The 56,605-nt window shown below is 65.8% G+C and carries 50 protein-coding genes, 3 tRNA genes and 1 pseudogene (1 of these 54 cut by a window edge); 24 read left to right on the top strand and 30 right to left on the bottom strand.

Annotated elements, in window-relative coordinates; translation table 11 throughout:
- Positions 1-856, bottom strand: partial view of a type I glyceraldehyde-3-phosphate dehydrogenase gene (gene gap, locus ACMHYJ_RS09375; RefSeq protein WP_414245912.1) — the 5' portion only. Its footprint begins 155 nt before the window's first position; only the first 856 of its 1,011 coding nucleotides appear in the window; it begins with the start codon at positions 854-856; the stop codon falls past the left edge of the window.
- Between the two features lie 12 nt (positions 857-868).
- Entirely contained in the window at positions 869-2,914 is a 2,046-nt protein-coding gene (gene tkt, locus ACMHYJ_RS09370; RefSeq protein ID WP_414245911.1) for a transketolase, read from the bottom strand.
- A 137-nt stretch (positions 2,915-3,051) separates the two neighbouring features.
- Between tkt and ACMHYJ_RS09365 the strand changes: the two genes are divergently transcribed.
- Positions 3,052-3,774, top strand: a complete 723-nt coding sequence (locus ACMHYJ_RS09365; protein WP_414245910.1) for a 16S rRNA (uracil(1498)-N(3))-methyltransferase — start codon at positions 3,052-3,054, stop codon at positions 3,772-3,774.
- Between the two features lie 13 nt (positions 3,775-3,787).
- Here ACMHYJ_RS09365 and ACMHYJ_RS09360 read toward each other — a convergent pair whose 3' ends face one another.
- The 4 genes from ACMHYJ_RS09360 to ACMHYJ_RS09345 all read right to left on the bottom strand — a co-directional run bounded on the left by ACMHYJ_RS09360 (position 3,788) and on the right by ACMHYJ_RS09345 (position 8,853).
- Entirely contained in the window at positions 3,788-4,252 is a 465-nt protein-coding gene (locus ACMHYJ_RS09360) for a barstar family protein (RefSeq protein WP_414245909.1), read from the bottom strand.
- Positions 4,249-5,460: a patatin-like phospholipase family protein gene (locus ACMHYJ_RS09355; protein ID WP_414245908.1), complete on the bottom strand. Its 1,212-nt coding sequence runs from the start codon at positions 5,458-5,460 to the stop codon at positions 4,249-4,251. Before ACMHYJ_RS09355 ends, ACMHYJ_RS09360 begins: the two co-directional genes overlap by 4 nt.
- Positions 5,435-7,729 (bottom strand): NADP-dependent malic enzyme, encoded by a 2,295-nt coding sequence (locus ACMHYJ_RS09350; protein WP_414245907.1) that lies wholly within the window; start codon positions 7,727-7,729, stop codon positions 5,435-5,437. Before ACMHYJ_RS09350 ends, ACMHYJ_RS09355 begins: the two co-directional genes overlap by 26 nt.
- A 200-nt stretch (positions 7,730-7,929) precedes the next feature.
- Positions 7,930-8,853: a hypothetical protein gene (locus tag ACMHYJ_RS09345; protein ID WP_414245906.1), complete on the bottom strand. Its 924-nt coding sequence runs from the start codon at positions 8,851-8,853 to the stop codon at positions 7,930-7,932.
- A 42-nt stretch (positions 8,854-8,895) separates the two neighbouring features.
- On the opposite strand from ACMHYJ_RS09345, the gene ACMHYJ_RS09340 reads away from it, so the two are divergent.
- Complete coding sequence (locus ACMHYJ_RS09340; protein ID WP_414245905.1) at positions 8,896-10,071, top strand: pyridoxal phosphate-dependent aminotransferase; 1,176 nt, start codon at positions 8,896-8,898, stop codon at positions 10,069-10,071.
- A gap of 1 nt (position 10,072) precedes the next feature.
- Here ACMHYJ_RS09340 and ACMHYJ_RS09335 read toward each other — a convergent pair whose 3' ends face one another.
- The gene (locus ACMHYJ_RS09335; protein ID WP_414245904.1) at positions 10,073-10,939 is read right to left on the bottom strand and encodes a transglycosylase SLT domain-containing protein; all 867 of its coding nucleotides are present in this window, start codon (positions 10,937-10,939) and stop codon (positions 10,073-10,075) included.
- A 79-nt stretch (positions 10,940-11,018) separates the two neighbouring features.
- Between ACMHYJ_RS09335 and ACMHYJ_RS09330 the strand changes: the two genes are divergently transcribed.
- Positions 11,019-12,563 (top strand): UbiD family decarboxylase, encoded by a 1,545-nt coding sequence (locus tag ACMHYJ_RS09330; RefSeq protein WP_414245903.1) that lies wholly within the window; start codon positions 11,019-11,021, stop codon positions 12,561-12,563.
- Between the two features lie 66 nt (positions 12,564-12,629).
- Here ACMHYJ_RS09330 and ACMHYJ_RS09325 read toward each other — a convergent pair whose 3' ends face one another.
- From ACMHYJ_RS09325 to dacB, 5 genes are all read right to left on the bottom strand, one after another.
- The gene (locus ACMHYJ_RS09325) at positions 12,630-12,971 is read right to left on the bottom strand and encodes a hypothetical protein (RefSeq protein WP_414245902.1); all 342 of its coding nucleotides are present in this window, start codon (positions 12,969-12,971) and stop codon (positions 12,630-12,632) included.
- Entirely contained in the window at positions 12,968-13,405 is a 438-nt protein-coding gene (locus ACMHYJ_RS09320) for a phage holin family protein (protein ID WP_414245901.1), read from the bottom strand. Before ACMHYJ_RS09320 ends, ACMHYJ_RS09325 begins: the two co-directional genes overlap by 4 nt.
- Before the next feature lie 8 nt (positions 13,406-13,413).
- The gene (locus tag ACMHYJ_RS09315) at positions 13,414-13,737 is read right to left on the bottom strand and encodes a DUF883 family protein (RefSeq protein WP_414245900.1); all 324 of its coding nucleotides are present in this window, start codon (positions 13,735-13,737) and stop codon (positions 13,414-13,416) included.
- Between the two features lie 246 nt (positions 13,738-13,983).
- On the bottom strand, positions 13,984-14,622 hold the full coding sequence (gene upp, locus ACMHYJ_RS09310; RefSeq protein ID WP_414245899.1) for a uracil phosphoribosyltransferase: 639 nt from the start codon (positions 14,620-14,622) through the stop codon (positions 13,984-13,986).
- Positions 14,623-14,786: 164 nt separating this feature from the next.
- The gene (dacB, locus tag ACMHYJ_RS09305) at positions 14,787-16,199 is read right to left on the bottom strand and encodes a D-alanyl-D-alanine carboxypeptidase/D-alanyl-D-alanine-endopeptidase (protein ID WP_414246030.1); all 1,413 of its coding nucleotides are present in this window, start codon (positions 16,197-16,199) and stop codon (positions 14,787-14,789) included.
- A 284-nt stretch (positions 16,200-16,483) separates the two neighbouring features.
- Between dacB and queA the strand changes: the two genes are divergently transcribed.
- The 10 genes from queA (at position 16,484) to lnt (ending at position 28,272) form a co-directional block, all read left to right on the top strand.
- Positions 16,484-17,659, top strand: a complete 1,176-nt coding sequence (queA, locus tag ACMHYJ_RS09300) for a tRNA preQ1(34) S-adenosylmethionine ribosyltransferase-isomerase QueA (protein WP_414245898.1) — start codon at positions 16,484-16,486, stop codon at positions 17,657-17,659.
- Complete coding sequence (gene tgt / locus ACMHYJ_RS09295; protein WP_414245897.1) at positions 17,656-18,792, top strand: tRNA guanosine(34) transglycosylase Tgt; 1,137 nt, start codon at positions 17,656-17,658, stop codon at positions 18,790-18,792. The genes queA and tgt overlap by 4 nt, the downstream gene beginning before the upstream one ends.
- Positions 18,793-18,883: 91 nt before the next feature.
- Positions 18,884-19,231: a preprotein translocase subunit YajC gene (gene yajC / locus ACMHYJ_RS09290; RefSeq protein WP_414245896.1), complete on the top strand. Its 348-nt coding sequence runs from the start codon at positions 18,884-18,886 to the stop codon at positions 19,229-19,231.
- A gap of 93 nt (positions 19,232-19,324) precedes the next feature.
- Complete coding sequence (gene secD / locus ACMHYJ_RS09285) at positions 19,325-21,196, top strand: protein translocase subunit SecD (RefSeq protein ID WP_414245895.1); 1,872 nt, start codon at positions 19,325-19,327, stop codon at positions 21,194-21,196.
- Between the two features lie 12 nt (positions 21,197-21,208).
- Positions 21,209-22,144: a protein translocase subunit SecF gene (gene secF, locus ACMHYJ_RS09280; protein ID WP_414245894.1), complete on the top strand. Its 936-nt coding sequence runs from the start codon at positions 21,209-21,211 to the stop codon at positions 22,142-22,144.
- 688 nt (positions 22,145-22,832) lie between these two features.
- Complete coding sequence (gene miaB / locus ACMHYJ_RS09275; RefSeq protein ID WP_414246029.1) at positions 22,833-24,197, top strand: tRNA (N6-isopentenyl adenosine(37)-C2)-methylthiotransferase MiaB; 1,365 nt, start codon at positions 22,833-22,835, stop codon at positions 24,195-24,197.
- A complete protein-coding gene (locus ACMHYJ_RS09270; RefSeq protein WP_414245893.1) occupies positions 24,194-25,210 on the top strand; it encodes a PhoH family protein in 1,017 nt (338 codons plus the stop codon). Before miaB ends, ACMHYJ_RS09270 begins: the two co-directional genes overlap by 4 nt.
- The gene (gene ybeY, locus ACMHYJ_RS09265; protein WP_414245892.1) at positions 25,200-25,685 is read left to right on the top strand and encodes an rRNA maturation RNase YbeY; all 486 of its coding nucleotides are present in this window, start codon (positions 25,200-25,202) and stop codon (positions 25,683-25,685) included. Before ACMHYJ_RS09270 ends, ybeY begins: the two co-directional genes overlap by 11 nt.
- Positions 25,686-25,798: 113 nt before the next feature.
- Positions 25,799-26,692, top strand: a complete 894-nt coding sequence (locus ACMHYJ_RS09260; protein ID WP_414245891.1) for an HlyC/CorC family transporter — start codon at positions 25,799-25,801, stop codon at positions 26,690-26,692.
- Positions 26,689-28,272 carry an apolipoprotein N-acyltransferase gene (lnt, locus tag ACMHYJ_RS09255; protein WP_414245890.1) on the top strand — a complete coding sequence of 528 codons (1,584 nt, stop codon included), beginning with the start codon at positions 26,689-26,691 and terminating at the stop codon, positions 28,270-28,272. Before ACMHYJ_RS09260 ends, lnt begins: the two co-directional genes overlap by 4 nt.
- On the opposite strand, the gene ACMHYJ_RS09250 is transcribed toward lnt, so the two are convergent.
- The 4 genes from ACMHYJ_RS09250 to ACMHYJ_RS09235 all read right to left on the bottom strand — a co-directional run bounded on the left by ACMHYJ_RS09250 (position 28,176) and on the right by ACMHYJ_RS09235 (position 31,566).
- Positions 28,176-31,043 (bottom strand): EAL domain-containing protein, encoded by a 2,868-nt coding sequence (locus ACMHYJ_RS09250; protein WP_414245889.1) that lies wholly within the window; start codon positions 31,041-31,043, stop codon positions 28,176-28,178. The genes lnt and ACMHYJ_RS09250 overlap by 97 nt on opposite strands.
- Positions 31,044-31,288: 245 nt before the next feature.
- A tRNA-Asp gene (locus ACMHYJ_RS09245) sits at positions 31,289-31,365 on the bottom strand.
- A gap of 16 nt (positions 31,366-31,381) precedes the next feature.
- Positions 31,382-31,457, bottom strand: a tRNA-Glu gene (locus ACMHYJ_RS09240).
- Between the two features lie 33 nt (positions 31,458-31,490).
- Positions 31,491-31,566: transfer RNA gene (locus ACMHYJ_RS09235), tRNA-Ala, on the bottom strand.
- Positions 31,567-31,990: 424 nt separating this feature from the next.
- On the opposite strand from ACMHYJ_RS09235, the gene bioB reads away from it, so the two are divergent.
- Together bioB and ACMHYJ_RS09225 are read left to right on the top strand one after the other, a co-directional pair.
- Positions 31,991-32,980, top strand: coding sequence for a biotin synthase BioB (bioB, locus tag ACMHYJ_RS09230; protein ID WP_414245888.1), 990 nt, complete (start codon positions 31,991-31,993; stop codon positions 32,978-32,980).
- Between the two features lie 14 nt (positions 32,981-32,994).
- Positions 32,995-33,873 (top strand): EamA/RhaT family transporter, encoded by an 879-nt coding sequence (locus ACMHYJ_RS09225; RefSeq protein ID WP_414245887.1) that lies wholly within the window; start codon positions 32,995-32,997, stop codon positions 33,871-33,873.
- Here ACMHYJ_RS09225 and ACMHYJ_RS09220 read toward each other — a convergent pair.
- The gene (locus tag ACMHYJ_RS09220; RefSeq protein WP_414245886.1) at positions 33,790-35,241 is read right to left on the bottom strand and encodes an MFS transporter; all 1,452 of its coding nucleotides are present in this window, start codon (positions 35,239-35,241) and stop codon (positions 33,790-33,792) included. The two genes, ACMHYJ_RS09225 and ACMHYJ_RS09220, sit on opposite strands and share 84 nt — an antisense overlap.
- A gap of 71 nt (positions 35,242-35,312) precedes the next feature.
- Between ACMHYJ_RS09220 and moaC the strand changes: the two genes are divergently transcribed.
- Genes moaC through glp form a run of 5 tightly spaced genes read left to right on the top strand, consistent with a single transcriptional unit; the run spans position 35,313 to position 38,278 of the window.
- Complete coding sequence (gene moaC / locus ACMHYJ_RS09215; protein ID WP_414245885.1) at positions 35,313-35,816, top strand: cyclic pyranopterin monophosphate synthase MoaC; 504 nt, start codon at positions 35,313-35,315, stop codon at positions 35,814-35,816.
- Positions 35,797-36,048 (top strand): MoaD/ThiS family protein, encoded by a 252-nt coding sequence (locus tag ACMHYJ_RS09210; protein WP_414245884.1) that lies wholly within the window; start codon positions 35,797-35,799, stop codon positions 36,046-36,048. The genes moaC and ACMHYJ_RS09210 overlap by 20 nt, the downstream gene beginning before the upstream one ends.
- Positions 36,049-36,078: 30 nt before the next feature.
- Complete coding sequence (locus ACMHYJ_RS09205) at positions 36,079-36,549, top strand: molybdenum cofactor biosynthesis protein MoaE (protein WP_414245883.1); 471 nt, start codon at positions 36,079-36,081, stop codon at positions 36,547-36,549.
- Positions 36,546-37,067: a molybdenum cofactor biosynthesis protein B gene (gene moaB, locus ACMHYJ_RS09200; RefSeq protein WP_414245882.1), complete on the top strand. Its 522-nt coding sequence runs from the start codon at positions 36,546-36,548 to the stop codon at positions 37,065-37,067. Before ACMHYJ_RS09205 ends, moaB begins: the two co-directional genes overlap by 4 nt.
- A 2-nt stretch (positions 37,068-37,069) precedes the next feature.
- A complete protein-coding gene (gene glp / locus ACMHYJ_RS09195; RefSeq protein ID WP_414246028.1) occupies positions 37,070-38,278 on the top strand; it encodes a gephyrin-like molybdotransferase Glp in 1,209 nt (402 codons plus the stop codon).
- A 109-nt stretch (positions 38,279-38,387) separates the two neighbouring features.
- On the opposite strand, the gene ACMHYJ_RS09190 is transcribed toward glp, so the two are convergent.
- The 5 genes and pseudogenes from ACMHYJ_RS09190 to ACMHYJ_RS09170 all read right to left on the bottom strand — a co-directional run.
- Positions 38,388-38,993 carry a molybdenum cofactor guanylyltransferase gene (locus ACMHYJ_RS09190; RefSeq protein WP_414245881.1) on the bottom strand — a complete coding sequence of 202 codons (606 nt, stop codon included), beginning with the start codon at positions 38,991-38,993 and terminating at the stop codon, positions 38,388-38,390.
- Positions 38,986-40,068 carry a GTP 3',8-cyclase MoaA gene (gene moaA / locus ACMHYJ_RS09185; RefSeq protein WP_414245880.1) on the bottom strand — a complete coding sequence of 361 codons (1,083 nt, stop codon included), beginning with the start codon at positions 40,066-40,068 and terminating at the stop codon, positions 38,986-38,988. Before moaA ends, ACMHYJ_RS09190 begins: the two co-directional genes overlap by 8 nt.
- A gap of 60 nt (positions 40,069-40,128) precedes the next feature.
- Positions 40,129-40,590, bottom strand: coding sequence for a universal stress protein (locus ACMHYJ_RS09180; protein ID WP_414245879.1), 462 nt, complete (start codon positions 40,588-40,590; stop codon positions 40,129-40,131).
- 67 nt (positions 40,591-40,657) lie between these two features.
- Positions 40,658-41,023 carry a TIGR01244 family sulfur transferase gene (locus ACMHYJ_RS09175; RefSeq protein WP_414246027.1) on the bottom strand — a complete coding sequence of 122 codons (366 nt, stop codon included), beginning with the start codon at positions 41,021-41,023 and terminating at the stop codon, positions 40,658-40,660.
- A gap of 72 nt (positions 41,024-41,095) precedes the next feature.
- A pseudogene (locus tag ACMHYJ_RS09170) lies at positions 41,096-41,854 on the bottom strand (ChbG/HpnK family deacetylase); the annotation flags it as partial.
- Between ACMHYJ_RS09170 and ACMHYJ_RS09165 the strand changes: the two are divergent.
- Entirely contained in the window at positions 41,853-42,245 is a 393-nt protein-coding gene (locus tag ACMHYJ_RS09165; protein WP_414245878.1) for a GtrA family protein, read from the top strand. The pseudogene ACMHYJ_RS09170 and the gene ACMHYJ_RS09165 sit on opposite strands and share 2 nt — an antisense overlap.
- Here the strand turns inward: ACMHYJ_RS09165 and ACMHYJ_RS09160 are convergent.
- Both ACMHYJ_RS09160 and ACMHYJ_RS09155 read right to left on the bottom strand, forming a co-directional pair.
- Complete coding sequence (locus ACMHYJ_RS09160) at positions 42,205-43,860, bottom strand: ArnT family glycosyltransferase (protein WP_414245877.1); 1,656 nt, start codon at positions 43,858-43,860, stop codon at positions 42,205-42,207. The two genes, ACMHYJ_RS09165 and ACMHYJ_RS09160, sit on opposite strands and share 41 nt — an antisense overlap.
- Positions 43,857-44,831, bottom strand: coding sequence for a glycosyltransferase family 2 protein (locus ACMHYJ_RS09155; RefSeq protein WP_414245876.1), 975 nt, complete (start codon positions 44,829-44,831; stop codon positions 43,857-43,859). Before ACMHYJ_RS09155 ends, ACMHYJ_RS09160 begins: the two co-directional genes overlap by 4 nt.
- Before the next feature lie 210 nt (positions 44,832-45,041).
- Here ACMHYJ_RS09155 and ACMHYJ_RS09150 point away from each other — a divergent pair, with 210 nt between their 5' ends.
- The 3 genes from ACMHYJ_RS09150 to ACMHYJ_RS09140 are packed head-to-tail and all read left to right on the top strand — an operon-like array spanning position 45,042 to position 47,262.
- Positions 45,042-45,464 carry a group III truncated hemoglobin gene (locus ACMHYJ_RS09150; protein ID WP_414245875.1) on the top strand — a complete coding sequence of 141 codons (423 nt, stop codon included), beginning with the start codon at positions 45,042-45,044 and terminating at the stop codon, positions 45,462-45,464.
- Positions 45,442-46,764, top strand: coding sequence for an NnrS family protein (locus ACMHYJ_RS09145; protein WP_414245874.1), 1,323 nt, complete (start codon positions 45,442-45,444; stop codon positions 46,762-46,764). The genes ACMHYJ_RS09150 and ACMHYJ_RS09145 overlap by 23 nt, the downstream gene beginning before the upstream one ends.
- A 12-nt stretch (positions 46,765-46,776) precedes the next feature.
- Positions 46,777-47,262, top strand: coding sequence for an RrF2 family transcriptional regulator (locus ACMHYJ_RS09140; RefSeq protein ID WP_414245873.1), 486 nt, complete (start codon positions 46,777-46,779; stop codon positions 47,260-47,262).
- A 4-nt stretch (positions 47,263-47,266) separates the two neighbouring features.
- Here ACMHYJ_RS09140 and ACMHYJ_RS09135 read toward each other — a convergent pair whose 3' ends face one another.
- The 6 genes from ACMHYJ_RS09135 to ACMHYJ_RS09110 form a co-directional block, all read right to left on the bottom strand.
- Positions 47,267-48,013 carry a peptidylprolyl isomerase gene (locus ACMHYJ_RS09135; protein WP_414245872.1) on the bottom strand — a complete coding sequence of 249 codons (747 nt, stop codon included), beginning with the start codon at positions 48,011-48,013 and terminating at the stop codon, positions 47,267-47,269.
- 63 nt (positions 48,014-48,076) lie between these two features.
- Positions 48,077-48,769 (bottom strand): respiratory nitrate reductase subunit gamma, encoded by a 693-nt coding sequence (gene narI, locus ACMHYJ_RS09130; RefSeq protein ID WP_414245871.1) that lies wholly within the window; start codon positions 48,767-48,769, stop codon positions 48,077-48,079.
- A gap of 10 nt (positions 48,770-48,779) precedes the next feature.
- Complete coding sequence (gene narJ / locus ACMHYJ_RS09125) at positions 48,780-49,469, bottom strand: nitrate reductase molybdenum cofactor assembly chaperone (protein WP_414245870.1); 690 nt, start codon at positions 49,467-49,469, stop codon at positions 48,780-48,782.
- A 9-nt stretch (positions 49,470-49,478) separates the two neighbouring features.
- Complete coding sequence (gene narH, locus ACMHYJ_RS09120; protein WP_414245869.1) at positions 49,479-51,020, bottom strand: nitrate reductase subunit beta; 1,542 nt, start codon at positions 51,018-51,020, stop codon at positions 49,479-49,481.
- A 12-nt stretch (positions 51,021-51,032) separates the two neighbouring features.
- Positions 51,033-54,788, bottom strand: coding sequence for a nitrate reductase subunit alpha (locus tag ACMHYJ_RS09115; protein ID WP_414245868.1), 3,756 nt, complete (start codon positions 54,786-54,788; stop codon positions 51,033-51,035).
- Positions 54,789-54,900: 112 nt separating this feature from the next.
- Complete coding sequence (locus ACMHYJ_RS09110; protein ID WP_414245867.1) at positions 54,901-56,322, bottom strand: NarK family nitrate/nitrite MFS transporter; 1,422 nt, start codon at positions 56,320-56,322, stop codon at positions 54,901-54,903.
- Positions 56,323-56,605 lie beyond the last annotated feature (283 nt).

Genomic DNA, 56,605 nt, shown 5'->3' with positions numbered 1-56,605 from the left:
CCGAGACCAGGGGTTCGGTGGTGTAGGCCAGGATGCCTTTCAGGGGGCCTTCGGCGGCGGCCTTCAGGATGCCGTTGACTTCGTCCACGCTGGTGTCGCGGGTGGCGACGAAGGTCAGATCCACGATGGAGACATTGATGGTCGGCACGCGAATGGCGTAGCCGTCCAGCTTGCCGTTGAGCTCGGGCAGCACCAGGCCCACGGCGGATGCCGCGCCGGTCTTGGTGGGGATCATGCTGTGGGTGGCCGAACGGGCGCGGCGCAGGTCGGAATGATAGACGTCGGTGAGCACCTGATCGTTGGTGTAGGCGTGCACCGTGGTCATCAGGCCGTGGACGATGCCCAGCTGCTGATGCAGGGGATGAACCAGCGGGGCCAGGCAGTTGGTGGTGCAAGACGCATTGGAGATCACGGTATCCGTGGATTTCAGGATCTGGTGATTGACGCCGTAGACGATGGTGGCATCGACGTCCTTGCCGCCGGGCGCGGAAATAATGACCTTTTTCGCGCCGCCCGCCAGGTGGGCCGAGGCTTTTTCCTTGGAGGTGAACAGCCCCGTGCATTCGAGCACGACGTCCACGTTGAGATCGCCCCAGGGCAGATTGGCGGGATTGCGCTCGGCCAGCACGCGGATGCGGTCGCCGTTGACCACCATGCTGTCGCCATCGACTTCGACGGTGCCGGGGAAGCGGCCATGCGCGGTGTCGTAGCGGGTCAGGTGGGCGTTGGTTTCCGGGTTGCCCAGGTCGTTGATGGCCACGATCTGGATGTCGTGCTTTTTGCCGTCCTCGTAGTGGGCGCGCAGGATATTGCGGCCGATGCGACCGTAACCGTTGATGGCGACGCGAATGGTCATGGAAAGACTCCTTTACAAAAGCTGTTCGACAGTGGCCGCCACATGGTCGGCCGTGAGATGGAAGTGCTTGAACAACACACCGGCGGGTGCCGATTCGCCGAAGGTGTCGATACCCACCACTGCCCCGGTGGTGCCGACATACTTGTACCAGGTTGCCGTCCCGCCGGCCTCGATGGCCACCCGGGGCAGGTCGGCGGGCAGTACGCTGGCGCGCCAGGCGGCGTCCTGGGCGTCAAAGACCTGAGTGCAGGGCATGGACACCACCCGGGTGGCGATGCCGCGCGCGGACAGCCGATCCTGGGCCTGCAGGGCGATTTCGATTTCGGAGCCCGTGGCGATCAGCACGGCGCAGGCCCCGACCATGTCGCGCAGCACGTAGCCGCCCCGGGCGATGGCCTGGGTGGTGGCGGCGTCGCGGGCCACGAACGGCAGATTCTGGCGCGACAGCAGCAGGGCCGATGGCCCGCCGTCCCGCACGCCCATGCCGATGCTGGCGGGCCGCGTCAGGGCGGCCTGCCAGGCGACGGCGGTTTCGGTGGTGTCGCAAGGCCGCCAGACGTGCAGGTTGGGGATCAGCCGCAGGCTGCCTGCATGTTCGACGGCCTGGTGGGTAGGGCCGTCTTCGCCCAGGCCGATGGAATCGTGGGTGAAGACGTGCACCACCCGTTGTTTCATGAGCGCCGCCATGCGCAGGGCATTGCGCGAATAATCGGAAAACGTCAGGAAGGTGCCGCCAAAGGGCAGGTAGCCGCCATGCAGGGCCAGGCCATTCATGATGGCCGCCATGCCGAATTCGCGCACCCCGTAGTTGATGTGCCGCCCGCCCTGCAGGCCGTCGGCCGTGCGGCGCACCGGCGTGACGCCCTTCCAGTCGGTGAAATTGGATCCGGTCAGGTCGGCCGAGCCGCCCAGGAGTTCGGGCAGGATGTCGGCGAATGCCGCGATGGACTGCTGCGAGGCCTTGCGCGAGGCAATGGATTCGGCCTTGTCCTGGGTGGAGCGGATATGATCCTGGGCGCGCTGGGCGAAATCGGCGGGCAGTTCGCCCGCCATGCGGCGGCAGAGTTCGGCCGCCAGTTCGGGATAGGCTTCGGCGTAGTGGTCGAAGCGCACCTGCCAGTCGGACTGCAGGTGGGCGCCGCGCGACCGGCCGTTCCAGTAGTCGTACACCGCCTGGGGGATCTCGAACGGCGGGTGCGACCAGCCCATGGCCTTGCGGGCGGCGGCGATTTCGTCGGCCCCCAGGGGGGCGCCGTGGACTTTCTCGGAGCCGGCCTTGGTGGGGGCCCCTTGGCCGATGACGGTGCGGCAGCAGACCAGGGTGGGCCCGCGGCCCGCGGCGGCGTGCGCCCGGGCCTGGGTGATGGCCGCGTCCAAGGCGTTCATGTCGTGCCCATCGACCCCGCGCAGGACGTTCCAGCCATAGGCCTCGAAGCGCGACGGCGTATCGTCGGCGAACCAATCCCGCACCTGGCCGTCGATGGAGATGCCGTTGTCGTCGTAGAACACGATCAGGCGCGACAGGCCCAGCGTGCCCGCCAACGAGCAGGCTTCATGGGAGATGCCTTCCATCAGGCAGCCGTCGCCCACGAATACATAGGTGTCGTGGTCGATGATGGTATGGCCTGGACGGTTGAATTCCTGCGCAAGCAGGGCCTGGGCCAGCGCCATGCCCACGGCATTGGCCAGCCCCTGGCCCAGCGGCCCGGTGGTGGTCTCGACCCCCGGCGTAATGCCGACTTCGGGGTGCCCCGGCGTGCGCGAATGCAGCTGGCGGAAATGGCGCAGTTCGTCCATGGGGAGGTCGTAGCCGCTGAGATGCAGCAAGGCATACAGCAGCATCGAGCCATGCCCGTTGGACAGCACGAAGCGGTCGCGGTCCAGCCAGGCGGGGTCGGACGGGTTGTGCCGCAAGTGCCGTGTCCACAACACATGGGCGATGTCGGCCATGCCCATGGGCGCGCCCGGGTGCCCGGAATTGGCTTGTTGAACGGCATCCATGGCCAGGATGCGGATGGCATTGGCCATGGCGGGATCGGGGGCAGGCAAAGCGCTCATAGGGTCTTGGGGCAAGCCATGCAGCCAGCGCTGCGGGTCTTGCCATAATCTAGGATGACAAAGCCCTGAATTTTACCACCGCACCGGCAACGGTTTATATTCCCGGCATACCCATCCGGGGACATCGACCGCCATCCATGCCCATGCCTCGCTTTTTTTGTTCCGCGGCCCTGCGGGCCCATACCGCCATCGACCTGCCCGAAGCCCTGGCCCATCATGCGCTGCGGGTTCTGCGCCTGGCCGACGGCACGGCCATCACCCTGTTCGACGGACAGGGCGGGCAATACCCCGCCACCCTGCGCGTGCAGGGACGCCGGGCGCAGGCCCAGCTGGGCACCCACGACCCCGCCGAACGCGAACTGCAAGGCCGGCTGATGCTGCTGCAGGGGATCGCCTCGGGCGACAAGATGGACTGGGTGATCGAAAAGGCGGTCGAGCTGGGCGTGTACGCGGTGGCGCCGGTCATGGCCGAACGCAGCGTGCTGCGCCTGAGCGGCGCACGGCTGGACAAGCGCCTGGCCCACTGGCGCGCCATCGTCCAGGCGGCCAGCGAACAATGCGGCCGCAACCGCCTGATGCGCGTGCTGGATCCCGCGCCCCTGGCCGCCTGCCTGGAGGGCCTGGACGGCCCCGCGCTGTTCGCCCACCCGGAGGGCGGCCAGTCCTTCGACCAGGCGCTGCAGTCCGTGGATCGGCGACTCAGCCTGCTGGTCGGCCCCGAAGGCGGCTGGTCGGATGCCGAACTGGCATTAGGCCAGCGCCGCGGCCTGCAGCCAGTCCGGTTTGGGCCGCGCGTCTTGCGCACCGAAACCGCCGGCCTGGCCATGGCGGCCGCGGCCACCGCCCTGCTGGACTGGTAAAGACATGCGCAAATCAGCCGTCTTCGCGCCCTGAATACGGGGTGGGGTCGACGCCGGGCTCGGGGTCGGGATGGGCCCCGGCATGCTGGATGGCATAGACAAAGACGCGCTCGTTGTTCTGGCCGTATTCGACGACGTCCTCGCAGACGCCGCGGATGGCCTGGGTGTCCTCGGCCAGGGCGGGGTCGCCCGAATGCAGGTGCCGGAACCACAGGAACAGGCCGGTTTTCTGATCGCCGACCGTATCGCACAGGCAATCGTACAGGGCGTCCAGGTTGCCGCCGAAGAATTCCGGGTAGTCGATGGCCTTGACCACCGCCCGCAGCACGGCGGAACGGCTGCGCGCGCGGTCGCAATCGACCACGAAGGCGGTCAGGCCGGCCTCGGTGGCGGCGGCCAGCGCATCGGCCTCGGGGATCGCCTGGGCATCGAGCATGCCGCCCTGGGAGAATAATTTGCTTGACTGGACCAGACTCATGCGGACCACTCCTTGAAAAAAGCGATGATTTCATCAGCATGATTCATGCTGTCTGCCCTGCCTAACGCGATCAGGTCCTTGGTATAGCCTGCTTCGAACAAGAGATAGGATGCCAGCGCCCCACCCCCGGCCTGACGTTTACGAGGGGATACCCCGAGCACCCGGAACAAGGTTCGCACCGCGCGAGGCAGTTCATGCAGGTGTTCCAGGGCGATTTCGTCCAGGGACCGGCTGGGTGCGATCATCAAGGTTTGGATGGGCCGCAATGTCTCGCTTTTTAATCCATTTGCGGGGATTCGTGCAAGCAGCGCATTGATCCGGGTCATGCGCTCGATATCGACCGAGACTCCGTCAAGAAAAATATTGGACAGCGTGTGCCCCGCCACCTGGGCCAGGCTGGGGTAGCTCGGGCTGAGTTCGCGGATGCCCGGCTGGGTTTCATCCTGGTAGTTGGTGCCGATCACGAACACCCGCTGCGCCCCCAGGTGGATGGCCGGACTGATCGGGGCCAGCTGCCGCATGGAGCCGTCGCCGCACCACAAAGTCCGGTCGCCCAGCAGGATGGCGCGGGCGGGAAACACGAACGGGATGGCGCTGGAAGCCAGCAGGTGATCCACCCCGATCGGACAGGACACCGCCCGGCGCAGGGTGCGCGTCCAGGGGCGGATTTCTCCCCGCGCCTGGTAGAAGGTCAGGTGCTCGCCCGTCGTATAGGCGGTGGCGGTAATGGCCAGCGCCTGCAAATGGCCGCGTGACAGATTGGTGCGCAGGCGCGGGAAACTGAGCGTGCGCCCCAGCAACTGCGACAAAGGCTGGTTGTCCAGCAGGGAATGCGGCGCGTGGCTGGACCACTGCGGCCGTATCCAGCCCAGGGTCAGCATGGCCAGCCACTGCAGCCCCGTGCGCATCAGGCGCGGGGCATCGGCATAGTAGATGTCCGGGACATGCAGGGCCGCCCACAAGGCGCACAGATGATCGACCGCGCGATGCGGCTGGTGGGCGCGGCACGCCAGCGCGGTCGCATTGATCGCCCCGGCGGAGGTGCCGCAGAGAATATCGAACGGATTGCGAAAAGCCGGGCTGCCGGCGGGGTCCAGCACCTGCAGCACCCCGGACAGCACCCCGGCCTGGTAGGCGGCGCGCGCGCCGCCGCCCGTCATGACCAGCCCGATATGCGGGCGGTCAGTGGCGGCGCGGCTTGTTGGCATCGACCACCGTCAAAGCGGCCATATTGACGATCCGGCGCACCGTGGAGCTGGATGTCAGGATATGCACCGGGGCATTTGCCCCCAACAGGAACGGCCCCACCGCCACATTGCCGCCCGCGGCGGTCTTCAGCAGGTTATAGGCGATATTCCCGGCATCGACGCTGGGGCAGATCAGCAGATTGGCTTCGCCCTGCAAGGTGGTGGAAGGCAGGATGCGCTGGCGCAGGGCGGGATCCAGGGCGCAGTCCCCGTGCATTTCGCCATCGACTTCCAGCCCCGGATCGCGTTCGCGCACCATGCCGAGCGCCGCCCGCATTTTTTCGCCCGAGGACGAACTGCCTGTGCCGAAATTGGAGCGCGACAGCAAGGCCACCTTGGGCTCGATGTTGAGGCGCCGCATTTCCTCGGCCGCCATCAAGGTGATCTCGGCGATCTGTTCGGCACTGGGCATGTCGTTCACGTGGGTGTCGGCCAGCGCGATGGTGCGTTCTTCGAGCAGCAGGATATTCATCGCGGCGTAGGTCTTGGCCCCGGGCTGCAGGCCCAGCACCTCGTCGATGAAGCGCAGATGATTGCCATAGGATCCCACCGTGCCGCAGATCATGCCGTCGGCATCGCCCAGGCGCACCATCATGGCGCCGATCAGGGTCAGGCGGCGGCGCATCTCGACGCGCGCCATTTCCTTGGTGATGCCCTGGCGGCACATGAGTTCCCAGTAGGTGGTCCAGTACTGATGGAAGCGCTCGTCGTGCTCGGGGTTGGTGACCTCGACGTCCTGGCCCAGGCGGATGCGCAGCCCGTATTTCTCGATGCGGGCCGCCAGCACGGCCGGGCGGCCGATGAGGATGGGCTTGGCCACGCGCTCGTCGACCACGATCTGCACGGCCCGCAAGACGCGTTCGTCCTCGCCTTCGGCGAAAACGATGCGCGCCTTGCCGCCTTCGCGGATCATGGCGCGCGCAGCCGAGAACAAGGGCTTCATGAAGGCGCCCGAGTGGTAGACGAACTGTTCGAGCTGTTCGGCGTAGCCTTCGATGCTGTCCAGCGGCCGGGCGGCCACGCCGTCGTCCATGGCGGCCTGGGCCACCGCCGGGGAAATGCGCACGATCAGGCGCGGATCGAAAGGCTTGGGGATGAAATAGCCGGCGCCGAAGGACACGTCGTACAGGCCATAGGCGGCCGCCACGACGTCGTTTTGTTCTTCGCGGGCCAGCTTGCAGATCGCCATGACGGCGGCTTTTTCCATGCCCCGGGTGATGGTGGTGGCCCCGACGTCCAGCGCCCCCCGGAAAATATACGGGAAGCACAGGACATTATTGACCTGATTGGGAAAGTCCGAACGCCCCGTGGCGATGACGGCATCGGCGCGCACGGCCAAGGCCTCAGCGGGCAGGATTTCGGGGTTGGGGTTGGCCAAGGCCAGAATCAGAGGACGGGCGGCCATTTTCTTGACCATGTCGGGCTTCAGCACCCCCCCGGCGGACAGGCCCAGAAACACGTCGGCGTCGCCGATGATGTCGTCCAGCGTGCGGGCATCGGTGGCCTTGGCGAAGCGGGATTTTTTTTCGTCCATCAGGGCGGTGCGGCCCTCGTAGACCACGCCTTCGATGTCGGACACCCAGATGTGTTCCAGCGGCAGCCCCATGTCCATCATCAGATCCAGGCAACCCAGGGCGGCGGCCCCCGCCCCCGACACCACGACCTTGACCTGGGCGATGTCCTTGCCGACGACTTCCAGGCCGTTGATGAAGGCCGCCGTGACGCAGATGGCCGTGCCGTGCTGGTCGTCGTGGAAGACGGGGATCTTCATGCGCTCGCGCAGCTTGCGCTCGACCTCGAAGCATTCGGGGGCCTTGATGTCTTCGAGGTTGATACCGCCGAAGGTGGGTTCCAGCCCGGCGATGATGTCCACCAGCTTGTCGGGGTCTTGTTCGTTGATTTCAATATCGAAGACATCCAGGCCGGAGAATTTCTTGAACAGCACGGCCTTGCCTTCCATCACGGGCTTGGAGGCCAGCGGGCCGATGTTGCCCAGGCCCAGCACCGCCGTGCCGTTGGTGATCACCCCCACCAGATTGCCCCGGCCGGTATAGCGGAACGCATTATGGGCGTCGGCCACGATTTCTTCGCAGGCGGCTGCCACGCCAGGGGAATAGGCCAGCGCCAGATCCCGCTGGTTGGAGAGCTGTTTGGTGGGAGTGACCGAGATTTTCCCGGGACGCCCATGCTCATGGTATTCGAGTGCGGCCTTGCGCAGGGATTCTTCCATCGTGATGCCTTGGTATCAATTGAGGGGGGGGGTTACGCCAGACATTCTAGCTGCTAGATACCGGCAAGGGTATGACCCGTGGCATATGCGCCGCATGCGCCACGCCGATAGCCGCCCGGCGCGCCACGGATCGCGGCGGGCGGACGCTTGGAACAGGCCGCCACGGCAAGCGGACAGCGGCTGAAAGCGCGGGCCGCGGCCTAAAACAGCTGGCTGTGCGCCGGAAACAGGCTGTCCGGGTCGAACAACTGGCGGATCGCCTCGTCCCGGGCCTGAGCGGCGGCATCCGGCCCGGGACGATTGCCGTAGCGCGCCGGATAGGCGCGGTCGGCGGGCCGCCCCGCCCGCTGATCGAACACCAGCCATTCTACCCAGCCGAGTTCGCCCCCATGCCCCAGCAGCAGATGCGCCAGGTTGACGGTTTGGCCCTGGGCGGGGGCCAGGGCGTCCAGGCGATAGCGCGCCGCCCATTCCGGGCCATCCTCGGCCGCATCCTGAACACCAGCCTGCAGCTCGAACAGGCGCGGAATCATCGCCTGAACCCGCAGGTTATCCAGCGGCTTGCGGTTATCCACCCCGAAGGCGCCCAGATTCGCCTGCGTGCCATCGGACAGCAACACCATGGCGTGCACCAGCCCGCTGTCGGCGGTGCAGCCCCGATCCCAGTCGCACGCGCGCCGGTCGGCCAGCCAGGCCGCCACGGTCAAGTGAGGGGGCTGATCGCAAAACTGCGGCAGGCCGGCGGCTTCCAGATCGCCGATCAGGCAGCCGGGCTGGACGAACCAGCGCGAATCGTCCGGCCCCAGGCGTTCGTGGCGCGCCATCGCCGCGCCGGGCTCGACCCACAGCACGGGCATGTCGTCCAGGGCGGCGGACGCCGGGATGCCATCCAGCGCCAAGGTGACGCCATGTTCCAGGCACAGGCTGCGCGCCCGATAGACATCCTGCATGTTGGCCGGCACGAGGCGGGCACTGCCCGCCGCCGTGGCAAAATCGAACACTTGGCCATCCGCCCCCCGGCGCAGGCGGGACAGAAAGTCATCCCAGGGCGAACGCTGGGCGCGGCGGCCCGAGAGAAAGGCGCGGCGCGACGGCGAGGGCATGTCGGAATGATCTGTTGCCAAGGCTACAATCCTTCTTTTTAAGCAATGCGGTAGAGAGTCGTCATGGTCCGATTGGCCGACAGAACCGAACACACGGTTCCATTTTACGCTGTAGAAGTCCTGAAACAGGCACAAGCACTGGCCGCCCAAGGCCACGACATCATCAGCCTGGGGATCGGCGAACCCGATTTCACCGCCCCGGCCCGGGTGCTGGAAACCTTGAACCGCGCGGCGGATGCGGGACTCAGCGGCTATACCGCGCCGGCCGGCATCCCCGCCCTGCGCGAAGCCATCGCCCATTATTATCAGGCGCATTTCGGCGCCACCGTCGATCCGTCCCGGATACTGGTCACGGCGGGCGCGTCGGGGGCGCTGATGCTGGCCACCCTGGCCCTGATCAACCCGAGCGACGAAGTCCTGATGCCCGACCCGTCATACCCGGCCAACCAGAACTTCATCACGGCGGCCGGCGGGCGCACGCGTCTGATCCCCACCACGGCCGCCAACCGCTTCCAACTGGGCGCGGACGACATCGACGCCCATTGGGGGCCCGACACCCGGGGGGTGCTGATCGCCTCCCCCAGCAACCCCACCGGCACATCCATGCCGCGCGAGGCCCTGCGCGCCCTGATCGCCGCCGTGCGCGCCCGGGGCGGCTTCGTCATCATGGACGAAATCTACCTGGGCCTGTACTACGACCAGGCCCCGCAAAGCGCCCTGACGCTGGACGACGACATCGTGGTCATCAACAGCTTCTCGAAATACTTCCACATGACCGGCTGGCGGCTGGGCTGGCTGATGGCCCCCGCCGCCCTCATGCCCGCCATCGAACGCCTGGCCGCCAGCCTGGCGATCTGCGCCCCGGCCCTGTCGCAGCATGCCGCCCTGAGCTGCTTCGAGCCCGAAGTCATGCAGGTCTACGAACGCCGCCGGCTGTCATTCAAGGAACGCCGCGATTACCTGCTGCCCGCATTCGACCGCCTGGGCCTGGCCGTGCCCGCCGCGCCGGACGGGGCGTTTTATATCTTCGCGGACATCGGCGCCCTGGGGCTGGACAGCACCACGTTCTGCCACCGGCTGCTGCACGAGGCCGGGGTGGCATCCGTACCCGGCCTGGATTTCGGCCAAGCCCACGCCCGGCGCACCGTGCGGTTTTCCTATGCCACCGGCCTGGATCGCCTGCGCGATGCCATCCCCCGCATGCAGGCTTTCCTGGATCAGGTTCGCGCAGGCCGCTGACTTATTTGCCCAGCGGAATCCCCGACGCCAGCGCGATGCGGCGGCGTTCCGCCAGCACCTTGGCCCCGTAGCCGCCATCGCCGGGGCCGGAGGCCCCCACATAACAGGCCAGCCCGCCTTCGACCGAACCGCGCCGCCGGATACAGTCGGACAGGATCTGGGCGCCGATGCGCAGATTGACCACCGGATTGAAAATGGCCGCCGCGCCGCCGTGCGCCTTGAGTTTTTCGCGGTGCACGCTGCCCATGACCTGCATGAGGCCCTGCGCCCCCACCGGGCTTTCGACGAACGGGTTGTAGCGGGATTCGATCGCGATGACCGCCAGGATCAGCTGGGGATCGAGCTGGTATTCTTTGCCCACGGTAAACGCCGTGCGCGCCAAGGCCCCGGCCACGCTGGGCGAAATCCGGTACTTGCGCGCCAGATAGCTGCGCAGGCCCTGCGTCTGGGCCGCGGAAACCCCGGGAATGGGCTGATCGCGCATGCTGGCCGCCAGGGCCTGCATGAACAAGGGTGGATCCGCCGGCGACGCGGCGGCCAGCGGAGACTCCGTATCGGCCGGCTCCGCCGCCGGGGCGGCATCCTGGATCGGGCCGTCCGCCGGGACGGCGGATTCATCCGGCCAGGCCCAGGCGTACTCGGCATCATTGCCGCCATAGCCCGAACCATCCGCCTGAAACATCGCCAGCACCACCTGGTGCAGCTGCTGCGACTGCTGGCGCATGGAGGGCAGCACCAGACTGAGCGCCAGCGTGGTCAAGACCGCCAGGCCCAGGTAAATGGCGCTGACGTGGATGAACTCGCCCACGGGATGCAGCACGGCGCGCAGGCCATGCCGCAGGCGATCAAGTACAGGCCCTGCAAGCATCACGGTATCCGGCTGCCAACGGGACGGGGAGAATGGTAATCTTGGGCACGACCACACTGTAACCTGATTGACCTGATCTGTGAAATACCGCGACCTCCGAGACTTCATTGCCCAGCTGGAAAGCCGGGGACAACTGAAACGCATTGCGCATCCCGTTTCCACCGCGCTGGAAATGACCGAAATCAGCGACCGCGTGCTGCGCGCCGGGGGCCCCGCCCTGCTGTTCGAGCACCCCGGCCATCAGGGGCGGCCCAGCCCCCTGCCGGTGCTGACCAATCTGTTCGGCACGCCCCAGCGGGTGGCCTGGGGCATGGGGGCCCAGGATGTCTCGGCCCTGCGCGAGACAGGCGAGCTGCTGGCCGCACTGCGCGAGCCCACGCCGCCGCAGGGCATGCGCGACGCCCTGTCCAAGGTCGCCCTGCTCAAATCCGCCCTGTGGGACATGAACCCCCGCCAGGTGCGCGGCGCCGCCTGCCAGGACATCGTCATCGAAGCCGCCGACGTGGATCTGAACCAGCTGCCCTTGCAAAACTGCTGGCCGGGCGACGTCGCCCCCCTGCTGACCTGGGGCCTGGTCATCACCCGGGGGCCCAATGCCCGGCGGCAGAACCTGGGCATCTACCGCCAGCAATTGATCGGCCGCAACAAGCTGATCATGCGCTGGCTGTCGCACCGGGGCGGGGCGCTGGACTTCCGCGACCACTGCCTGGCGCACCCCGGCCAGCCATTCCCCATCGCGGTGGCGCTGGGCACCGATCCCGCCACGCTGCTGGCCGCCGTCACCCCCATCCCCGACAGCCTGTCCGAGTATCAGTTCGCCGGCCTGCTGCGCGGGTCGCGCACCGAACTGGCCGCCACGCTGGGCAGCGACCTGCAAGTGCCCGCCCAGGCCGAAATCGTGCTGGAAGGCCATCTCCTGCCCTCGGACGATCCCCGGGCCATCGCCCCCACCGTCCCCGAGGGTTCCCCCCCCGCGCCCGACACTGGCTACGAAATGGCGCTGGAAGGCCCCTACGGCGACCACACCGGCTATTACAACGAACAAGACTGGTTCCCGGTGTTCACCGTGGATCGCATCACCCACCGGCGACAGCCCATCTATCACAGCACCTACACGGGCAAGCCGCCCGACGAGCCCGCCGTCCTGGGCGTAGCCCTGAACGAAGTCTTCGTGCCCCTGCTGAAACGCCAGTTCCCCGAAATCACCGACTTCTACCTGCCCCCCGAAGGCTGCAGCTACCGCCTGGCGGTGGTGTCCATCCGCAAGCAATACCCGGGCCACGCCAAGCGCATCCTGTTCGGCCTCTGGAGTGTTTTGCGGCAGTTCATGTATACCAAGTTCATCGTCGTGGTGGACGAAGACATCAACCCGCGCGATTGGCCCGAGGTCATCTGGGCGATGACCACCCGCATGGATCCGGTGCGCGACACCCTGCTGGTGGAAAACACCCCCATCGACTATCTGGACTTCGCCTCGCCGGTCTCCGGCCTGGGCGGCAAGATGGGGCTGGACGCCACCAACAAATGGCCGGGCGAAACCCAGCGCGAATGGGGCCGGCCCATCGAGATGTCCGCCGAGGTCAAGCAGCGGGTGGACGCGATGTGGGGCCAGCTGGGCCTGTAGACGGGCCGGGCGTCATCCCGGCTACGCGGCAGGCGGGCACGGGCGCGGCGCTGCCCGCAGGCGGGATCAACGCGTCCCGGCGGGCGGCTTGCGCTTGCCCAGCCAGACCAGACCGGCGATGAGGGCGGCTTTAAGCGCCACGCGGCGACGGCCCGGGGTGCCCGCGACGGATCCCAGCAAAGACAGCACCATGGGGTAACGGCGCAGCAGGCCCACGCCCGCGCGCACCCATCCCAGGCCGGCGGCCCCGAGATGATCCTGGGCCTGGCCCAGCCAGGTCGCGGGCTGCAGGTGGCCCGCTACCCGGCAGGCGCTGCGCGCCCAGGCCTGGCGCTGGTAGGCCGCCCGCAAGCGCAGGACTTCGATGGCCAGCTGGCGCGGGGTGGCGTCCGCATCGGCAGGTTTCATGGGATATCCTCGGTTGTGGGGGCCGTGGCGGCGCCCGGGGCGGCCGCGGGCCGGGGCGCGACGGCGGAGGCCGCGGGCCGCAGGGCCTGCGCATCCTGGCGCAGAACATCCAGGGTGACGGCGAACAGCGGCGCGTCGCGCCGCAGCCGGCGCACCAGCCAGAAAGCCAGGCCCGCCCCCAGCACCGCATACACGCCCGCCAAGCCGACCAGCGCCAGATAGCGCTGTTCGGTGGGCCAGGCCCACAGCGCCAGGGCCAGGCTGGCCACCAGCAGGGCCAGCAAAATGAAAATGCCGGCCAGAAACAGCACCGCCAGACGGCACAACAGGCGGTCACGGGCCTGCAGGGCTTCGAGGCCGGCGAGTTCCAGCCGGGTGGCCGCCAGATCCAGCGTCTGGCCGGCGAGATCCTGCAAAGCGTGCTTGATGGCCATGGACGCGACTAGCGGCGCGACAGCAAAGCGCCCAGCAGCAAGCCCGCCACCCCGGCCACCCCCACCGCCTTCCAGGGGTTTTCCTGAACGTACTCGTCGGTGTCGTGGACGACCTTGCGCCCATGCTCGACCAGGGAGGCCTGGGTATCGGACAAAGCGGCGCGGCTCTTGTCCAGGGCATCCAACGCGCGGGCGCGCAGATCGGCGGCCTTGTCGCCGGTGGCGTCGGCGGCTTCGCGCAACAGGCGTTCGGCCTGATCCAGACTGGATTTCAGGTCTTCGATCAGGGCGTCGCCAGTGGTTTGTGTGGCAATGGGTTTGCGAGTGGCCATGAAGGACTCCTTGGTTAAGTATCGACAGGGTTTATCCTAACCGATCCCCGCCAGGAAAAAGTTAAAAAGTACGACGGACAGGGTGCCCGCACCCGCATTCGCTACTCGCATCCGCATCCGCATCCGCATCCGCATCCGCATCCGCATCCGCAGCGGACAGCGTGCCGTGAAAAAGCGGCCTGGACAGCCGCTGGCCTTGGCCGGGCAGACGCCCGTGCCTACAGCCGATTGGCGGCCGGCGGCGGATCAATCCGGTTTTTGCCGCGTGCCGAAGATGCGGTCGCCCGCGTCGCCCAGGCCCGGAATGATATAGCCGTCGTCATTCAGATGGCTGTCGATGGAGGCCGTATAAATGTGCACGTCCGGGTGGGCCTTTTCAACGGCGGCGATGCCTTCGGGGGCCGCCACCAGCACCAGCGCGCGGACATTGCGGCTACCCGCCTGCTTGAGCATGTCGATGGCCGCCACCATCGACCCGCCCGTGGCCAGCATGGGGTCCACAATCAAGGCCAGGCGCTGATCCAGCTGCCCCACCAGCTTTTCCAGATAGGGTTGAGCCTGCAGGGTTTCTTCGTTGCGGGCGATGCCCACGGCGCTGACTTTGGCCCCGGGAATCAGGTTGAGCACGCCATCCAGCATGCCGATCCCGGCGCGCAAAATGGGCACAACCGTAACTTTCTTGCCCGCCAGCTTTTCGACGTCCAGGTCGCCCGCCCAGCCGGTGATGCGGGCGGGTTCCAGCGGCAGATCCTTGGTGGCCTCGTAGGTCAGCAGCGAACCGATCTCCTGGGCCATTTCGCGGAAATTCTTGGTACTCAGGTCGGCGCGGCGCATGAGCCCCAGCTTGTGGCGGATCAGGGGGTGGCGGATTTCATGGATAGGCATGGTGGGCAGGGGGGGAAAGTAATCAATGGATACCAGAAAGTAGTTTAACCCCCGGCTTGCCGGGCCGGCGGCGGCCGGGCAAACCGGGGCCGCAACGCGTCCGGCGGCCTTAGTGTGCTGTTTGGCTAATTCAATCTGAATACACGAACTAACCCAACAGGACACTACCGGCTGGCCAGCCAGCGCACCAGGGCATCGTCGAACGGCTGCACGGCCCCGGCCTGGGGGTGGTTGACCAGGCTGACCAGGATATAGCGCTTGCCGCTGGCTCCCCGGACGTAGCCCGCCAGGGCCTTGGCATCGCGCAAAGTGCCGGTCTTGACGTGCGCCTGGCCCCGGGTATCGTCGCTGCGCAGGCGGCGGCGCATGGTGCCGTCCATCCCGGCAATCGCCAGGGACGAGACAAATTCGGGCATCATGGCCGAGCGCCAGGCCACATCCAGCATCTGCGCCAGCCCGTGGGCGGTGACCCGCCCCTGGCGCGACAGGCCCGAGCCATTGTCCAGCACCCAGCCCGCCGTATCCACCTGCTGGTTTCTCAGCACCTGCGCAACGGCCTGGCCGCCGCTGGCCACGGTCGCCCCCGGCCCGTTGAGTTCAGCCCCCAGGGTCAGCAGCAGCATGCGCGCCATGACATTGTTGCTGCGCTTGTTGATCAGACGGATGACCTCGGCCAGGGATTCGGAATCCAGGGCCGCCAGGACTTCGGCCCGGGCGGGCGCCTTGCCCTGAGAGAACCCGCGCGACAAGGTTCCGCCCAATTCGCGCCACAGCAGGCGAAACAAGGTCTCGAAATGATCGGCCTGCGACGCCGCCAGCCGGTACAGGCTGAAGTCGCCGCACGCCCCATAGGCCTGGCCGCTGACGCGGATGGTGGCCGTCGCCCCCTGGATTTGGGTATCGGCGGCGAAATTGCGGGCCGGTTTGCAGCGTCCGTCCAGCCATTCCAGGCGGCCTTCAATGCGCACATTGCGCGTGGGTGGATCGGTGACCGGCACCCATTGGCGGTGCTCCGCATCCGCCTGGAACAGAATCCGGGTCGCCCCGAAGCCCACCATCATGGCGTCCGGGCTGGCGTTGTAGGGCCGATCGGGCGAATCGTCGAAATCGCCGGGGTCGATTTCCACCTGGCCAAAAATGCTGCGGTCCACGATGACCTCGGACAGGTTCTTGACCCCGCGCAGGCGCAATTCGCGCAGTCCGTTCCAGAGGTCTTCGATCGTGAATAAAGGGTCGCCCGAAGCCTGCACGTACAGCGGCCCCTGCAGGCTGCCCTGGGCGTCGATCTTCGCCCCGTCATTGGCCAGGAAACGGGTCTGCCAGGTGTAGTCCGGCCCCAGGGCCGACAGGGCGGCCCAGGTGGTGACGGTCTTCATGACCGAGGCCGGATTGCGCGGCTGGCCGGCATTGATGCTGGCCACCACCGGGCCGCCGGCCTCGCGGATTTCCAGAGACAAGGCGGAATCCGGCAACTTGGTGGCTTTCCAGACTTTTTGCAATTCGGGCGGCAGGGCCTGGGCCGACACGGCGGCGGCCGCCACGGCGGACAGCCCGCAGACGGCCAGCCACCGGCGCACCGACTGGGCAAAAAACGCGAATGGGGTCCGGCGCGGGCCGGGTGCGGGGTTCGGTTGCACGGTGAGACTCATCCCTGTCGGCGAAAAATCATCAGCATAATCCAAGAACGGGTTCCCTCCCCGCCTCTGCCTGGCTTTGGGCGATCCGCCAAACTTCGGGCATGCTTTTGGCGGCAGTCTAAAATAAGCGCGCCCTTGCGCCCCGCACACGCGCCGCCGACGCCGGATGCGGACGCCCGACGGGCTCTCCATGCACCCACCCTTTTTCTCGAACACCCCCGACCGTGCCCACCCTGCCCCCCATCGCCGACCTCGACCTGGCCGACTTCGACTACCCCCTGCCCCCCGAATTGATCGCCCAGCACCCCGCCGAGCGCCGCGACGCCAGCCGCCTGCTGCACCTGGACGCGGCAGGCGGCCTGCACGACCGGCAATTCACCGATCTGCCCAGCCTGCTGCGGGCGGGCGACCTGCTGGTGTTCAACGACACACGGGTCATCAAGGCGCGCCTGCGCGGCCACAAGGCCAGCGGCGGGCAGGTGGAAGTGCTGGTCGAACGCATCCTGGATGCCCGGCGCGCCCTGGCGCACGTGCGCGCCAGCAAATCGCCCCGGCCCGGCACCCGCCTGCGCCTGGGGGCCGCAAGCGGCGGCCCGACGATGCCTGGCGCAACGGACGGCAACGCGGGGGCGCCCGCCCGCCCGCCGCACGCCCCTGAAACGGACGCCGACGCGGCGGCGGCGGCAACAGCCGCACCGGACGGCTTCGACGTCGAAGTCCTGGGCCGTCGGGATGAACTCTTTGAACTGGCCTTCCCGGCCGCCGTGCTGGATTTGCTGGCGCAGTACGGCAGTGTCCCCCTGCCCCCCTATATCAGCCACCGCGCGGACGACGAGGACGAAGCCCGCTACCAGACCGTGTATGCCGAAAAACCCGGCGCGGTCGCCGCCCCGACCGCCGGGCTGCACTTCGATCAGGCCATGCTGGCGCGGCTGCGGGCCATGGGGGTGGATCAGGCTTTCGTGACCCTGCACGTCGGGGCCGGCACCTTCCAGCCCGTGCGCGCGGCACACCTCCGCGACCACGTCATGCACGCCGAACGCTATGATGTGCCCGCCGAAACGCTGCGAAAAATCCACGCCACCCGCGCCCGGGGCGGCCGCGTGATTGCCGTGGGCACCACCAGCGTGCGCTCGCTGGAAGCCGCCGCCCTGGACGGCGATGGGCTGCACCGCACCCAGGGCGACACGCGCCTGTTCATCACGCCGGGCTACCGCTTCGCCAGCATCGACGCACTGATCACCAACTTCCACCTGCCGCAATCCACCCTGCTGATGCTTGTCTCGGCCTTGGCCGGCATGCAGCCCATCCAGCGGGCCTACGCGCACGCCGTACAATCGCGCTATCGTTTCTTCAGCTATGGCGACGCCATGTTCATCGAGGCCGCCCCCATCCCATGACCGGACTGCAATTCCAACTGCTGCGCACCGACGGCCTTGCCCGACGCGGCCGCATCACCCTGAACCACGGGGTCGTGCAAACCCCCATCTTCATGCCCGTGGGCACTTATGGCAGCGTCAAGGCCATGCTGCCGCACGAACTCACCGACATCGGCGCCCAGATCGTGCTGGGCAACACCTTTCACCTGTGGCTGCGTCCCGGCACCGATATCCTGGATCGGCACGGCGGCCTGCACGGCTTCATGCAATGGGACAAGCCCATCCTGACGGATTCCGGCGGATTCCAGGTATTCAGCCTGGACAGCATGCGCAAGATCACCGAAGACGGCGTGCGTTTCGCCTCGCCCATCGACGGTTCGCGCCAGTTCCTGTCGCCCGAGGAATCCATGCGCATCCAGCGCAGCCTGAATTCCGACATCGTGATGGTGCTGGACGAGTGCACGCCCTACCAGATCGACGGGCGGCCGGCCACCCACGAAGAAGCCGCCGCCTCCATGCGCATGTCGCTGCGCTGGGCCAGGCGCTCGCGCCAGGCCTTCGACGACCTGCAAAACCCCAATGCCCTGTTCGGCATCATCCAGGGCGGCATGTACGAAGACCTGCGCGACGAATCCCTGGCCGGTCTGGCCGACATCGGCTTCGAGGGCTACGCCATCGGCGGTCTGTCCGTGGGCGAACCCAAGGCCGACATGATGCGCGTGCTGGCCCATGTGGCCCCGCGCATGCCCGCCCAGGCCCCGCGCTACCTGATGGGGGTCGGCACGCCCGAAGACCTGGTCGAAGGCGTGCGCCAGGGGGTGGACATGTTCGACTGCGTCATGCCCACCCGCAACGCCCGCAACGGCTGGCTGTTCACCCGCTACGGCGACATCAAGATCCGCAATGCGCGCTACCGCGACGACACCCGCCCGCTGGACCCTGGCTGCCACTGCCACACCTGCCGGCATTTCTCTCGATCGTACCTGCACCACCTGCAGCGCGTGGGCGAAATCACCGGGGCCCGCCTGAATACCCTGCACAACCTGCACTACTACCTGAACCTGATGGCCGAGATGCGCGGCGCCATCGAAGAAAACCGTTTTGAAGCCTGGCGGGCCGCCTTCAACCAGGATCGCGCGCGCGGCATCGACTAGGTTTTCTTACACCGATACGGTGGATACCGCTACAATCAAGAGTTAATCTTTGATTATCCGCTTAACCAACCCCCGTTCCCCAGGAGATTTCATGTCCCTAGTCGACACCCTGACTCTGTTGCCGGCCCAGGCCGCCGGCGCCGACGCCGCCGGCGGCCTGATGGGCATGCTGCCCATCATCCTGATGTTCGTCATCTTGTATTTCCTGATGATCCGGCCGCAAATGAAACGCCAGAAAGAGCAGAAAAAAATGGTCGAAGCCCTGGCCAAAGGCGACGAGATCATCATGTCCGGCGGCCTGCTGGGCAAGATCAGCAAAGTGCACGACAACTACCTGACCGTCGAAATCGCCCAATCCGGCGACAAGGCCATCGAATCCATCGTGCAGCGCAATGCCGTGACTTCCGTCCTGCCCAAGGGCACCATCAAGTCGCTCTGATTCGCCCCATCCGGCGCGGCGGCGTGCCCCGCTGTACACGCAGCCCCAGCACGCGCGGCGCCCGGTCTTTTCCGCTTTTCCTCACGACCGACCATGAATCGCTATCCCCTCTGGAAGTACCTCATCGTGCTGGCCGCCGTCCTGATCGGCGTGCTGTACACGCTGCCCAATCTTTACGGGGAATCCCCCGCCGTGCAAATCGCGGGCGCGAAGACGTCGGTCAAGATCGACCAGGACACGCTGGCCAAGGCCAACGGCATTCTCGACCAGGCCGGCATCCAGCCCACCGCGGGCACCTTCGAGATGAACGGCCCCGTCGGCACGGTGCGCCTGCGCTTCGATTCCACGGACACGCAGCTCAAGGCCAAGGACACCCTGGAAAGCGCGCTCAACACCGACCCCAAGAACCCGGACTACACGGTGGCCCTGAACCTGATGTCGGCCTCGCCCAATTGGCTGACGGCCATCGGCGCCCACCCCATGTACCTGGGGCTGGATCTACGCGGCGGGGTGCATTTTCTGCTGCAGGTGGATCTGGAAGGCGCGCTGACCAGCCGCTACGATTCCATGGCGGGCGAAGTCCGCACCACCCTGCGCGACAACAAGCTGTCCTTTGAAGACGTCGAGCGCAACCAGCAATCCGTGCGCGCCAGCTTCGCCGCCCAGGATGCCCGCGACGCCGCCCTCGATGCGCTGCGCCGCACCATGCCCGAGATGGATTTCACCACCGGGCAATCCGGCAACGCCTGGCTGCTGGACGGCAAGCTGAATGCCACCGCCATCACCCAGGTGCAGAACAACGCCCTGAAGCAAAACATCCAGACCCTGCACAACCGCATCAACGAACTGGGCGTGGCCGAGCCCGTCATCCAGCAGCAGGGCGGCGACCGCATCGTGGTGCAGTTGCCCGGCGTACAGGACGTGGCCAAGGCCAAGGAAATCCTGGGGCGCACCGCCACCCTGGAAATCCACATGGTGGACGACTCCCCCGCCGCCACGGCCGCCCTGCAATCGGGGCGCGTGCCCTTCGGCCTGGTGCGCTACACCGACCGCGACGGCCGTCCCCTGCTGTTGCGCCGCCAGGTCATCCTGACCGGCGAAAACCTGCAGGACGCCCAGCCGGGGCGCGACCAGCAAACCCAGGAACCCACCGTCAACCTGACCCTGGATTCCAAGGGCGCGCGCATTTTCCGGGACGTCACCCGCGACAACATCGGCAAGCGCATGGCCATCGTGCTGTTTGAAAACGGCAAGGGCGAAGTCGTCACCGCGCCGGTGATCCGCTCCGAAATCCCGGGCGGGCAGGTGCAGATATCCGGCAGCATGACGGCCCAGGAAGCCGCCGACGTGTCCCTGCTGCTGCGCGCCGGGTCGCTGGCCGCCCCCATGCACATCATCGAAGAACGCACCATCGGCCCCAGCCTGGGCGCGGCCAACATCAAGCAGGGCTTCGACTCCACCCTGTACGGCTTCACCGCCATCGCCATCTTCATCATCGCCTACTACCATCTGTTCGGCCTGTTCTCCACGCTGGGCCTGTCCTTCAACGTGCTGCTGCTGCTGGCCGTGCTGTCCATGCTGCAGGCCACCCTCACCCTGCCCGGCATCGCCGCCATCGCGCTGACCCTGGGCATGGCCATCGACGCCAACGTGCTGATCAACGAGCGCATCCGCGAAGAACTGCGGGCGGGCCTGTCGCCGCAGCAAGCCATCCACCTGGGCTTCGACCGCGCCTGGGCCACGATTTTCGACTCCAACCTGACCAGCCTGATCGTGGGGATCGCCCTGCTGACGTTCGGCACCGGGCCGGTGCGCGGCTTTGCCGTGGTGCACTGCATCGGTATCCTGACCTCGATGTTCTCGTCCGTGGTGGGGGTGCGCGCCCTGGCCAACCTGTATTACGGGCGCAAGCGCAAGCTCAAGTCGATTTCCATCGGCCAAATCTGGAAACCCAATCAGGACTAATCAGGATTCATCATGGAATTTTTCCGCATCCATCGCACCATCCCGTTCATGCGGCATGCGCTGATCCTGAACATCATCAGCCTGCTGACTTTCCTGGCCGCCGTCTTTTTCATCGCCACCCGGGGCTTTCACCTGTCGATTGAGTTCACCGGCGGCACGGTAATGGAGGTTCACTACAGCCAGACGGCGCCGGTGGCCGACATCCGCACCGCCCTCGACGCCCTGGGCTACACCGATTTCCAGGTGCAGAACTTCGGCACCTCGCAAGACGTCATGATCCGCCTGCCCGTGCGCGCTGGCGAGGACACCGCCGCGCAAAGCCAGGCCGTCATGCAGGCCCTGCAGGCCCAGCAAGCGGACGTCCAACTGCGCCGGGTGGAATTCGTCGGCCCGCAGGTGGGCGAAGAACTGCTGCACAACGGCTTGATGGCGCTGCTGTTCGTGGTCGTGGGCATCATGCTGTATTTGGCGGTGCGCTTCGAATGGAAGCTGGCAGCCTCGTGCGCTATCGCCAACCTGCACGACGTGGTGATCATCCTGGGGTTTTTCGCCTTTTTCCAGTGGGAGTTCTCGCTGCCCGTGCTGGCCGGGGTGCTGGCCGTGCTGGGGTATTCGGTCAACGAGTCCGTGGTGGTGATGGACCGTATCCGCGAAAATTTCCGCAAGCAGCGCAAAGCCTCGGTGCGCGAGATCATCAATAATTCCATCACGCAGAATATCTCCCGCACCATCATCACCCACGGCTCCACCCAGATGATGGTGCTGTCCATGTTCTTCTTCGGCGGCCCCACCCTGCACAACTTCTCGCTGGCCCTGACCATCGGGATCTGGTTCGGGATCTATTCCTCGGTGTTCGTCGCCGCCGCCCTGGCCATGTGGATGGGCATCCGCCGCGAAGATCTGGTCAAGCCGGTCAAAAAAGAAGGCGCCGAAGTGGAATTGGGATGAGATCGGACACGGGACAGTCCCAATGGACTGTCCCGTGCCGATCGAATCGGAGTGCCCTGCAGGGCACTCCGTGGGGGGCGCTGCGATTCTAAGCAATTCCCATCCTCTCCCCTGCGGGCTGTTTTCCGCAGGAATCATGCGAGGACATCAGCAAAGCCCGGCATCATCATCGAGTAGCAAAAAGCCCAACCGATAATTTTATCCATGAAAGAACCAACAGCATTAACAGCATTTTTACCCATAATCGCTGTTTTTATAGTTTGCTATTTTCTGCACAAAATTTTCAAAAAAGGAAAAATATGGCGAAACACTTTAACGATTAAAGAGTATTTAGAAAAATACCCGCATTGCAACACCGGAAATGGCATTAAATGCGTGCGATGTGGATCAAAAAGCATTCGGAACTTCGGTTGGGATAATGCAACCAGCACCAAAAGAATTTTTATCTGCAACCACTGCAATGGACGACTCTACCGAAACAACGGTTAACCGCAAACATGGCGTAAAATGCCAGATTGTCCATCTTTACGCCCTCGGGATATAAACCCGCCCCGGCACGCCCATCATGCAAGACACCCCCGTGCGCCGTCCCGGCGTCATCCCCGCTTCCCGCGAATCCGCCGAACACCTGAAAGACCAGGCCTGGCGCCAGGCCCAGGACGAAACTCTGGCCGGCCTGCTGCAGCCCATGCAGCCGGGCCAGCACAAAAAATTGTTCATCCGCACCTTCGGCTGCCAGATGAACGAATACGACTCCGAAAAAATGGTGGACATCCTGCGCGCCGCCCAAGGGGTCGAACTCACCGATACGCCCGACGACGCCGACATCATCTTGTTCAACACCTGTTCGGTGCGCGAAAAGGCCCAGGAAAAAGTCTTTTCCGATCTGGGCCGCGTGCAGCACCTGAAACAGGCCAAACCCGGCCTGGTGATCGGTGTGGGCGGCTGCGTGGCCAGCCAGGAAGGCGAGGCCATCGTGCGCCGCGCCCCCTATGTGGACGTCGTCTTCGGCCCGCAGACGCTGCACCGCCTGCCCGAACTCATCGACCGCCGCCGCGCCACGGGCCAATCCCAGGTGGACATTTCCTTCCCCCTGATCGAAAAATTCGACGCCCTGCCCCCCGCCCGGGTGGAAGGCCCCGCCGCCTATGTGTCCATCATGGAAGGCTGTAGCAAATACTGCAGCTTCTGCGTGGTGCCCTACACGCGGGGGGCCGAGGTCTCGCGCCCCTTCGACGACGTGCTGACCGAGATCGCCGACCTGGCCGACCAGGGCGTGCGCGAAGTCACCCTGCTGGGACAAAATGTCAACGCCTACCGGGGCCCCCTGGGGGAAACCGGCGAAATCGCCGACTTCGCCATGCTGCTGGACTACGTGCACGACATCCCCGGCATCGAGCGTATCCGCTACACGACATCGCACCCCAAGGAAATGACCGCCCGGCTCATCGAGGCGCATGGCCGCCTGCCCAAGCTGGTGCCGTTTCTGCATCTGCCGGTGCAGGCGGGCAGCGACCGCGTGCTGGCCGCCATGAAACGCGGCTATACCGCCCTGGAATACAAATCCATCATCCGCCGCCTGAAGGCCGCCCGTCCCGACATCACCCTGTCGTCCGATTTCATCATCGGCTTTCCCGGCGAAACCGAGGAAGACTTCCAGAAAACCATGGATCTCGTGCGCCACGTGGGCTTCGACCAGTCCTTTTCGTTCGTCTACTCCAAGCGCCCCGGCACCCCGGCCGCCGACCTCGACGACCCCGTTCCCCAGGCCGAGAAACTGGATCGCCTGCACCGCCTGCAGGCGCTCATCAATGAACAGGCGGCGGCCTACAGCCAGGCCATGGTGGGCGGCATCCAGCGCCTGCTGGTCGAAGGCCCATCCAAGAAAGACCCGGCCGACATGAAAGGCCGCACCGAAAACAACCGCATCGTCAACTTCGCCGGGCAGGCGCGCCTGATCGGCCAGATGGTGGACGTGCGCATCACGCAGGCGCTGACCAACACCCTGCGCGGCGAAATCGTCACCGCCGAAACCAACGGTATCCGCGCATGAGCGCCCCGCGTCCCAACGCCACGGGCAATCGCCCGCTGGCCCTTCAACTGATGGGCGGCAACGCCCAACTGGCCAATCTATGCGGCCCGCTGGACGAAAACCTGCGCCAGATCGAACAGGCCCACGACGTCACCATCAGCCGCCGGGGCAACCGCTTCAGCATCCGCGGCGCCCGGGCCGCCGAAACCCGCCAGGCCCTGCGCTGGTTCCACGAACAGGCCACCCGGCAGCCCCTGTCGCTGGACGATCTGCAACTGGGGCTGATCGAACTGGGCAACCGGGACGCCGCCCCCCCGGCCGCAGAGGCCAGGCCGTTGCCGGATCTGCCCCCGGTGGACGACGAAGACGGCTTCGCCCTGCGCACCCGGAAGTCCGACCTGCGCCCGCGCACGCCACGCCAGCGCGACTATCTGAAAGCCATCCTGAGCCACGACGTGACCTTCGGCGTGGGGCCCGCAGGCACCGGCAAGACCTGGCTGGCCGTGGCCTGCGCCATCGACGCGCTGGAACGCGAATCCGTGGCCCGCCTGGTGCTGACCCGGCCGGCCGTCGAAGCCGGCGAACGTCTGGGCTTTCTGCCGGGCGATCTGGTTCAGAAGGTCGATCCCTACCTGCGGCCGCTGTACGACGCCCTGTACGATCTGCTGGGCTTTGAAAAAACCCAGCGGCTGTTTGAAAAACAGACCATCGAGATCGCCCCGCTGGCCTATATGCGCGGGCGCACCCTGAACCACGCTTTCATCATCCTGGACGAAGCCCAGAACACCACGCCGGAACAAATGAAAATGTTCCTGACGCGCATCGGTTTCGGCAGCAAGGCCGTCATCAACGGCGACCCTTCCCAGGTGGATTTGCCCAAGAACCACCAAAGCGGCCTGCTGCACGCGCTGGACGTGCTGGACGGCGTGCCGGGCATCGCCCAGACCCGCTTCACCAGCCACGACGTGGTGCGCCACCCGCTGGTGGCGAAAATCGTGGACGCCTACGAAAAGGCGGGCGACCATGTATCCTGATTTTTCGCTCGGCATCCAGTATGCCGCCCCCGCGCCCGAACTGCCCCGCTGGCGCCTGCGCCGCTGGGTGGGCCGGGCGCTGGGCGCGGCGCTGGCCGCCCCGGATCCGCGCGCGGGCCAGCCGGTCGCCCTGACCTTGCGCCTGGTGGATGCCGACGAAGGCAAAAGCCTGAACGCCGCCTGGCGGCAACGCGACTACGCCACCAATGTCCTCACCTTCGAATACGGCGCGGATCCATCCGGCCTGATCAGCGGCGACATCGTGCTGTGCGTCCCGGTCTTGCGGCAAGAAGCCGCGGAACACGGCAAGACCCTGCGGCAGCACGCCGCCCACCTGGTGACCCACGGGGTGCTGCACGCCCTGGGCTACGACCACATCGAACCAGACGACGCGACGCGCATGGAAGCCCTGGAAACCGCCATCCTGACGGCCCAGGGCATCCCCGACCCCTACGGCACCTTTGATCAAACCTGACCGAAGATACCCTGCCGGTTCGCCGGCGGATGCCGCCGGCCGGCCGCCGCGATTTGCTTGTCGCCCGCGGATTTTCGGTTATGCTAGAACATTCCCCACTCGTCCTTCGGACAATGCCAGACCCTCACGCTCCAGACCCCGACCCCCGACCTGCGTCGCCGACGAACTCCTTTTTTTCCCGCCTCAAGGCCTTGCTGCGGCCCGCGCCGCCCGCTGACCGCGAAGGCATCCGCGCCGTCCTGGAGGCCGCCCACGATCACTCCATCCTGGATGGCGAATCGTATGCCATGATTTCCGGGGCGCTCGAAGTCGCGGACAAAACCGTCGCCGATATCATGGTGTCCCGATCCCGCATGGATTTGCTGGACGTCAGCCAGCCGCTGGCCGACCTGATGCCCTTCATCACCGAGACCGGCCATTCCCGCTTTCCGGTCTACGAAGGCGACCGCGACAACATCATCGGCGTGCTGCTGGCCAAAGACCTGCTGCTCACCCTGTCCGACCACGCCCTGGACATCCGGGCGCTGGTGCGCCCGCCGGTCTTCATCCCCGAAACCAAGCGCCTGAACGAACTGCTGCACGAATTCCGCATGAGCCGCAACCACCTGGCCATCGTGATCGACGAGCACGGCGGCATCTGCGGCCTGGTCACCATGGAAGACGTGCTGGAACAAATCGTCGGCGACATCGAGGACGAATTCGACGACGAGGACGAAAAAACCATCTTCCGCACGGGCGACAACAGCTGGCGCGCCATGGGGATCACCGAAATCGAAGACTTCAACGCCGCCTTCGACGTATCGCTGCCCGACCAGGACTGCGACACCCTGAACGGCTGGCTGGCCGCCGAGCTCGGCCACATTCCGCGCCGAGGCGAACGCCACGAAGCCCACGGGCTGGCCTTCACCGTGGTGGGCGCCGACGGCAAGCGCGCCCGCTGGCTGCACATCCAGCGCCTGGGCCCGCCCGAAGATGCCGGCACGGCACCGACGCCCGCATCCGCATGATCGCCGTTTTGCTCGCCGGGGCCTTGCAGGCCCTTTGTTTTGCGCCCGGCCCGCTGCCGGCCTGGAGCCTGCCCTTCGTCCAGATCGCCAGCCTGTCCGTGCTGGCCGCGCACACGTTCAAGGCCCGGAACGCGCGCCAGGCGGCGGGGCGCGGCTGGCTGTTCGGCTTGGCGCAGTTCACCGTCGGCGTGTACTGGCTGACGATCAGCATGCACCAGTACGGCGGCCTGCCCCTGGCCCTGGCCATCGGGGCGCTGCTGCTGTTTGCCGCCGCCATGGCCCTGTATGCCGCCGCCGCCTGCGCCCTGTGCGCCTGGCTGTGCGCCGGCTGCGCCCAGCCCGAGCAGCGCGCGGGCCGCCAGATCCTGAACGCCCTGGCGTGGGCGGGCGCCTGGACGCTGTTTGAATGGCTGCGCGGCACGCTCTGGACGGGGTTTCCCTGGCTGAACGCGGGATACGCGCACGCCGAAGGCATGTTCGCCGCCTGGGCGCCCCTGATCGGCGTGTACGGCGTGGCCTGGCTGTCCGCCTTCGCGGCGGGATCCATCGCGCTGATGATCCGCGCCAAGGACACCGCCTATGACCGCAGCGCGGCCAGCACCATCGCCCTGACTCTGGCGACGGGACTGATAGGCATCGCCATGGCGCACATCGAATGGAGCCGCCCCCAGGGCGACCCCCTGCTGGTGCGGCTGGTGCAGCCCGCCACCCCCCAGGACAGCAAGTTCGATCCCGCCGCCCTGGCGGCCACCCAGCGGCACCTGCTGCAGTTGGCCGGGCTGGCGGCGAAATCGCCCGCGAATCCGCCCGCCCTGATCGTCCTGCCCGAGACTGTCATGCCCGCCATGCAGGATCGCCTCCCCCCGGAAATCTGGCAGCCCTGGCTGGATCTGGCCCGGCAGACCCAGGCCGGCATCTTGCTGGGCCTGCCCCTGCACACCCGGCGCGACGGACGGGACCGCTATACCAACAGCGCCACCCTCATCCTGCCCGGAGACCAGCAACCGCCCCTGGCGCCGGGCCGCTGGCACTACGACAAACACCACCTGGTGCCCTTCGGCGAATTCATCCCTCCCGGCTTCCGCTGGTTCGTCCAGGCCATGCGCATTCCGCTGGGGGATTTCGACGCCGGCGGCCTGGGCCAGGCCCCGTTTCGGCTAGGCGGCCAGCGCTTCGCCATCAATATCTGCTACGAAGACGCCTTTGGCGAGGAAATCGCCACGGCGGTCGCCCGGCCGGAAGACAGCGCGGGCATTCTGGTCAATCTCAGCAACCTGGCCTGGTTCGGCGACACCTGGGCCTTGCGCCAGCATTTGTGGATTTCGCGCCTGCGGGCGCTGGAAACCGCCCGGCCGATCATCCGCGCCACCAATACCGGCATGACGGCCGCCATCGACCCCCACGGGGAGATACGCGGCATGCTCGACCCCGGCAGGCCCGGCGTGCTGGATGTGGAGATACAGGGCACCACGGGCCTGACGCCCTACGTGCGCTGGGGCAACGGCCCGGTGCTGCTGTGGCTGGCGCTGGGGCTGTTGCTGGCATTCAGGTCGCGCAAGCGCTGCTCGAAGGCGGCCTGATCCAGCGGCTCGTCCAGCCAATAGCCCTGCCCCGCATCGCAGCCCATGGCTTGCAGACAGGCGTATTGGTCCTCGTCGGCAATGCCCTCGGCCACCACCTGCATGCCCAGCCGGTGAGCCAGCGAGATGGTCGCCTCGCAGACCATCCGGGCTGTCTCGCTGGCGCAGAGGTTTTCCGCGATTTCGGGCTCCAGCTTGATGACGTCGAAATCGACCCGCTGCGAGGCCAGCAAGGCCGACAAGCCGCCTGCAATCGCGCCGATGCTGAACCGCATGCCCGAATCATGCAAGGCGCGCAGACGCTCCAGGGTCAGCGGGGACAGATTTTGCAGCATATGGGCATTGAATTCCAGCGACAGGCTGCTGTTGGGAATGCCCAGGGAATCCAGCTGCGACAGCACCATATCCAGGGCCGACTGGGCCAGGCCGAACTGGCCCGGAGAAATATTGATCGTCAGGCGCAGCTCGGGGGCCAGGGTGTCGCGCCACACCCCAAGCTGCGTGATGGCCTGCCGGAACACCCACTCGCCCAGGGGCTTGATCAACTGGCGTTCTTCGGCGAAAGGAATGAAGTCCATGGGGGCGATCACCCCCAGGCCGGGATGCCGCCAGCGCAGCAGAACCTCGGCCTTCAGGATTTTCCCGGTGTCAAAGGAATACACAGGCTGATACAACAGGAAGAACTGCCCCGCCTTCAAGGCCCGCGGCAAAGTCACCAGCAGATCGTGCTGCATATTGGCGCGGTCGCGCATGGCTTGGTCGAAGAAATAATAGGTGTCCCGGCCCGCCGCCTTGGCCGCGTACATGGCAAGATCGACATGCCGCATGAGATCTTCGGCGGTCGCGGCATCCCGGGGATACAGCGCCCCCCCCAGGCTGGCCGAGACCCGCACCCGGTTGCCCGCCAGCTGATAGGGCTGGGTGATGGAATCCAGTATTCGCTGGCACAGCCCTTCCAGGGCGGGCGTCGCCGTTTCGCCGGTGGTGATGATGACGAATTCGTCCCCCCCGAGCCGGGCCACGAAATGCTGCTCGGCCTGGGTGGCGTCCCGCAAACGCTGGGCCACCTGGATCAGCAACTGGTCGCCGATGCCGTGGCCCAGCGTGTCGTTGACCTCTTTGAACAGATCCAGATCCAGAAACAGCAAGGCCAGCGGCGACCGGGTTTTATTGGACTCGGCCACCAAGGTGGCCAGTTTTTCATTGAAAAACTGGCGGTTGGGCAAAGCGGTCAGCGGATCATGATGGGCCTGGTTCCAGATGGCGGCCTCGACCTGTTTTTTTTGCGTGACGTCGCTCAACATCACGACCCGGCAATTGACCGAACCGTCGTGGTTCCAGGCGGTATCGAGCACCACCCGCTGGGCGTATTCCTCGCCGGACTTGCGCTGCAGCCAGTATTCGCCTTCCCAGCGGCCCTTGGTGTTGATGGCATGCCACATCGCATCGTAGAAATCGCGGTTGTGCCGCCCTGGGCGCAGCAGGTGCAGTTGCTCGCCGGCGACTTCGTCGGGCCAGTAGCCCGTCATCTGCGAATAGGCCGGATTGACGTCGATGATGACCCCCGAAGCATCCGTGATGACGATGGCTTCGCTGCTGTTTTCGTAGGCGATTGCCGCCAATTGGGCGGAGGATTCGGCCTGCTTGCTCTCGGTGATGTCCTGCACCAGGCCGATCAGGGGGGAATCCGGGCCCGCGCCGACCCGCGTGATGAAAACCTCGATGTCGAGCTGGCTGCCGTCCTTGCGCCGGCCATGGCGCTCGAAGCGCAGCGTGGTGGAGCGGCCGCCGCAGGATTTCAGGGCTTCGTCGACCAGGTAGCGTTCGCGCGGCGCGATCACGGACAGCAAGGTCTGGTGATTGCGCATTTCGTCGGGGGCATAGCCGAAGATATCCGCCATTTTCTGGCTGACGAAACTGAAGCGGCCCTGCGCCAGCAGGAAAATCCCCACGATGGCGTTGGAGGCCAAGCCCTGGAAAATAATCTCGGCGCGTTCGAGCTCGACCTGCTTGTCGCGCATCTGCGTGATCAAGTCGTGGATCTGCTGCATGCCCTGGTTATACCCCTGGGCGATCTGGACGAGCTCGGTCACCCCCGAGGGCGGCACGCGGGTGGTGTAATTGCCCTGCACAAGGGCCCGCACCGCATGGCCCAGGCCCGCCAGGGGCAGCACGATGCTGCGACGCACCAGCACGAACACCAGCAACAGCAGCAACAAAGTGGCCAACAGCAAGCCGCCCAGCCAGGCCAAAGCCCGGTTTTCCTCGGCCTGCATCAAGGGCAGCAAGACACCGGATGCCGCATCCAGCGTCGCCAGCAGCGCCGCCGCATCATCGGCGATCCACTGCCGCTGTATGCCGGAAGCCGGATCGCGGGACTCGCCCGTCCGGGTTTCGGCGTGGGCGTAAGAAGACAGCATGACCGTGCGCAGCCGCCCCTTGAGAACCGCCCAAGCCCGATTGACCTTGGGCAGCAATTGATCCGCCTGGGAAAACCGCAGGGCGGCGATTTCCCGGCCATCGACCACGCCGCCACGCGCAAGGGCCTGGAGGGCCTGATCGAAATCATGGATTTCCTGGGTGGTCTGGCTGGTGTGCAGCCAGCCTCCATCGGACATCTGCATGGCACGCACGGCCAGCCGCTGGCTGAGTACGCGCAGGTTGTCGAGGGTCTGGATTTGATCCTGCGCGGTGTCGTAGCGCGCCAGAACCGTCACCATGGCTGCCGTATTGCCCAGGACAAACACCAGCATGACGACATTGAACAACACCGACAATACCCTGAGCCCAGGAAGCCTGGCGGCGGAAGACCCTGAGCGACGGGATGAAAATGGGCGCATGCGTTTATTGAAGTGATCCGTATTGGCTGAGAACCGCGCAGCAACAGGCGCAAGCCTATGGATGCGGACATGAAGACGGCCCGCCTGCTGCCAACAGCTATCTTAGCGGATAAAAAAGCTTGCGCGCACCATTGAAAAAGCCCGACGATCACCAGGATCGTCGGGCTTTTGAATGTTGGCGGAGTGGACGGGACTCGAACCCGCGACCCCCGGCGTGACAGGCCGGTATTCTAACCAACTGAACTACCACTCCTTGTACCGCCAGAAGCTGGCGTCCCCTAGGGGATTCGAACCCCTGTACCCACCGTGAAAGGGTGGTGTCCTAGGCCTCTAGACGAAGGGGACAGTACATCGAACAGCATCATCGTTAAGGAAGTTTGGTGGAGGTAAGCGGGATCGAACCGCTGACCTCTTGCATGCCATGCAAGCGCTCTCCCAGCTGAGCTATACCCCCAAACAGGTCTCCGTTAACGAAGAAACGAGATTATGCACGTTTTTTTTAGCCTGTGCAAGCTGGCCAAGGTTTTATGCCCATGAGATAGCAACAAAGTGTAATTAAACTGTTTAAAAACCCAGTTTTGCACGGTTTTTCATGCCCGACCCAAGCCCGCGACCCTGGCGCGCGGCCACAACAACAGGAGGGCGCAGCGGCCGCCCTATCCCGAAGCCCCGTAAAAATTACAAGCATTAACAACTTCGCCCAGGCGTCGAGATGGCGCCGATTTCATATCAGGCCAGGATATTAATATGTAAATTAAATGAAATTAAAAGAATTTAGCAATGCAATGAATGGATTTCATGGAAGTTAAGCGTTTGCCATTGCAAGCATCCCAAGCCTACTATCGCCGCTGTCTTCATTCTTTCGATGGTCAAACTCCATGCCAGACTGTCTTCGTCACGAAACCCTGGACGCCGTCTGGCCCGTCCAGGCGATTCTCGATCTGTTCGCCCTGCCCTTCACGGATTTGCTGCTGCAGGCGCAAACCGTGCACCGGCAACATCACCCGGCCAATGCCGTGCAGCAATCCAGCCTGCTCTCCATCAAGACGGGGGCCTGCCCGGAAGACTGCGCCTATTGTCCGCAATCCTCGCGCTACGCCACCGCCGTCGAAGCGGCCCCGCTGATGCCGCTGCCCCAAGTGCTGGCCGCGGCCAAACAAGCCCAGGCCGCCGGCGCCCAGCGCTTTTGCATGGGGGCCGCCTGGCGCTCGCCAACGGAAAAACAACTGGACGGCGTGATCGAACACGTCCAGGCGGTCAAATCCCTGGGATTGGAAACCTGCGTCACGCTGGGGATGTTGAAACCCGGACAGGCCGAGCGCCTGAAAGCGGCCGGGCTGGACTACTACAACCACAACCTGGATACCGCGCCGGAATACTACGGTGAAATCATCCGCACCCGCACCTACGACGACCGGCTGCAGACCCTGCAGCGGGTGCGCGATGCGGGCCTGAAGGTCTGCTGCGGCGGCATCGTGGGCCTGGGCGAATCCCGGGAGATCCGCGCCGGGCTGATCGCCGCCCTGGCCAGCCTCGCCCCCTATCCCGAATCCGTCCCCATCAACCAGCTGGTCAAAGTCCCCGGCACTCCGCTAGCCGACACGCCCGATCTGGATCCGCTGGAATTCGTGCGCACCATTGCCGTGACCCGCATCGTGATGCCCAAGACCGTGGTGCGCCTGTCGGCGGGCCGGGAATCCATGCACGACAGCACCCAGGCCCTGTGTTTCATGGCGGGGGCCAATTCGATTTTCCATGGCGAAGCCCTGCTGACCACAGCCAACCCCAAGGCCGAGGCCGACGCTCGCCTGTTCCAGCGCCTGGGCCTGGTTGCCATGCCCGCGCCGGCCCGCCCCCCCCTGAACTGAAGGCAATCCCGATCATGCACACACTCATTCTCAGCATCAGCTTCAGCGTTCTGGTGTCCGTCTTCCTGAAGCTGGCCAAGCGCTGTCGGCTGCAGATCGGGCAGGCGATCCTGACCAACTACGTCATGGCCTGCATACTGTGCCTGTGGCTGCTGCGCCCCCCGCTGGACACCCTGGGCGACCAAAGCCCGGCGGCCTGGGCCATCCTGATCCTGCTGGGCCTGCTGCTGCCCTCGGTGTTCCTGATCATGGCCGCCGCTGTGCGCCAGGCCGGGATCGTGTTGAGCGACACCGCCCAGCGGCTGTCGCTCATCATCCCGATTGCGGCGGCATTCCTGGTTTTCCATGAAGCGCTGTCCGGCCAGAAGGCGATCGGCATCGCCCTGGCCCTGGGCGCCCTGGCCTGCCTGCTGCGCCGCCCCGGCGCGGCCGCCCCCGACGCTGGCCAGGACGCCGCCGCCCCCGCGGGCGGCGGGCGGATCGTCTGGCTGTCCTTGCTGGGCGTCTGGGCCGGCTACGGGGTGATCGACATCCTGTTCAAGCAAATGGCCCGCATGGGGGCCGGCTTTACCGGCACCTTGTTATTGAGTTTCGCCCTGGCCGGGGTCTTGCTGGGCCTGTGGCTGGCGCTGCGCCGCACCACCTGGGACGGGCGCAGCCTGGCCTCGGGCCTGCTGCTGGGGGCGCTGAACTTCGGCAATATCTATTTTTACATCCGCGCCCACCAAAGCTACCCAGAGAACCCCACCCTGGTCTTCGCCGCCATGAACATCGGCGTGATTTCCGTGGGCGCCCTGGTGGGGGCCGGCTTATTCAGGGAAAAGCTTAGCCGGACGAACCTGGGCGGCATCGCCCTGGCCCTTGTCGCCATCGTCCTGCTGTTCCCCCGCTGACGCGGGGGCGTGATCCAGGTTCGCGCCCGAGCCCGTTGCCGCCTCGGGATCAATGGCTGCCTCCGGGCCGGCACCCGCCGGGTCGGGCAAGGCGATGTCTTCCTCCGGGATCGGATCGTGAGAAATATCGCGCTCGATATCGACCCGGGGATCCAGCACGGCCATGACGTGCGCGTTTTGCAGGGTATCGGCCATGGGCACGAACTGCGTGGGCGCATCGGGGCTGACGTGGTCGCCCTTGACGCGCTGTTCGCGGATGACGATGACCAGCACGGCGGAACAGGCCGAGACAAAGACAAAATACATCCCGCCCCCCCAGACGCGCATGAGCAGCCCCGCCGCCAGCGGCCCCAGACAGGCCCCGACGCCGTACACCATATACAGCAAGGCGCTCAACCCCACCCGGCGTTCGGGCTCGACGTGGTCATTGGCAAACGACGTGCCCATGGGATACAGCGTGAACTGCACGACCCCGAGCACCACCGCAAAACCGACCAGGGCCAGATAGGAAAACTGCAGCCAGCCCCATAGCGGCACCCCCAGCACCACCAGGATCAGCGCCCCCAGCCGGATCAAGGTCACCCGGCTGACGCGATCGGCCAGCCAGCCGATGGGCCACTGGCAGATCAGCCCCGCCGCCAGCGAGGCCGCCAGGAACATCCCCACTTGGTGATTGTCCATGCCCTGCTGCAAGCCATACACCGGGGCCAGGCCATAGAACGCCCCATTGAGCAGGCCCGCGATGAACAGCACGGTCAGCGACAAGGGCACGCGCGCCAGGTAATAGCGCACGGCCAGGGGGGCGGGCACCTGCAGCGCCGGATGCATGCGCCGGGTCAGCGTGATGGGCAGCAGACTGAGCACGCAGCAAATGGCGGCAAACACCAGCGGCTGGTAGTCCAGGTCGGGGAACAACCCCAGCGTCAGCTGGCCGAACACCGTGCCCAGCCCCGTGGCCACCATATAGAAGGCAAACACCGTCCCGCGCGAGGCGTTTTCGGTCTGCTCGTTGAGCCAGCTTTCGATGGCCACGAACAGGCACACCATGGACAGGCCGGCAATGAAGCGCGAGGCCAGCCAGAACCAGAGATCATGCACCATGATCATGACCAGGATGCTGATCGTGGTGATGGCGCCACAGGCGGCATAGGCCCGGATGTGCCCCACCTGGATGATCAGGCGATGCCCGAAGCGCGCGCCCAGAACCAGCCCCAGGTAATAGGACGCAATCATGGCCCCCACCCAGACCTCGGAAACGGATTCCGCCGTCAGGCGCAGGCCCAGGTAGGTGTTGAACAACCCTGAACTGAGCAGCAGGATCAGGGTTGCGAGATACAGGGAAAAGAAGGCGCCGATGGTCTTGGCCATGAACAAATCCGGTGAGCGCTGCGCGGCATGGTCCGCGGCAGCCAGGGTGAATTATCCGATATGATAGAACGATGAACGAAACTAAAGTGCCTTCTGTCTCCCCCACGCTGACCCATCTGGACGAAAACGGCCAGGTGCGCATGGTGGACGTCGGCGATAAAGCCGCCACGGCGCGTTGCGCCATCGCCCAGGGCCAGGTGCATCTCAGCCCCCATGCCTGGCGTCTGCTGTCGGCCCGGGACAACGCCAAGGGCGAAGTCCTGAACACCGCCCGCGTGGCGGGCATCCTGGCGGCGAAACGCTGCGCCGAGCTGATCCCCTTGTGCCACAGCCTGCCACTCAGCTTCGTGGGGGTCGAATTCAGCGCGGACGACGCCCGGCATGTCCTGACCATCCGCAGCACCTGCCGCACCACCCACCAGACCGGCGTCGAAATGGAAGCCATGACGGCCTGCACCGTGGCCGCCCTGACCGTCTACGACATGTGCAAGGCGGCCGACAAAGGCATTGTGATCGACCAGGTGCGGCTGGTGTACAAATCGGGAGGTAAAAGCGGTGAATGGCGCCACGATTAAGGTTCTGTATTTCGCCCAGGTGGCCGAACACCTGGGCCGCCGCCAGGAAACCCTGCCGTTGGCGGCCCCCATGCCGGCCGGAGACTGGCTGGACGCCCTGGCGGATCGCTGTCCGGCGCTGGGCGGGGCGGGACGCCTGAAAATCGCCATCAACCAAGAACACGCCGGCCGCGACGCCCTGATTTCCCCGGGCGACGAGGTCGCCGTCTTCGAGCCCGTGACCGGGGGCTGATTCCCGCCCCCACGATTCCCAGGATTCACCATGGTTGTCATTCAAACCGAACGCTTCGACGCGGCCGCGCTCATCGGCCAGCTGCAGGCGCGCAGCACCGGGCAGGCGGGCGCTTTCGTGCATTTTCTGGGCACGGTGCGCGACTACGGCCCGGACGCCCAGTCCCGCAGCCTGTTCCTCGAACACTACCCCGGCATGTGCGAACGCGAAATCCAGGCGCTTTGCGACCGCGCCATGCAGCGCTGGGACATTCTGGACACGCTGGTGGTGCACCGCGTGGGCGAACTGCCCCTGGGCGACCCCATCGTCTTCGTCGGGGTGGCCAGCGCCCACCGGGGCGAGGCATTCCGCGCCTGCGAATACATCATCGACACCCTGAAAACCAAGGCGCCCTTCTGGAAACGCGAAACCCTGGCCGACGGGCGGGCCTTCTGGGTGCGGCAGCAGGAAGCCGACGCCCAAAAAACCGCCCAATGGGAAACCCCGCGAGAAACACCATGAAAGCCGACCCCACCCTGCCGCCCGTCAGCCTGCGCTGCGCAGTCCTGACGATCTCCAGCCGCCGCACGGCCGCCGAGGACACCAGCGGCGACTACCTGTGCGCCGCCCTGAAAGACGCCGGCCACGGCCTCGAAGCCCGCGACTTGTGCGTCGACAACCCTTACCAGATCCGTAAAATCCTGAGCGCCTGGATCGCCGACCCCGCCATCCAGGTGATTCTGTGCAACGGCGGCACGGGCTTCACCCACGAAAAATCCACCATCGCCGCCGTCACCCCGCTGCTGGATCAGGCCATCCCCGGGTTCGGCGAACTGTTCCGCCACCTTTCCTGGCTGGACATCGGGTCGTCAGCCCTGCAATCGGACGCGCTGGGCGGCACGGCCAACCAAACCCTGGTGTTCTGCCTGCCGGGCGCCACCGGGGCCTGCCGCCTGGCCTGGGAAAAAATCCTGCAGCCGCAGCTGGACAGCCGCCAGCCCCCCTGCAACTTCGCCACCGCATACCGGAAGCACCCCTGATGCTGTTGAATTTCGACGACGCGCAAACCCGCCTGGCCGACCGCGCACACCCGCCCCGCCACCACGAAACCCTGCCCCTGGCCGATCTGTTCGGACGCGTCCTGGCCACGGACACCTTCGCCACCCTGGATCTCCCCCCCGCCGACAACAGCGCCATGGACGGCTATGCCCTGCGGGCGGCCGACACGCTGCGCACGCCCGTCACCCTGCCTGTGCAGCAGCGCTGCTTCGCGGGCCAGGCCCCCCAGGCCCTGCTGCCCGGCCAGGCCATCCGGCTGTTCACCGGCAGCGTCCTGCCCACCGGAGCGGACACCATCGTCATGCAGGAAGACTGCCGCGAAGACGACACGGGCGTCACCTTCGATGCCCCGGCGCAGGCGGATCGCCACATCCGCCGCCGAGGCGAGGACATGCGCGCGGGGGCCCGCATCCTGGCGGCGGGCACGCTCCTGGGCGCGGGCGAAATCGCCGTACTGGCCGCCCAGGGCATCGCCCAGGCCCCCGTCTTCCCCCTGCTGAAGGTCGGCATCCTGACCACCGGCGACGAACTCATCACACCGGGCCAGCCGCTGCCGCCCGCCGCGATCTACAACTCCAACGCGCCCATGCTGGCCAGCCTGTGCCGGGGCCTGCGCACCGCCCCCGCGCAACTGCGCCATGCCCGCGACGACGAGGCCGCCATCCAGCGCGCCCTGGCCGAACTCGCCGATTGCTGCGACCTGGTTCTAAGCGTCGGCGGGGCTTCGGTGGGCGAAAAAGACTTGGTCAAACCCGCCATCGACGCGCTGGGCGGCACCCTGGATTTATGGCGCGTGCGCATGAAGCCCGGCAAACCCGTGGCCCTGGCCACCCTGCGCGAACGCCCCCTGGTCTGCCTGCCCGGCAACCCGGTCTCGGCCTTCGCCGTATTCACCTTGCTGGTCAGCCCGCTGATCCGGGGCCTGCAGGGCCGCCGCCTGATCCGGCCGCCCGTCCGGCGCGGCATCCTGGCCGCCGACCGCCCCCTGGGCGGCGACCGGGACGACTTCATCCGCATCCAGGCTCGCCAGCCCGCCTCGGGCCTGCCCACGCTCACGCCCCACACCCAGCAAAGCTCCGGGGCACTGAGCAGCCTGGCCTGGGCCGACGGCCTGGCCCGCATCCCGGCCGGAACGCCGGTGCCGCCGGGGGCCGAGGTCGACTGGTACGCCTTGAGCGACTGGCTGGCCTGACCCGCCACCAAGGCGCACAGGCCGGGGCGATGCCGGCCCCCGCCTATTCCCTGCGGACAGTCCGCGCCGCTGCCGCGCGGGCCGGCCAGCGCGGCAGCGGCATGGCAACCTACGACGACGCGCCATCGAGGCGCAGCCAGTCGTCCGGCGTATTCAGGTTCAGCAAATCACCCGCATCGGGGAAATCCACCGCCCGGGCCTGGCAACCCCGCAGCCAGGCCTGGGCCTGCCGCTGTCCCGCGCGCAGGAAAGCGTCCAGGGACGGCTGCATGTCGCGGTGCAGCATCAAGCACAAGGGGTGCGGGCCGTCCGGCGTGCGCGCATAGGCGGGCCGGGACGGCGTCGCGGCCTCGGCCAGCCGCGGCAGCAAGTGAGCCGGCCAGCGCACCACGTCCACAGGCAGCACAAACAGCCACGGGCTGCGCGCATGCTGCAAGCCGGCCAGCACCCCGGCCAGCGGCCCGCAGTCCAGGAAATCGGGCGCATCGGCCAATACATCGCCATACAAGGCATAGTCCTGGGGGTGGCGGTTGGTGCTGATCCAAATGCGCGCCACGCCCTGAGACACCAGATAATCGCAGACATGCCGCACCTGGGGACGCCCTTGCCGATACATCAGGCCCTTGTCGGCATGCGGCAGGCCATCGCGGCGCATGCGCCGCGACTGCCCCCCCGCCAGCACCAGGGCTTCGATGGCGCGCGGCGGTTCAGCCACCGATATAGCTCATCTCGATCTTGTGGTCTCGATGCGCCTGGCCGCGCAGTTCGGAATAGCGGTCGCCCCGGGCTTGCCAAATGCCCGCCAGACGGTCGCGCAAGACCTGATCGCCGGCGCCGGAACGCAATAAAGCCCGCAGATCGTGGCCTTGTTCGGCGAACAGACAGGTAAACAGCCGACCTTCGGGGGACAGGCGCAAGCGCGTACAGTCGCCGCAGAACGGCTGGGACACGCTGGTGATGAGGCCGATTTCACCCGCGCCGTCGGCGTAGGCCCAGCGGCTGGCGACCTCGCCCCGGTAGTGGGCCTGCACAGGCCGCAGCGGAAATTCGGCGCCGATCAGGCGCACGATGTCGGCCCCGGTGACGACTTCGTCCATGCGCCAGCCGTTGCTGTTGCCGACATCCATGTATTCGATGAAGCGCAGGACATGGCCGCTGTGACGGAAATACCGCGCCATGGGCAGGATCTGGGCATCGTTCATGCCCTTGCGCACCACCATGTTGACCTTGACCGGCGCCAGGCCGGCATCGGCCGCCGCCTGGATGCCCGACAGCACCGTGGCCACCGGCACCCCGCTGTCGCTCATGCGCTCGAACAGGGCATCGTCCAGGGCGTCCAGGCTGACCGTAACCCGCGTCAGCCCGGCCTGGGCCAGCGCCCGGGCCTTGCGCGCCAGCAGGGTGCCATTGGTGGTCAGCGTGATTTCCGGGGGATGGCCATCCGGCGTGCGCAAGCCGGCCAGCAGGGCGACCAGGGTTTCGATCTGCTTGCGCAACAGGGGCTCGCCGCCGGTCAGGCGGATTTTACGCACCCCCTGGGACAAGGCCACGGCCGCCACCCGGGCAATCTCCTCGAAGGTCAGCAGGGCGCTGTGCGGCAAAAAGACATGGTTCGCGCCGAAGACTTCCCGGGGCATGCAATAGGTGCAGCGGAAATTGCAGCGGTCGGTGACGGAAATGCGCAAATCGCGCAACGGCCGTCCTCGGGTATCGCGCACCGCCTCGCCGGCGGCGAGATCGGGCGCCGGGGCGGGCTGGTCTTCGGGGTGATGGTAGATAACGCGGCTCATCGGATACCCTGGCCGGCTTGCGGGCCGGCCAGGTGTCAAAAAGAAGTGGACGGCAAAGGATTATTCGTTTTCCTTTACCCGGTAGACCAGTGTGGCGACCTTGGCCAGGCCCAGAACCTTGACCGTGACGCTGCCCAGCAGCAGGCGCGACAGACCGCTGCGCCCATGGCTGCCGATGAAGATCAGGTCGCAGTTTTCTTCTTTGGCGGCGTGCACGATGCCGTCCGCCACATTGAAGTTGGACACGGCCTTGGCGGAGGCCTTCACCCCCGCGGTCGCGGCGCGGTCGAGCACCTGCTGCAGATATTTCTGGGCCTGTTCGGCGGCGGTGCGGTCGTAGTCTTCGTCGGTAATGGCATACGCGGCGGCCATGCCATCGAAACCCACGGTGGCGGCAAACGGCTGCGAAACATGCAGCGCGACGATTTCCGCCCCGATGGTGCGGGCGAAGCAAACGCCTTTATTGGCAGCCTGGGCCGATAGCTTGGAGCCATCGGTGGGAATGAGGATTTTCTTGAACATAGAGAGCATCCGAGAGCGTTTCAGGAAACTTCAGCATACCTGCTGCGCCGCAGAAATGACAGCGGGATCAGCCCTGAGGTTGACGTGGCGCAGGGTCTTGCGCCGCCTGAAAGAGCTTGGTGCAGCGCGCGCCCGAACGGCAATAGGCCAGCACCGGGGCGGGCAGTGCGCGCAGCAACTGGGCGAAATCGGCCACGTCGGCCAGACTGATCGCCGCCCCGTTGACCGGCTGATAGCGCGCCTGCAGACCGGCGGCCTGGGCAGCCCGCAGGACGTCGTCGGAAAGGGGCTGGTCGGGGCCGCCCTCGCCGTCGGGCCGATTGATGATGACGGAGCGAAAGCCCGCATCGGCCACGGCCTGCATATCGGCGGCCTGCAGCTGGGGCGCGACGGAAAAATCCGGGGTCAGGGTCTGGATGGGAAGATGGGTCATGGGAAATCCTTTGCGGGTAATGCCTTGCACGATGGACAGTTGGTGGCGGGCCAGCCCGTCCGCCATCGGCGCGCCGGCCAGCACGGCATATTCGGCCTGGCGCTGCGATGACAGCGGGTCTTGGGCATCCGCGCCCAGGGCGGGATGACACATCAGGACATCGTTGTCCCGGGCCTGCGCCAGCCAGCGCGACAGCCACGCCGCATAAGCCTGGGTGCCGCCGGTAAAATCATACACGCCCAAAAAGCCCGGGTTATGGAAAAACCCTGCCGCCCGTGCCTGCCGGCCCAGACGGGCGGCCCCCAAGCCGGCAATCACCAGCGCCTTGGCCCGCAGGCGCCAAGGCAAACCGGCCATCCGGGGCCGCCCGGTATAGCGGATCCAGGGCTGGGGGCCGGGCAGTTGGCCCAGGGCCTGCAGCAGGGGCGCGCGTATCCCGGGCAGTTGGTGGACATGCTGATGGCCATCGACGTAGTCCGGCGGACGGCCGACCAGTGCCTGGAAACGCTGCAGCTGGCGCGTCACCCCCTGGCGGATCAGTTCGGCAGGCAGGCGCTGCGTATAGGCCCGGACGATCAGCTGGCGCAGAGGCAGGCACAAACCGTCCTGGCCGAAATACTCGGTGAAGTTCAGGTGCAGGCCCAGCTGCAAGCGGGTCTCGCGCAGGGCCGCCATCCCCGACACCGCGGTCGGGCCGTCCACCAGCACGCTGGTGGCCGACAGGCGCCCCTGGGCGGCCAGGGCCAGGATGCCCGCATCCACCGCGGGGCTCATCCCATAGTCGTCGGCGCACACTACAATGCGACGGTCGTTTTTGCAATCAGGTTCCATGTTCGGAAAACTCGCTACCCAGATCGGCTGGTTCGTCATTGTAGGCTGCGCCGCCGCCGCCACCCATTGGGCCGTGGCCGTGGCCTGCGTGGCCTGGGCCGGCATGGCACCCCTGGTGGCCAACGTCGCGGGCTGGCTGGTCGCCTTCGGGGTCTCTTTCGCCGGGCACTACCGCTTGACGTTCCGGCACCAGCACGCCCCGCTGCGCCGGGCCGCCGGGCGGTTTTTCCTGGTCTCGGCCCTGGGCTTCGCCATCAACGAGACCGCCTATGCCACCCTGCTGCGCCTGACCTCGATCCCCTACGACATCCTGCTGGCGCTGGTGCTGATCGGCATCGCGGGGATGACGTTCATTCTGGGGCGCTGCTGGGCGTTTCGGCACAACCGCTGAGAACCTGGCCGGTCTCGATGTGCCACAAGCCCATTTTCCGGGTTTGCGCCACGGGAGCCAGGCCGGCGAGGGCGGGCAGGCGGTCGGCTTCGTCCAGCCAGGCCAGCAGCCAGGTGCCGGGCTGGCCGGGGTGGCAGAGTTCCGCCTGCAGGCGGGCCGGCAGCCACAGCCGCTCGCGGCCCGCCTCGGGGTCGAACAGGGCGGCATCGGCCAGCTCGCGCCGCCAGTCGTCCCCCTGCATCACGCCGGGGGCATCCCATTGGGTCACCGCCACCACGGGCTGCCGCCAGCCGGCATACAGCGGGACATCGTAGGCGTACTGATTGAACATCACCAGTTGTTCGCCCGGCGCCGCCGCGCGCGCCAGGGCCTGCGCCAGCGGCTTGCTGCTGCGCTGCGGGAAAGCCAGCAGCACCGCCACGGCCATCAGGCAGATCAAGACCGCCACCAGGGCATGCCGCGCCAGGCTGCGCGTCACACCGGGCGCGGTTTCGGCCTGGCGCTGCTCGAAGGTTTCCTGGATGAACCAGGCCAGAGGGGGCAATACCGCAATCACATAACCCACCAGCTTGGAGCTGGGGATGGAGAAGAACACCAGGACGACCGCCAGCCAGGAAAGCATCAGCCCGCGCAGCACGCCTCGGTCGACCTGCTCGACACGCCGCGCAGGCGGAACGAAATCGGCCTGCAGCGGCCCGTGCAAAGTCAGCCAGCGCCACAGCTGGATGGACCAGGGCAGGGTCAGGCCCAGCACGACCGGCAGATAGAACCAGAACGGATGCGGGTTGTTGAAGCCGGTTTCCAGGAAACGCTGGAAATGCTGGTAGACGATGTAGTAATCGAAGAACCCGGGATAGCGCAGCTGCATCGCCACCATCCAGGGCAAGGTCAGGGCCAGGAACAGCAGCAGGCCGGGCCACCACAGCAGGCGGCCCAGGGCGCGGTACTGGCGCCGCCCCAGCAGCCAGAAAAACAGCACGCCGCCCGGCAGCACCACGCCGATCAGGCCCTTGGCCATGAACCCGGCGGCCGCCAAGGCATACATCGCCCCCAGGGACCAGCGATCCGGGCGCTGTTGAGCGCGGCGGAACACCGCATCGGCCCCGGCCATCACCGTCAGGCTGATCAAGGCCGCCACCAGCATGTCCAGGTTGGCATAGTGCGCCGCGCCGAACAAGAACGGCTGCACGGCTAGGATGAACGCCGCCCGGCGGGCGGCGCTGTGGCGCGCATAGCGGCGCAGAAACACATAGAACACCGTCACGAGCACCGTCGCCGACAGCACCGACACCAGCCGCCCGGCCCAGGCATTGTCGCCAAACACGGCCAGCGCGCCCGCGGTCAGCCAGTAGAACAGGGGCGGCTTATGAAAAAAGGGCATGCCGTCCAGCATGGGGGTCAGGTAGTCGCCGCTGGCCAGCATCGACCAGGCCACCCCCACATAACGGCCTTCGTCGGGCAGCAGCAGGGGATAGACCCAGGTGGTGGCGGCCAGCCACAGGAAAGTGCCCAAGGCCACCCAGCCCCAGGCGGCGCGGGCCTGCAGGCCGAGCCAGACGGCCTGGGCGCAATCGACCAGGCGGACGCCGGTCTGGCGCAGCGCGGACAGCATCATGTCTTTTCTCCATGGCCGGCGGCGGGCGCGGCGCCGTCCGCCTGGATTTTTTCGCGTACCAGATAGACGGGCCGGGCCTTCACCTCGGTGAAAATGCGCGCAATGTATTCACCCACCACCCCCAGGGACATCAGGTTGACCCCGGAAAAGAACAGCACCACGGTGATCAAGGTGGGCCAGCCCCGGACAGGGTCGCCGAAGATCAGGTAGGTCACGATGATATACAGGCCATACGCAAAGGCCGCCAGCGACAGGCAGGCCCCCAGCAGGCTCAAGAGCCGCAGGGGCCAGGTGGTGAACGCCGTCAGGCCATCGACGGCGAAGCGCAGCAGCTTCAGGGGCCGAAACGTGGTGCGCCCATGGCGCCGCTGCGCCGGCGTGTAGGGCATGGGCTCGGCCTCGAAACCCACCCAGGCGAACAAGCCTTTCATGAAGCGGTCACGTTCGGGCAAGCGCAGCAGGGCATCGACCACCACGCGATCCATCAGGCGGAAATCGCCCGCATTGGGCGGGACGGTCAAGCCCCCGGACGTGCGCATCAGAAAATAGAACAGGCGGGTGCCGATGCGCTTGAACGCGCTTTCGTCCTGCCGGGTGGCCCGCACGGCATAGACCATCTGGATCCCGTCGCGCCACCGCGCCAGCATGTCCAGGATCAGCCGGGGCGGATGCTGCAGATCGGCATCCAGGCAGGCGACGACATTGCCGCGCGCGGCTTCCAGGCCCGCCGTCAAGGCGGCTTCTTTGCCGAAGTTGCGCGACAGGCGGATGTACTGGATCTGAGGATGCAGGCCGCACCAATGCCGCAGCAAGTCGGGCGTGCCATCCGTGCTGCCGTCATCGACCACAATGATTTCCAGCCGATCCACCTGGGACGCCAGTGTCGCCAGCAGGTCGGGCAGCAAAATACCCAGGTTGGCCTGCTCATTCAGGCAGGGCACGACGCAAGACAAAAAAACAGGCTTGGACATGAGCATCGGATGGAGGAGGATCGACAATCGGGGCCAGCCCCGGCAAGTTCATGATGATAACCTGAAGCCCCGGCAAAACCATGGCTGTGGTGCGGCGGTGGACGACGGACGCCTGCCCGGCGGCGGCGGATGCTTATGGCGCTGGGCGCTTTACCTTCAAGCATAAAGATACCTATAATAGGCATCTTCAAATACGGATCGCGCACCAACATGGACGACCCCTTTGTCTGCACCGAAGACGAGATCACCACCCTCGTCCATCATTTTTACCGCCGCGTGCGCCAGGACGACATCCTGGGGCCCGTGTTCGACGCCCACATCCACGATTGGGACGAACACCTGGAACGCATGGTCCGGTTCTGGTCCTCGCTGCTGCGCCGCGCGGGCACCTACAGCGGCACGCCCATGCCGCGCCACGTCGCCCTGCCCGGCCTGGACGGCCCCATGTTCGTGCGCTGGCTGGATCTGTTCCGCCAGACCCTGGCCGAATTCGACAACCCCGCCTTCGCGGCCCAGGCGCAGGATTTCGCCCAGCGCATTGCCCGCAGCCTCTGGTACGGCTATCAAATCAGCCGCCAGCCCACCCAACCCGTCACGGAGTTCGACGAAAATGTCTCGTCTGCTGAACGTTGAAGAACCTGCCGCCGCCCCGCCCGCCGGGCCCTCGATGGCGGCCTTCCTGGCCCTGGGCTTTCGCCCCCTGTACATCGCCGGCGCCGGCTGGGCGGTCATTTCCATCGCGCTCTGGATTTTCACCCCCCAGTTGCTGGGTGAGCCCCTGTCCCTGGTCGCCTGGCACGCCCACGAAATGCTGTGGGGCTTCATCATCACGATCGCCATCGGCTTCCTGCTGACTGCCAGCGCCACCTGGACGGGCTTCAACCCGCTCCAGGGCAAGCCCCTGGCCGCCCTCTGCGTGCTGTGGTGTATTGCGCGCGCGGGGTTCCTGCTGGGCGGCATCGACGGCTTCTGGGTCGCCACGGCGGCCGAGCTGCTGTTCTTCCTGGGGGCGGCCATCGCGCTGGGACGGGTCATGGTCAAGGGCCGCAGCCGCCGCAACTACGGCCTGCCGATACTGATCCTGGCCCTGGGCATCGCCGACCTGCTGTTCCTGCTGGCCGCGCTGGACGGCAACCACATCATCCTGATGGAGCGCTTCGATCTGGGCCTGATCGGCATGGCGATCGTCGCCCTGCTGATCGCCCGCCGGGTGGTGCCGTTCTTCGCCATGCGCATGGTGCAGGGTCTGAAAATCCCCATGCTGACCAAATCCGGCCAGGCGCAGATGATCTTCAGCGCCCTGGCCCTGGTGGCGGGCGTCCTGGTGCAGATCACCGGCACGCCCATGACGCCGGGCAGCGGCCCCCATCCGCTGCCCCTGGTCATGGCGGCCAGCCTGGCCGTCACCGGCCTGATCAGCCTGGGCCAGCTGCTGTACTGGAAACCGCTGGCCGTGCTGCGCAAGCCCATGCTCTGGATACTCTACCTGGGCTATGCCTTCCTGGGCATCGGCCTGCTGGCGGCCGCCTGGCAGTTCAGCAACCTGTTCGATCCCGCGATCCTGAACGGCGTGCTGATCCGCTCCGCCACCCACGTCCACCTCATCGGCTTGGCCGGTTTCTGTATCCTGATCATCGGCATGTTGACGCGCACGGCGCTGGGCCACCTGGGCCGCCCCCTGGCGCTGGACCGCAGCATGCTGGCCGGCCATTGGCTGATGGTGGCAGCGGTCGTCCTGCGCCTGGCCGCCCTGTGGCCCTCGCCGGCCAGCGTGCATTTGCTGCACCTGGCGGCCCTGGCCTGGATTCTGTCGCTGGGCCTGTATCTGTGGCGCTTCGTCCCCATGCTGATCCGCCCGCGCCCCGACCGCCCCGCCCCGGTGGCCGCGCCCAAACAGCCCGCCACGGCCCAGCAGCCGGCGCAGGCCCGTTGAAGCAGGCCCGCCATGCGCCTGACCAACATGAGCGACTACGCGGTGCGGCTGCTGATGTATCTCAGCAGCCACCGGGACCGCTTGTGCACCATCGCTGAAATCGCCGGCTACTACGGGATATCCGAGCCGCACCTGATGAAAATCACGCACCGTCTGGCCCAGCATGGCTGGATACGCACGGTGCGCGGAAAGAACGGCGGCATGGAACTGGCCCACGACCCGGCCGATATCCCCTTGGGGGCCTTGATCCGCGACATGGAAAACGACTTGGCCCTGGTCGAATGCATGGGCGCCGACAACCAATGCATCCTGGCCAGCCATTGCGGTCTGAAGCCCGTCATCGCCGGCGCCCTGAAAGCCTTCATGGACTACCTGGACGCCCGCAGCCTGGCCGACGTGCTGCCGCCGCGCGGCCTGGCCGCCCAGGCCCCGCCCGCCTTGCGCGGCCGGCCCGGCCCGGCGACCGTCAAGGCCGCGGCAACGGCCGGCCGGCGATAGCCGGCTATTGCACCAGCGGAGAGTCGGCCCCCTGCATGGGGATGCCCTGGATCTGGGCCCCTCCCACCAACTGCTGCAGATACTGATGGACGGCGCGCCGATAGCTGGATTCTTCCAGCCAGGCGGCCAGGCGTTCATGGACGGCCTCGAAGGGCAGCACATGGCCTTCGACCTTGCGCCCCGTGCGCACGATATGGAAACCGAACCGGGTTTCGATGAGTTCGCCCCACAGCGTGTATTCGGGCATGGCGAACACGGCTTTTTCAAATTCAGGCACCATATCGCCGCGAGTGAGTTCACCCAGCGCGCCGCCGCCAGCCCCGGTCGGACAATTGGAGAACTGACGGGCGAAATGCACGAACTGCCCCAGACCCTGGCGGTGGAGTTCGGCCAGATGCTGGTTGGCGTGCGAACGCAGCTTTTGCACATCCAGCCCGGGGGTCACCTGGAACAAAATATGCCAGACCTCGATCAGGTCGCCCTCGCGGAATTCTTCCTGGTGCTGCTGGTAATAACGCCGGCAGCTGGCCTCATCGGCCCGGGGGGTATGGACGTCCGCGGCCAGGACGGCGGCCAGCAGGGCCTCGTCGGTGTCGGCGCGGATATCCAGATCGGCGGCGCGCTGGTGGATGAGTTCGCGCAGCACGAGTTCCTGGCCGGCCGCCAGGCGCGGGTTGGATTCCTGTTCGTGCCGGGGGACTTCGGCCAGGATATCGGCTTCGGTAATGGTCGCGTCATTGACGGTAATCATGGGGTCTCCTGGAAAAAGGCCTGGGGACGGCCGGTGCCCGCAAACGGACAGCCGGCCGGACGATCAGCGACGCGGACGCACCAGTTGCCAAGGACGCACCAGAAAAGTGACCGAGCCGAAGCCGGACCACACGTGAACCAAGCGGGTAAAGGGAAAGATCACGAACAGCGTCATGCCCAGAACCATGTGCACGTGATAGACCAGCGGCACTGTTTCCATGGCGGCCACCGCCGCGCCCGGGCGCAGCGTCACGATCGCCTGGGCCCAGTCGCCCAGCAGCACCATGACCGCGCCATCGGTGTGGTGCACCGAGGTGAACAGCGTGGCCAGCCCCATCAGCAGCGTAGCCAGTATCCACAGCACAGTCACCCAATCGGACGCATGGGTGTTGTGCGCCAGCCGGACGTCGGACCAGCGGCGATGGATCAGCAGAACCAGCCCGATCAGACAGACCACCCCCAGGATGGCCCCGACGATGATCGCCAGGAGCTGTTTGAAATGCGTGGTGACCCCGAAGGCATGGTAGACGGCGGGCGGCGTGAGCAAACCCACCAAATGGGTGAAGAACAGCGCAATGATCCCGATGTGGAACAAGTTGCTGCCCCAGCGCAGGCTGCCCTGGCGCAGCATCTGGCTGGAATCGCTTTTCCAGGTGTACTGCTCGCGCTCGAAGCGGATCAGACTGCCCAGGAAAAAAATCGCCAGGGCGATGTAGGGATACACCCCGAAGAAAAACAGATTCAGTGCATCTTTCATGATGGTCTCCTTAGGCCTGGCTGCCGCTCGGATGCCGGGCGCGCACCCGCGGCGGGTGGATGACGATGGGCTGGCCCTGGCCGGGCCGGCGCATGAGCAAAGGCTCGGTGCCATCGGCCTGGGGACCGAAGGTCACCATGGTTTCCTCCATGTCGCCCTCGGGCGGATCGGGCAGAACCTCGGGTTGCACGTCCGTCATGGCGCGCAACTGGGCAAAGAGACAGGCGTATGGACTGTCGGCCTCGGCCAGCTTGTCGCCCAGGCGCGCCAGCACATGGATGGCATCGCCCAGCAAGGCCTGGGCCGCCTCGGGGGGAATCTGCCCCAGGAATTCAAGAAACAGCGGGACGTAGTCCGGCAGCTCGGTGGTGGCGGGTTCCAGGCCGTGCTTCTGGTATTCGTGCAGCAGATCCACCATGGCCTGTCCCCGGTCGCGGGATTCGCCGTGCACGTGCTCGAACAGATGCAGGGAATGCGCCGCGCGCCGGTCGAAGGTGGCGACGTATTGTTCCTGCAGGTCGATCAGATCGTCAAAGCCCCGCAGGTAGTCCAGCAGCGGCTGGATGACCGGCCGCACCGGGGCGGGCAAGGTATCCGCCAGATCCGGCAGGGCATCCAGCCAGTCTTGCTCGGGGTAGCCCAGCAAGACCGACAGCACGGAAAAGATCGGCGAGTCCTGAGTGGTCAGTGTGATGCTCATGTGTCCCCCTTATGCGGTCTTGGCCGGGTCGAGAAACACCACGGTGGGCTTGCGCTTGTTGCGCGGCTTGCCGAACAGCGAACCTTCGGAGGTGCCTTCCGAGCAGCCATTGCCAAAGGTAAAACCGCAGCCCCCCCGGATTTCAAAGGCGTTTTCGGCGTTTTCGCGGTGCGCCGTGGGGATGACAAAGCGGTCTTCGTAGTTGGCGATGGCCAGGTAGCGGTGCATGTCCTCGACCTGGTGCAGGGACAGGCCGACCTGTTCGAGAATATCCGGCCTTTCCTGGCGATCCACGGAGCGCGCCCGCATGAAGGCGCGCATGGCCAGCATGCGTTCCAGCGCCAAAGCCACCGGAGCCTCGTCGCCCGCGGTCAGCAGATTGGCCAGGTAGCGCAAGGGAATGCGCAGCGAACCAACGTCGGGGATCTCGCCGAAAGACCCGATGTGGCCGCTGTTGGCCGCCGACTGGATGGGCGAGAGCGGCGGCACGTACCAGACCATGGGCAGCGTGCGGTATTCCGGGTGCAGCGGGAAGGCGATTTTCCATTCGACGGCCATTTTGTAGACCGGCGAATTACAGGCCGCATCCAGCCAGTTTTCCGGGATGCCGTCGGCCAGCGCCTGACGGCGGACTTCGGGATCGAAGGGATCCAGGAACAGATCGAGCTGGGCCTGATACAGGTCTTTTTCGTTGGGCACGCTGGCGGCGGCCTCGATGCCGTCGGCGTCGTACAGCAGAACCCCCAGGTAGCGGATGCGCCCGACACAGGTTTCAGAGCAGACCGTGGGCATGCCGGCTTCGATGCGGGGGTAGCAGAAAATACATTTCTCGGACTTGCCGGATTTCCAGTTGTAGTAGATTTTCTTGTACGGGCAGCCGGAGATGCACATGCGCCAGCCCCGGCACTTGTCCTGGTCGATCAGCACGATGCCGTCTTCGGCGCGCTTGTAGATCGACCCGGACGGACAGCTGGCCACGCAGGTGGGGTTCAGGCAGTGTTCGCACAGGCGCGGCAGATACATCATGAAGGTGTTTTCAAACTGCCCGTAGATGTCTTTTTGCACGGCCTCGAAGTTGTAGTCCTTGGAGCGCTTGGAGAATTCGCCGCCCAGGATTTCCTCCCAGTTGGGGCCCCATTCGATTTTTTCCATACGCTGGCCGGTGATCAGCGAACGCGGCCGCGCCACCGGCGGCGTGGTGCGTTCCGGGGCCTTTTGCAGGTAGTCGTAATCGTAGGTAAAGGGCTCGTAGTAGTCGTCGATCAGGGGCAGGTTGGGGTTGGAAAAAATGCGGGACAACAGCTTCAGCCGCCCGCCCTGGCGCGGCTCGATGCGGCCATTGGCCTTGCGCCGCCACCCGCCGTTCCAGCGATCCTGGTTTTCCCAATCCTTGGGGTAGCCCACCCCCGGCTTGGTTTCCACGTTGTTGAACCAGGCGTATTCCATGCCCTCGCGGGACGTCCAGACGTTCTTGCAGGTCACGGAACAGGTATGGCAACCGATGCATTTGTCCAGGTTGAGGACCATGGCGACTTGTGCGCGGATTTTCATGAGAGCTGCTCCTTATGCCTGCGTCTGGGTGGACAGTTCATGGGTTTCGTCCATCCAATCGACTTTCTTCAGTTTGCGGACCACCACGAATTCGTCGCGGTTGGAACCGACTGTCCCGTAGTAGTTGAAACCGTAGGACAGCTGCGCGTAACCGCCGATCATGTGGGTGGGCTTGACCACCGTGCGCGTGACGGAATTGTGGATGCCGCCGCGCTTGCCAGTGATCTCGGAGCCGGGCACATTGACGATTTTTTCCTGGGCGTGATACATCATGGTCATGCCCTCGGGCACGCGCTGGCTGACCACGGCCCGGGCCACCAGGGCGCCGTTGACATTGAAGACCTCGATCCAGTCGTTGTCCACGATGCCGGCCTTGGCCGCGTCGATTTCCGATATCCAGACAATCGGCCCGCCGCGCGAGAGCGTCAGCATGATCAGATTGTCGGTATAGGTGGAATGGATGCCCCATTTCTGGTGCGGGGTGATGAAGTTCAGCACCACGTGCGGTTCGCCATTGCTGAACTGCTTGTCCAGCATGGGCTTGATCGTCTTGGTATCCACCGGCGGGCGGTACACGCACAGGGATTCGCCGAAATCGCGCATCCAGGGGTGATCCTGATACAGTTCCTGGCGGCCCGTCAGGGTGCGCCAGGGGATGCATTCGTGCACATTGGTATAGCCCGCGCTATAGCTGACCTTGTCGGATTCGATCCCCGACCAGGTGGGCGAGGTGAGAATCTTGCGCGGCTGGGCCTGGATGTCGCGGAAGCGGATTTTCTCGTGCTCGCTGGAACGCACCAGGTGCGTATGGTCGCGCCCGGTGATCTTCGACAGGGCCTCCCAGGCTTTCAACGCCACGTGGCCATTGGTTTCCGGCGCCAGGGTCAGCACGGTTTCGCAGGCGTCGATGTCCGTGAAGATGCGCGGCTGGCCCTGCCCCACCCCGGGATCGCGCTCGACCCGGTTCAGTTGACGCAGGAAATCGACTTCCTCCTTGGTGTCCCAGGCAATGCCCTTGCCGCCATTGCCCAGTTTTTCGGCCAGGGGGCCCAGGGTGATGAAGCGTTGATAGACATTTTTGTAATCCCGATCGACCACCATCATATTGGGCATGGTCTTGCCCGGAATCAGGTCGCATTCGCCCTTGTGCCACTCGCGCACGTCGTAGGGATCGGTGAGTTCGCCCGGGGTGTCGTGCTGCATGGGCTGCAAGACCAGATCATGATCCGGCAGGTCGGCATCGGCCGCCAGCTCGGAAAATTTCTCGGCCAGGTGCTTGTAGATTTCCCAATCGCTGCGCGATTCCCAGATGGGATCCACCGCCGCCGACAGCGGGTGGATGAAAGGATGCATATCCGAGGTATTGAGGTCGTTTTTCTCGTACCAGGTGGCCGTGGGCAAGACGACGTCGGAGTACACGCAGGTGGTGGACATGCGGAAATCCAGCGTCACCAGGAGATCGAGCTTGCCCTGGGGCGCGTCGTCGCGCCAATTGACCTCCAGGGGCTTGCCCGCGTCCATTTCGCCCAAGTCCTTGCCCTGAACGCCATGCTGGGTGCCCAGCAGGTGCTTCAGAAAATATTCGTGGCCCTTGCCCGACGAGCCCAGGATATTGGAGCGCCAGATGAACAGGTTGCGTGGAAAGTTGTCGGGGTTGTCCGGGTCTTCGCAGGCAAATTTGAGCTGGCCGTCGCGCAGTTTCTGGATGGCATAGTCTTTCGGATCCAGGCCCGCCGCCTGGGCCTCGCGCACCACCTGCAGCGGGTTGGTCTGCAGCTGCGGCGCCGTGGGCAGCCAGCCCATGCGCTCGGCGCGCACGTTCATGTCGATCAGGCTGCCTTCGTATTTGGACGCATCAGCCAGGGGCGACAGCAGTTCGGACACCTGCAGCTTTTCGTAGCGCCATTGGTCGGTATGCGCGTAGAAGAACGACGTGCCGTTCATGTGGCGCGGCGGGCGCAGCCAGTCGAGGGCGAAGGTCAGCATGGTCCAGCCAGTCTGCGGACGCAGTTTTTCCTGCCCCACATAGTGGCACCAGCCGCCGCCGGACTGGCCCACGCAGCCGCACATCGACACCAGGTTGATGATGCCGCGATACGACATGTCCATGTGATACCAGTGGTTCAGCCCGGCCCCCAGGATGACCATGGACTTGCCTTCGGTCTTGTCGGCATTGCCGGCGAACTGGCGCGCCACGGTGATGACCTGTTCGCGCGGCACGCCCGTGATGCGTTCCTGCCAGGCCGGGGTGTAGGGCACGTCGTCGTCGAAGGAGGCCGCCACGTTGTCGCCGCCCAGGCCCCGGTCGATCCCGTAGTTGGCCACGAACAGGTCGAACACGGTGGCCACCAGGACTTCGCCTTCGGCGGTCTGCACGCGCTTGACGGGCAGGTTGCGCAGCAGGACTTCGTCGTGATCCGTGCCCTTGAAATAATCGTGGTGCACGCCGCCAAAATACGGGAAGGCCACCGGCACGACTTCGTCGTGGGCGTCGATCAGGCTAAGACGCGGCTTGACGTCGCGGCCGTCGGCGTCTTTCAGTTCCAGGTTCCACTTGCCGGCATCCTCGCCGTCTTTCTGGCCCCAGCGAAAGCCGATGGATCCCCGTGGCACGACGAGTTCGCCCGAGGCCTCGTCACAGGCCACGGTTTTCCATTCGGGGTTGTTCTGCTGACCCAGGCGGTCGGGGAAATCCGCCGCCCGCAGCTTGCGGTCGGGCACATAGCGGTCGCCCTGGCGCACCAGACGCACCAGGAACGGCATATCGGTGTACTGGCGGCAATAACGGTCGAAGTAGGCGCTCTTGCCCGCCAGGTGAAATTCTTTAAGCACCACGTGGCCCATGGCCAGCGCCAGGGCGGCATCGGTGCCTTGCTTCGGATGCAGCCAGAGGTCACCAAACTTGGCGCCCTCGGCGTAGTCCGGGAAGACCGAAATGACCTTGGCCCCGCGATAGCGGGCCTCGACCATGAAGTGCGCATCGGGCGTGCGGGTCTGGGGCACGTTGGAGCCCCACAGCATGATGAAGGTTGAGTTGTACCAGTCGGCGGACTCGCTGACGTCGGTTTGCTCGCCCCAGGTCTGCGGGCTGGAGGGGGGCAAATCGCAGTACCAGTCGTAGAAACTGAGCAGGGAGCCGCCCAGCAGGGACAGATACCGGCTGCCCGAGGCATAGGAAACCATGGACATGGCCGGGATCGGCGAAAAGCCGGCGATGCGGTCGGGGCCGTGGCGCTTGATGGTGTGGATGTTGGCCGCCGCGATGATCTCGTTGACCTCGTCCCAGCTGGCGCGCACGAAGCCGCCCAGGCCCCGCATGGACTTGTAGGATTTTGCCTTGTCGGGGTCGGATACGATCGCGGCCCAGGCCTGCACCGGCCCCAGGGTCTTGCGGTGTTCGCGCCACAGGCGCGCCAGACGACCGCGCAGCATGGGGTATTTGACCCGGTTGGCGCTGTACAGATACCAGGAAAACGAAGCCCCGCGGGGACAGCCGCGCGGCTCGTGGTTGGGCATGTCCGGCCGGGTGCGGGGGTAGTCGGTCTGCTGGGTTTCCCAGGTGACGATGCCCCCCTTGACGTAGATTTTCCAGGAACAGGACCCCGTGCAGTTGACCCCGTGCGTGGAGCGCACGATCTTGTCGTGCTGCCAGCGATTGCGATAGCCTTCCTCCCAGGTGCGGTCTTCGCGGACGACTTCGCCATGGCCATTGGAAAAAGGTTCTTTCGGGCGAGAGAAATATTTCAGTCTGTCGATGAAGTGGCTCACGATGGTTGCTCCGTAAGAAAGGGTTCGGATAAATGCCGGCTGGACGCGCACGGCCAAGGGCCCGCCACCCCCGCCTGGCGGGCCCCCGGCACAGGGGCGGTCGGCACGGGCCTCAGCATGGGATTTCGGCCTTGCCGCGCGCGTAATACCACCAGGTCACGGCAATCGAAACGGCATAAAACACCACGAAGAACATCAGGGCCGCGTCCGCGCCGCCGGTCAGATCGAAGGATGTCCCGAAGCTCTTGGGGATGAAGAAGCCGCCATAAGCCCCCATGGCCCCGCTGAACCCCAGCACGGCGGCGGACTCTTTGGCGCCTTCGGTTTCGGCCTTGGCCGTCGTGCCGGCGGCCGCGTGCCGGCGCTGCGCCAGGGTGTTGAAGATGACCGGGATCATGGCAAAGGTAGACCCATTGCCGATGCCGGTGAGAAAAAAGAGGAACAGGAAAGCCAGCAGAAAGCCCAGGAAGCTGCCTGCGGATCCCTGGCCCGGCAGCGACGCCATGACCCCCAGCACGCCCAGCACCATCCAGAAAAAGGTCCAGAACGTGACGCGGGCGCCGCCCAGGCGGTCGGACAGCCAGCCGCCGAACGGACGGGCCATCGCGCCCACCAGGGGCCCCAGCCAGGCATACTGCAGGGGCCGGATATCGGGATAGAGGTATTTGATCAGCAAGGGGAAGCCGGCTGAGAACCCGATGAACGAGCCAAAGGTGCCCAGGTACAGGAAGCACATGATCCAGTTGTGCTTGCGCTGGAAAATCACCGCCTGTTCACGAAACGAAGCCCTGGCATCGGCGATGTCGTGCATGCCCACCCAGGCCAGCATCGAAACGATGATGATGAAGGGCGCCCAGATGAAGGCGGCGTTCTGCGCCCAGATTTCTGTGGGGCCGCCATGCGTGCCGGACAGGCTGGCCACCTGTGGGTCGCCCGCCCAGGGCCCCAGGATGCCCATGGTGATGACCAGGGGCGCCAGGAACTGCACGGAGGACACCCCGAGATTGCCCAGCCCCGCATTCAGCCCCAAGGCCGAACCTTTGCGTTCTTTGGGAAAAAAGAAGCTGATATTGGCCATCGAGGAGGAGAAATTCCCCCCGCCCAGGCCGCACAGCAAGGCCAGCATCAGCATCGTGGAATACGGGGTGGCGGGGTTTTGCACCGCCAGCCCCACGCCGATGGTGGGCAGCAGCAGGCTGGCCGTGGTCAGGGCGGTCCAGCGGCGGCCGCCGAACACCGGCACCATGAACGAATAGAAAATACGCAGCGTCGCCCCGGACAGGGCCGGCAAGGCCGCCAGCCAGAACAGCTGGTTCTCGGTGTACTGGAAACCCAGGTTGGGCAGGTTGACCGCCACCACGCTCCACATTTGCCAGACGGCAAAGGCCAGGAACAGGGCGGGGATGGAAATCCAGAGATTGACGTTGGCGATGGCGCTGCCTTCGCGGGCCCAGAACGCCCGGTCTTCGGGGGTCCAGACGGTCAGCAGGCGGCCGCGTCGTTTGGATGAAGCGGCATCAGACACGTTGTTCATGCTGGGGCTCCTGTGGTGGTGATCCCAGACGATAAACCCCACGGAGAACAGGGACGATGATCTGGATCAAACCCATCCCAAAAAAATCCGGTGGGCGCCAACATCGCGCAATCGGCAAGAATCCAGATCAGTATAAGTGCCCTGACGCTGAATGACCACATCGAGGAAGAAGGAATTAGTCAGCCCTGAAATATTCATTTCGACAATCAGGAACCACTTCACGCCGCCAGAAGTGCCGGCGGTATTGAGCTGACACGGCGGTTAGTTCGGCCACTGGGTCGCC

This window comes from Castellaniella hirudinis (genome assembly GCF_047468865.1).
Lineage (GTDB): Bacteria > Pseudomonadota > Gammaproteobacteria > Burkholderiales > Burkholderiaceae_B > Castellaniella > Castellaniella hirudinis_A.
Note: the sequence above shows the minus strand (reverse complement) of the source record. Positions and strands in the feature narration are given on the sequence as shown.

Excerpts from the sequence above, each read along its gene's own strand:
- ACMHYJ_RS09150 (WP_414245875.1), top strand. The coding sequence starts at position 45,042 with ATGGACGACCCCTTTGTCTGCACCGAAGACGAGATCACCACCCTCGTC.
- ACMHYJ_RS09355 (WP_414245908.1), bottom strand. The coding sequence starts at position 5,460 with ATGCCAACAAGCCGCGCCGCCACTGACCGCCCGCATATCGGGCTGGTC.
- secF (WP_414245894.1), top strand. The coding sequence starts at position 21,209 with ATGGAATTTTTCCGCATCCATCGCACCATCCCGTTCATGCGGCATGCG.
- ACMHYJ_RS09180 (WP_414245879.1), bottom strand. The coding sequence starts at position 40,590 with ATGTTCAAGAAAATCCTCATTCCCACCGATGGCTCCAAGCTATCGGCC.
- miaB (WP_414246029.1), top strand. The coding sequence starts at position 22,833 with ATGCAGCCGGGCCAGCACAAAAAATTGTTCATCCGCACCTTCGGCTGC.
- moaA (WP_414245880.1), bottom strand. The coding sequence starts at position 40,068 with ATGAGCCGCGTTATCTACCATCACCCCGAAGACCAGCCCGCCCCGGCG.
- tgt (WP_414245897.1), top strand. The coding sequence starts at position 17,656 with ATGACCGGACTGCAATTCCAACTGCTGCGCACCGACGGCCTTGCCCGA.
- ACMHYJ_RS09260 (WP_414245891.1), top strand. The coding sequence starts at position 25,799 with ATGCCAGACCCTCACGCTCCAGACCCCGACCCCCGACCTGCGTCGCCG.
- bioB (WP_414245888.1), top strand. The coding sequence starts at position 31,991 with ATGCCAGACTGTCTTCGTCACGAAACCCTGGACGCCGTCTGGCCCGTC.
- ACMHYJ_RS09220 (WP_414245886.1), bottom strand. The coding sequence starts at position 35,241 with ATGGCCAAGACCATCGGCGCCTTCTTTTCCCTGTATCTCGCAACCCTG.
- moaB (WP_414245882.1), top strand. The coding sequence starts at position 36,546 with ATGAAAGCCGACCCCACCCTGCCGCCCGTCAGCCTGCGCTGCGCAGTC.
- ACMHYJ_RS09165 (WP_414245878.1), top strand. The coding sequence starts at position 41,853 with ATGTTCGGAAAACTCGCTACCCAGATCGGCTGGTTCGTCATTGTAGGC.
- ACMHYJ_RS09315 (WP_414245900.1), bottom strand. The coding sequence starts at position 13,737 with ATGGCCACTCGCAAACCCATTGCCACACAAACCACTGGCGACGCCCTG.
- ACMHYJ_RS09360 (WP_414245909.1), bottom strand. The coding sequence starts at position 4,252 with ATGAGTCTGGTCCAGTCAAGCAAATTATTCTCCCAGGGCGGCATGCTC.
- ACMHYJ_RS09340 (WP_414245905.1), top strand. The coding sequence starts at position 8,896 with ATGGTCCGATTGGCCGACAGAACCGAACACACGGTTCCATTTTACGCT.
- narJ (WP_414245870.1), bottom strand. The coding sequence starts at position 49,469 with ATGAGCATCACACTGACCACTCAGGACTCGCCGATCTTTTCCGTGCTG.
- ACMHYJ_RS09140 (WP_414245873.1), top strand. The coding sequence starts at position 46,777 with ATGCGCCTGACCAACATGAGCGACTACGCGGTGCGGCTGCTGATGTAT.
- yajC (WP_414245896.1), top strand. The coding sequence starts at position 18,884 with ATGTCCCTAGTCGACACCCTGACTCTGTTGCCGGCCCAGGCCGCCGGC.
- lnt (WP_414245890.1), top strand. The coding sequence starts at position 26,689 with ATGATCGCCGTTTTGCTCGCCGGGGCCTTGCAGGCCCTTTGTTTTGCG.
- ACMHYJ_RS09335 (WP_414245904.1), bottom strand. The coding sequence starts at position 10,939 with ATGCTTGCAGGGCCTGTACTTGATCGCCTGCGGCATGGCCTGCGCGCC.
- narI (WP_414245871.1), bottom strand. The coding sequence starts at position 48,769 with ATGAAAGATGCACTGAATCTGTTTTTCTTCGGGGTGTATCCCTACATC.
- ACMHYJ_RS09270 (WP_414245893.1), top strand. The coding sequence starts at position 24,194 with ATGAGCGCCCCGCGTCCCAACGCCACGGGCAATCGCCCGCTGGCCCTT.
- ybeY (WP_414245892.1), top strand. The coding sequence starts at position 25,200 with ATGTATCCTGATTTTTCGCTCGGCATCCAGTATGCCGCCCCCGCGCCC.
- ACMHYJ_RS09225 (WP_414245887.1), top strand. The coding sequence starts at position 32,995 with ATGCACACACTCATTCTCAGCATCAGCTTCAGCGTTCTGGTGTCCGTC.
- ACMHYJ_RS09145 (WP_414245874.1), top strand. The coding sequence starts at position 45,442 with ATGTCTCGTCTGCTGAACGTTGAAGAACCTGCCGCCGCCCCGCCCGCC.
- secD (WP_414245895.1), top strand. The coding sequence starts at position 19,325 with ATGAATCGCTATCCCCTCTGGAAGTACCTCATCGTGCTGGCCGCCGTC.
- ACMHYJ_RS09365 (WP_414245910.1), top strand. The coding sequence starts at position 3,052 with ATGCCCATGCCTCGCTTTTTTTGTTCCGCGGCCCTGCGGGCCCATACC.
- ACMHYJ_RS09205 (WP_414245883.1), top strand. The coding sequence starts at position 36,079 with ATGGTTGTCATTCAAACCGAACGCTTCGACGCGGCCGCGCTCATCGGC.
- tkt (WP_414245911.1), bottom strand. The coding sequence starts at position 2,914 with ATGAGCGCTTTGCCTGCCCCCGATCCCGCCATGGCCAATGCCATCCGC.
- moaC (WP_414245885.1), top strand. The coding sequence starts at position 35,313 with ATGAACGAAACTAAAGTGCCTTCTGTCTCCCCCACGCTGACCCATCTG.
- narH (WP_414245869.1), bottom strand. The coding sequence starts at position 51,020 with ATGAAAATCCGCGCACAAGTCGCCATGGTCCTCAACCTGGACAAATGC.
- ACMHYJ_RS09350 (WP_414245907.1), bottom strand. The coding sequence starts at position 7,729 with ATGGAAGAATCCCTGCGCAAGGCCGCACTCGAATACCATGAGCATGGG.
- upp (WP_414245899.1), bottom strand. The coding sequence starts at position 14,622 with ATGCCTATCCATGAAATCCGCCACCCCCTGATCCGCCACAAGCTGGGG.
- ACMHYJ_RS09325 (WP_414245902.1), bottom strand. The coding sequence starts at position 12,971 with ATGAAACCTGCCGATGCGGACGCCACCCCGCGCCAGCTGGCCATCGAA.
- ACMHYJ_RS09135 (WP_414245872.1), bottom strand. The coding sequence starts at position 48,013 with ATGATTACCGTCAATGACGCGACCATTACCGAAGCCGATATCCTGGCC.
- ACMHYJ_RS09320 (WP_414245901.1), bottom strand. The coding sequence starts at position 13,405 with ATGGCCATCAAGCACGCTTTGCAGGATCTCGCCGGCCAGACGCTGGAT.
- ACMHYJ_RS09175 (WP_414246027.1), bottom strand. The coding sequence starts at position 41,023 with ATGACCCATCTTCCCATCCAGACCCTGACCCCGGATTTTTCCGTCGCG.
- ACMHYJ_RS09160 (WP_414245877.1), bottom strand. The coding sequence starts at position 43,860 with ATGATGCTGTCCGCGCTGCGCCAGACCGGCGTCCGCCTGGTCGATTGC.
- ACMHYJ_RS09155 (WP_414245876.1), bottom strand. The coding sequence starts at position 44,831 with ATGTCCAAGCCTGTTTTTTTGTCTTGCGTCGTGCCCTGCCTGAATGAG.
- ACMHYJ_RS09110 (WP_414245867.1), bottom strand. The coding sequence starts at position 56,322 with ATGAACAACGTGTCTGATGCCGCTTCATCCAAACGACGCGGCCGCCTG.